Origin of the sequence: Vibrio sp. DW001 (assembly GCF_029016285.1) — a bacterium.
Classification (GTDB): Bacteria; Pseudomonadota; Gammaproteobacteria; order Enterobacterales; family Vibrionaceae; genus Vibrio.
Genome location: NZ_CP091975.1, coordinates 1,960,832 through 2,018,502 on the forward strand (window position 1 = coordinate 1,960,832; position 57,671 = coordinate 2,018,502).

Here is a 57,671-nt window from a genome sequence, read left to right on the forward strand (position 1 = left end):
CCAAGTTTCGTTACATTGTCGGATCCGCTGCTTTGTTCAAAATCCTAGGGTCATCTGGTGATACGGACGGTTCATTCATTAAGCGGTGAACAACGTTTCATACTACTTCAGGTCGCACGGGCACTTTCAAGTTAGTGCGAGCGATTCGAATCTACTCTAAATCAAAGTAAACTTGCGACATTCAGCCTATAGCTTTAAACTACGCATGAAATCCTCGGGTATCTCTGCTTTGTCTTTGAGTTACTATTTACTGTCTAGCCAGAAGTAATGGTATCAATTTGAACTTGGTGTAATTGCAAAGCAGCCCACCGAGGACATACGATAAGTCTAGGTCTTTTCCCTCCCATATTTGGTGATAAAATACCCGTCACTGCACACAAAATATGTTCCCTCTTCAAATTGAATCGCAAACATTCTGTAGCTGTTATACAAAGGCATAGCCTGTGGCTTTGTTGTATCTGATAGTAAGAACAATTGGGCAGTGGAGTTTGTCCAACAGCTTGTTGGACAATTGGTAGACTGCTTGTTTTACGTATGAGTGGTCCTGAATATAGTCAACAACCTGTTGACCAAATTATTCTAATGAAGGTTTACTGCTATCTAAACACGTTTCAGGGCAAAAGCACGTTAGGCCTTCAGCTCTAACCATACAAATTATCATAAGGTAAAGTATTACGATAATTGCCTCTGTATTTTTAAATTTGTTTCAGTAATAGTGGAACAATGCATCGCCATCAATCACTCATCTACCAAAATTATGATTTAAATCAATTAGTAATATCACGTTTCATTTGTGGTACATATTGTTTTGTCAGGCCGGTAGGGGTAGTCTTTAGGTTCAAATCTGCACCGGATACATCCTTGATGCTTCCCTTGTATTTTAGTTTCAACAAAAAAGGAGATTTTATGCAACTCAAATCTGGTTTTGTTAGGCTGCTTGTTTGTGGTCTGTGCTTTATTCCGGCTATCACTCAGGCTTCTGATCTCGACAGGTTCAAAGGACTTTCCGGAACGATTAATATCGCCGGGGGAACAGCGCATATCCCGGTCATGAAACAAGCCGCCAAGGCTGTTATGAAGACCAATGGCGAGATCCGAATCACAATCGCAGGTGGTGGTTCTGGTGTAGGTGCCCAGCAAGTGGCCAAAGGGCTGGTTGAGATTGGAAACACCGGCCGTCCGCTGAAGCCGAGTGAAGCGGAACAAGGGCTGATCTCGTTCCCCTTCGCTATCGACGGCGTAGCGGTCATAATCAATCCAGCGAACCCAATTCAAGCATTAACTCAGCAACAAGTGGCCGATATATATGCGGGCAAAATCACCAACTGGCAGTCTCTTGGCGGAGATGACCGCACTATCAACATATTTACTCGAGACGAGGCTAGTGGCACCCGTGCTGTTTTCGTAAAGAAATTGCTTCACAACTCGCCGATGGTCAATCATGCCAATGTGGTGCCGTCTAATGGCGCAATGAAAACAGCCATCGCACGCGATCCTGGTGCCCTTGGCTACAGTAGCGTCGGCTATATCGACAATACGGTTAAGGCACCGGCTCTGGACAATGTTCAGCCCACCAACGACGCCTGCGCATCCGGCGAATACCCAATTGTGCGCAAGCTTTACATGAATACCAAAGGCGAGCCTCAAGAGTTGGTGAAAGAGTTTATTGATTTTATCTACAGCCCACAGGGTGCTGAATATATCCGCGCATCTGGTTATATTCCAGTCAGCAATCAATAACTCATGACATCCCCTATCACGACAGAGCGGGTACTGCTGGCACTTGTTACCACAGTATTTGCTCTAATGATATTGTTGTTTGGCTTTTTGTTCTGGTTTGCCTTGCCCGTTTTTTTTAACACTGAAACACCTGTTTTATCGCTGATCTGGCAACCAGAACATGGGCAATATGGTATTTTATCTATGATCGCTGGTTCCGGGCTGATCGGTTTGATGGCACTCACACTGGCTTTTCCTGTTGCTGTTGGCATCACTGGTTTTTGCCTATTCAGCCGCTATCAAAACATCGCGTTATGGATCCGGCGAATGATCAGATTGATGGCTGGGATCCCGACAGTAGTTTATGGTCTTGCTGCTGTTTTTTTGCTTGTTCCACTATTACGGGAAACCTTTCGGAGTGGTTCAGGTTTTTGCCTGCTCGCCGCTGCTGTAATGATAGTATTATTGATTTTGCCCGTCATGGTAATGATGTTAGACACCCACTGTCGTCCGCTGGCAAATCAGATCCGTCTGGCTTCTGCGTCCTTGGGTTTTACCGACACGCAGACAGTTTTGTATCTAGTCCTGCCCAACGCCACCAAAGCGATGGCCACTGCAGCGTTATTGGGCTTTAGCCGTGCGATTGGTGATACCCTTCTCCCACTGATGTTGGCCGGAAACGCCCCGCAGCTGACTGACAGCGTATTTGACTCAGTCCGCACCTTAACCGCCCATATTGGCTTGGTTCTCGCTACGGAAAATGGTAGTGCAGCTTATAACTCACTGTTCGCTGCGGGCCTGTTGTTACTTGCAATGAGTGTCACGGTTACGCTGCTGATCAGAAAAATGGAACACACACAGCTTAATGCGCGCAGAGGGGACGCGGAGTGAAGGCACGATTATTTCACCTCTGGTGCCTGAGTTGCACGACCGGGCTGTTGGTATGCCTGACCTTTTTCATTGGTTTCATTATAAGCCGCGGCGCACCCGCTCTCAGTCTTTCGCTATTTTTCGGCGATACCGACCCCATCAAAGGGCTGCTTGGGCTCGAACCTATATGGGACGGGATCTGGCCTGCCTGCGTCGGCACAATGACGGTTGTTGCCTGCGCCTTATCACTGGCCCTTTTACCCGGCTTGGCAACAGGAATTTGGCTGGCAACCAGTGCGGCTTCACGGTTCAAAACCATCCTTGCTCTTGGCATTGATATCCTCGCGGGTGTCCCTTCGATCCTGATGGGGCTCTTCGGTTTTACCTTGATCTTATTTCTGCGCAACTGGTTACTCCCATCAGCCAATACGTGCTTACTGTTATCGGCGTTAAGCCTCGCAATGTTAATTATTCCCTATTTAGCCGTCGCAACCCGAACGGCCCTTCAGGCCTTGCCTTCTTCGCTTGAGATAACGGCCCTCTCACTCGGTATGACACGCTGGCAGACTTTACGTGTTGTACTGTTGCCGCAAGCAGCGAAAGGAATTATCGGAGGCATCATGTTGGCCATGGGCAGAGCAGCAGAAGACACCGCGGTGATTATGCTGACGGGCGCTGTTGCCAACGCGGGATTGCCCGGGGGGGTATTTGATCGTTATGAAGCACTACCATTTACCATTTTCTATTACAGCGCCCAGTACCAAAATGATTCAGAGCTCCAAATGGCCTTTGGTGCTGCGCTCACCCTTTTGTGCCTCACTGCCGCAATTTTTTCTGTGGCAGGCCTTTTGCAACGAACACCGTCATGGAGAAGCTAGTATGACGTTAAAACCGCCACCAAAATTGGTTGGTAAGGTTTCCAGCCTCACAATTACTTTTGGCTCCCAACCGGTTATCTCAGACGTGAGTGTGGACTTATATAAAAATCAAATCCATGTACTTACCGGTCCATCGGGCTCAGGTAAGACAACGTTTCTGCGGGCACTCAATCGCCTCAATGACTGTTTAGAAGACTGCCGAACACAAGGAAAAATAGAACTGTCACTTGACGAAACAATGCAGTCTATTCATACCCTTAAGCACCAACGGCTACCAGAGTTGCGCCGGAAAGTAGGCATGGTCTTTCAACACCCACAATTGTTGCCCGGCACGATTAAAGAGAACTTGCTATTACCACTTAAAGTCGTCTGTGGCTTGAAGGGAGAAGCTGCACAACAAAAACTCTTTTCCGCGTTCAACCAAGCCGCACTCTGGGATGAAGTCAAAGACCGCCTCGAAACGCCGGCTCATTCTCTTTCCGGCGGCCAACAACAGCGCCTTTGTTTGGCCCGTACACTTGCGCTTGAGCCCGAAATTTTGCTGCTCGATGAACCTACAGCTTCACTAGATAACGAAACGGCCGCTCAAATCGAGGCTCTCATTATTCAATTGGCTACGCGGTATACCATAGTAATGGTTTCCCACTCAGCACAGCAAACAAAAAAGCTGGCTGATCACATTATCCGTTTTGAACATGGAAGAATTGTATGATCAATATAAACATTCCCGGCAAAGGTGATTGTCAGGTCAAATCTCTAGTACTGGATTTCAATGGCACTCTGGCACGCGATGGAGAACTGCTGGCCGGCATCGAATCACGCCTAACCGTGCTTTCAGCCTTACTTGATGTCTATGTTGTCACTGCGGACACTTTTGGCTCTGTCAGAGAGATGGTAAACCACCTAGATGTGACCGTACATATCCTTGAAAAAGGCGATGAAACACAAGGTAAGTTGGATTTTATCAACCACTTACAGCCAGAAAATGTCTGTGCTATCGGTAATGGCCAGAACGATGCGGCAATGTTAAAAGCGGCCAATATATCCATAGCGGTGATTGGCAGTGAAGGCGTTTCGACTCAGGCGTTGCTGTCGGCAAACGTTATTACGCACTCGATTGATGAAGCACTTGACTTGTTGATCAAACCGTTGCGGCTTAAGGCCACGTTGAGGTGTTAGTCATACTTGTATCCTCTATCTTTTCACAGTGAATCGTCCCACTAAATAAACATTCAACGTGGATAGGTATATGAGACCGACCATTCTGGATTCTTAATATCAAGTGTGTAGTTCGATACTACCCTATAGACCCCATCATTACATTATTATAGGAGTGGTAAATCGATACAAGCAGCGCTTAAATGAACAATTTCACGAAGAGAGTTTGGGGCATTTCCGAGTTGCACCGACAGCCAATTTAGTTGTACACGCGCTTTGAGTAGATCCCCTTTGTTAAAGGAATGACGCAATTATTGGCTTTGGCGTAACGCTACACTTAATACATTTCGAAGAGAAAACCTCTCCTCCTCCACACACTTCATATTTCCAAAAAGAAAAGAGGTTTCGTTTCTGAAATATAAAGTTTGTATCCTCGTTGATTCTTTCGTTAACTACCAATAACTCTTAGAGCAGAATTATCGAGATTTAGTACAAAAAATATACCCTTATAGCTACAGTGAATTGTTCAGTATTTTACTATCAGATTAATTCTGAAAATCAACAAACTGCTCACTTAGCCAATCTATAAAGACTCTCACTCTAGCTGAAACTTGTCGGTTTTGTGGATAAAGCACCGAGACAGGCATATTAGGTGGTGGAAATTCGGTAAGCACTTGTTGCAATCGGCCTTCTTCAAGAGCTTTTTGAATACGGTAGCGCGGCACTTGAATCAATCCCAGACCTGATAATGCCGCATCTGTGTAAAGCTCCGATCCAGTAACCGACACAGCAGAAGACATGACAACTTCTTTCACTTCCCCTTCAACAACAAAGTCCAAACTGGTATCTAGGCCAATCGCGGTGGATAAATAAGCCACGGCCATGTGGTCTTTTAGAGATCCCAGTGATTTTGGCACACCATATTTTTTAAAGTATGCAGGGGCAGCAACAGTGATCTGTTCCATATTGGCAAGCGGTTTAGCGATCAAGGAGGAATCTTGTAAATTGCCCGCTCTTAATACGCAATCAACGCCCTCTCTAACCAAATCAACCAAGCGGTCATCTTCTCCAATATGCAAGGAGATATCAGGGTAACGAGTGACAAAACTTTGGATATTTGGCATAACAAAATACTTCGCCAAAGTCCCTTGAAGATTAACCCTAAGCTGACCTTTAGGAGGTTTGTTCTGAAATTCACTGTCGGCTTCTTCAAGGTCTGCAAGAATGCGCAAACATCGACGATAATAACTTTCCCCTTCTTGCGTCATTCTGACCTGACGAGTAGTACGCTCCAATAAACGAGTACCTAGCCGCTTTTCAAGTCGTTTCACTAAATTAGAAACTGTGGCTCTGGGGATTTGTAAATCTTCAGCCGCCTGAGAAAAACTTCCACACTGAGCGATACGCACAAACACCTGCATTTCTTGAAAGCGATCCATCCGCCCTCCATTGTTAACGTAAATGAAATTATGTTGTTAAATATACGGAGATTATTTTTGTATTTAAACAGTCTACTCTGTCTCTCGTGAGTTTATTTAAATATAAGGAAAACATTATGTCGATACAAAATCAAAAAATCGCACTCATCACTGGAGCTTCTCGTGGCATTGGCGCCAGCATCGCTCGTCACCTTGCTGAAGATGGCTTCACTGTGGTCATCAATTATGCAGCCAGTTCCGCTGCCGCTAAAGACTTGGTAAAAGAACTCGTTGAAAAAGGAAAAGTCGCTATAGCTATACAAGCGGACGTGTCCCAATCGAACGACGTAAAGGCTATGTTTGATGAAGTAGAGAGCAAACTTGGACGCATTGATGTCTTGGTCAACAATGCAGGAATCTTGAAGACACGGCTTCTAACTGAAACATCAGACGAATTGTTTCAAAAGAACTTTGCCATCAATACACAAGGCGTATTCAACACGTTACGTGAAGCAGGATCTCGTCTAAATGACGGCGGGCGCATTGTCAATCTATCCAGTACAACACTCGCACTCAACTTACCGGGATACGCTGTTTATAACGGGACAAAAGCGGCAGTAGAAGCCTTCACAAAGGTCTTTTCGAAAGAACTTAGAGGTCGCAGAATTACAGTAAATACCGTCGCGCCTGGTCCAGTAGCAACCGACTTGTTCCTTAATGATAAAAGTGAAGAGATGATTGAAAGCTTTGCAAAAATGTCTCCTCTAGAACGCTTAGCTCAACCAGAAGACATTGCTCAAGTCGTGTCTTTTCTCGTTAGTTCACAAAGCGGATGGGTGAATGGGCAAACTTTACGAGCAAACGGTGGCTTGGCTTAACCGTGATAAGCATCCGCTTACTGCTGAAAAAGCTTTCTCTTTTAGGGCTTGGGCTTGGGCTTAACGCATGTTCCATGCAAGTTGTAGCGGATGCAATGGGAAATTTAACCATGACTCCTTCTGTTACCTATTTGCGTCTATTACAACATACACCTTTTTTTACCTCACTCAATACAAAGCAGTTGGGCTGGATGATTGACCATCCTATGGAATGGAAAGTTGTAACGGCGGGCATCATCGCAACCAATGAAAGTGAACCTGATTATTGAATCTTACTAGATGGAGGTTGGCAGCTTAGCTGCGAACAAAAAAACATCCGAGTAAACATGATGAAGCAGGTAAATGGTTTAACCGAGTGTTATGAATAGAAAATGTGAACTCATTGCCACAACAACTAGCTATGTAATGCTAATTATCGGCGTATCATCAGGTTATATAATCAGGCTTTAGGCTTGTTCAGCACCGAGTATAGATGCCGACCACACGACATCTATACTTATTAATTATGATTATTTTGGGAAACCGTCTAACTTCACCGCAGTTAAACCAATTTTATGCCATTCAGCCTGTTCTTCACAGTAGATTTGAGCGTCTAGTGACTTTGTTGGCTCTTCGTTCAAAGAACCCGCGGGAACAATTAGAAACTTGCCACTTTGGGACAGGAATGGCAAACCAGAACCACAGTCTGTACAGAATGATTTAGAAAAGGAACGAGTTGGATGGTCATAGCGTTTTATCTTGTCCTTGCCTAGAGTCCACTCGATGTTAGATATTGAAGTAAATAAATTAGAGGCATGAGCAGAGCCCGTTAACTTTCTACACTGTTCACAGTGACAAAAGAAGAACTTCCCAAAGTCATCTTCTAGCTTGAAAGTTACATTTCCACAACAACAACCACCTGTGATTTCTTTGTTCATTTTAAACCTCCATGTTGACAATTAACTAAGACACACACCTTAAGTGTACATCGACATTTTGTGCTACTAACTTAGATTTGGACATTCCTGTTTTAGCGGTTTTATTAATCGAGTAATCAATGGATTAGATTTAACAACCTTTTAGTTAGTTGACAAAGTTCACTTAAACACCACAATTGACCATAATGTAGCGCGAAGCGAAACCAAGCGAACTATTGTAATTTCGTCTAATTTGATTTGTTAGGTTTCTTCGCTACGACGAATCTGACATTTCCATCTCTTTCATGATTACGAGAACAAAGATTAGATAATAATTCATGACAGAAGTCAGGATACTCCCCCTTAAGAAAATCACTTAACGTATTCATTCGATTGAGCCGTGCTGACCAAACTTCAATAATTTCAGACGTTGCAGATCCAGAAAAATTCAACTCAGGATCAATAACATCATTATCGAAATATACGATGTCAAACCCTGCCTCTTTCAATAAATCTTGCATTTTTGCCCCAAAATTAAAATCATATACACCAGATTTATATGACTCCAACTCAAATTCATTTACTCTATCGAAATACTTACTATCTCTATCAAGGTTACCAGAGATGAAGCAGGAAACATCTACTAATGCTATCCAACCTTCATCCTGTATTACTAAATTTAACAACTTTAAGTAATCTAGTGGATTACTAAGATAGGACAACGAAAAGCTTGCCCAAATACCATTTATGCCACCAAATGACAGATAATCAGCACTCAGAAAATCACTCGAAATAAAGGCCTCATTACTGCGTTTCTTTGAATCACAGAATTCAATGAAATCTTTATTAATATCTATGCCTATAACATTTTTTACTTGTGACGAGAAAGTTCGAGATACTTCACCTACTGAACAACCAAGATCAATTACAGTGTCCTTATCATTTAGCGGTATAAATTTGAGATAGTTCTCCCAACCTCTCCATTTTTGTTGCTTTTTATACTCAGCTAAAATATCCAATTGATACTCCTGATCTTTTTAGAAAAATAACAGCTTATTAGTGCGTCTGCATACTAATTCAATTGTAAGCTAACACCAGTCATAAATGTATTAACTGATATTGATAATAAAAATAAATATTTTCTAGGTTTTGGCCGATGAAACAGGAAGTTACATATGCACAGATAGCGAGTTTCTTATTGTCTTGAATTCTGAAATAACGATCACATTTAATTTATCTGTAATATTTTGGTTTTGACACCATTAAAATCGGGAATGTATTGCCAGCTAAACTAAATTTAATCTGGCAATGCCATTTTGGTTATTAATTCTGATAAGCCAAAGTTTACTCACTGCAAGTAGGCAAATTTGTTCCTGCAACACATAACGGGCATTTGTGTGTCAGTCCCTTTTCTAAACTAGTAATGTAAACGATTTAGGTGTAGTGCACTGAACCGTCTATATCCGACTAATAGAAATATCTTAAAGTCTTATATGTTGCTAACTCGGTTGCTTGGGGAAAACTTTTACATTATCTGGTATTTGATACCAATCTAGCTTTTCACTTACCCAAACATGAGCCTGCGGCTCGAATATATTACTTTGAGACAAATTAACTGGTTTCAGCTTCAACTTTACGGTATGCGGCTCATCAGGATTGAAGTGATAGATTCGGTTTCCACAACTTGGACAGAAAATGGCACAATTACGGTTACCACTATCAGCCAAACGCTCCCAACTTTTTAGCTCGCCAAAAAACTCAATTTTCTCTGAATCTACAATCGCGGTGATACTAAATGGACTTGTTGACAGTTTTTGGCACTCTGTGCAATGGCAAGCAAAGACCATTATGGGCGCGTTATACAAATAGTACGTAACTTGCCCACACTGGCAAGCCCCTTTAAGCGGATATTGCATTGAGCCTTCCTCCTATAAACATCGCTGACAACTCACACTTATTATATGGAAAAGTTCATAATATTGTTCAAGAAAGCTTCCATTTAATATCGACTTAAATAGATTGGTAAAAAATAGCTTTAATATCAATCAGTCTCTTATGTTATTTTGCAAACTTTTTTATACAAGTGCAACATAGCACTAAACAGTTTTGGACAAAAGCTTGTTAGTCGACTGACTTAACTCATATTGACTCATATTGACTCATCATGTTATGACAAAAATTTCGTCAATTTGTGGTGTTCAGTTTCGGTAAATATAACGTAACCTATAGGTACGTTCGTATCCAGTTTTGATATTATAGACTCACTACTTTCTTTACCGAATCCTCTGCACAATTCAATTACTTCTACACCGCGGTTAATCATTTCTTTAGCAGCATTAATAGCATCATCGTCATTACTTACACCGATAATTTCTGTTTTAAACAAGTCTGTATCTAACAACTTCCTGTCTACCTTGTAGTCATAATTTAGAGCTTTGACGATAAATCCATAGTACTTAATCATGAATCAATCCTTATAGAATGGTTAACTAATACATATTGATATCCTGAATATTCATTCTAGCTTGCGCAGTACTACGTTGACACTCCTTTGGACAGAACTTTCTTACAAACTTCAGCCGATTTTTATCCTTCAGATAACTTCTATTATCCCAAAACGCCAAGGATTACCGTAGTCAGCGGTCGCTTCAATTCAATGAACTGGATAATTACGTTCATTGCGTAATACCTTTCACCATGACAAGTAGCGTATAAAAATGCACAGTAAACACATTTTACAATATTGTTCTATTGGGAGGGTTACGATGTACAGCGAGATATAATTAGTTCTCTAAGCCATTTGTGACTCGGATCTTTCTCATGATTACGGCTCCAAAAAAGAGTGTAAGCCATTTTAGGTAGTTCTACAGGAAGTGAAAGCTTTGTAAGTCCAAGCTGTTCAGATACATGCGTTGCAAACTGTTTGGGTGCGGTTAATACTAAATCCGTACAGGTAGCTAGAGACGCAGCATTGTTAAAATCGTCGACTGTTGTTGATATAACCCTAGATAAACCTCTCTCCGCAAGCTTAAAATCAAGAAGCCATCTATTTCTATCATCGACGCCACATCGCACTTGCATATGCTGGGCTTCTAAATAGGCTTCCAAATTCCACTCCTTTCTTAGTGCAGGATGTCCCTTTCTTACCAAGCAGCACTGACTTTCTCTATACAGTTCTATAGCCTCTATGTCTTGAGGAATTCTTAAAGTACGATCTATATCGTCGGCCTCTAGTTCTTTCCCTGCGATTCCAAAGTCAACGTCTCCAGAACTAAGTTTCTCAAAACAGTTGTTGTTCCATGGAAGCGTATCGATTGTTAAATGTGGGCCAAAACTAAAGACCTTACCAAGAAATTTAGGAACTAGTAGCGGGTAAATGCTTTCAATTAAAGCTAACTTGAAGTGCCTTGGGGTCGAATCAGGATCAAAGGTTGTTGGCTTGGATAGCTCAGTGCTCAATTCTAATATCTGACTTACAATCGGGCGCAGTGCCTTTGCCTTTTGAGTAGGGGAAAGGCCTTTTGAAAGCCGAACAAAGAGTGGGTCGTCAAACCACTCCCTTAGTCTAGCTAAGTTTTTGCTAACTGCCGACTGAGTTAGAAGAAGCCTTTGTGCTGTCCTACTGACATTTTTCTCTTCTAATAGCACATACAAACAAATCAATAAGTTTAAATCACATTTCGTTAGTTTCTGTATATTAATCATGATATTCCCATGAGTCCCTATAACGTGGAAAATATATCATTTCAAATCATATCATGAGGCGACTAAAGTGCAGATAAATAATTGATGCAGAATGTGAAGATATGTTTGAGAAAAAGAGTAAGCTTTTGTTCCACCTTTTCCTTTTGGTTATTCTTTGGCCGCTTGCAATTGATGTTTACTTGCCAGCATTTTCTGATATGGGTAAGGAAATGATGGCGACACCTGTAGAACTTAAGAAAACAGTGACATATTTCATGATTGGATTTGGTGTCGGCCAGTTGTTCCTTGGTGTATTGGCCGACAAATGTGGACGAAAAACGATTGTAATTTGGGGAGTAGTTTTCTATTTGACTTGCTCCATACTACAGTCTGTCGTTGAGAGTGTGGATGATTTGATATTGCTTCGCTTGGTACAAGGAGTAGCCTCGGCAGCAACATCCATTGCTGTTATGGCAATGGTTAGAGATAGCTATAAAGGCAAAGATATGCCCAAATTACTTAGTTACCTAAATGGAGCAGTTTGTTGTGTGCCAGCAATAGCCCCCGTGCTAGGCGCGTACTTAACCCAAACATTTGGGTGGCGTTCTAATTTCGGATTTATGGCTTTGTATGCATTTTTAGTATTGCTAATCATATCGATTGGAATGCCTGAAACTCGCAACAAGCGACAATCTAACGCTATTAATACTCCCTATTCAAGCATGCTATTTAATCCGCAATTCATGCTTCATTCGATAATCTGTATGCTAGCAATGTCAGTCATACTGGCGTATGTATCTAATGCTCCTGTTTGGCTTATGGGGCATCTAAATCTAAACATTTCTCAGTTTTCTTTTTGGTTTACTGCTAATGCATTAATTAATGCGCTAGCGAGTTTTATTATCGCGCCCTTATTAATTAACAAGCTGAATGTCCGACGAGCATTAAAAGTAGGGTTATGCGTAGTTGTTTGCGGTGGCATTGTGATGCTAGTCTCAACTGATTCCCCTTTGGGGTTCATGTTACCTATTTTCATCAATTCTATTGGCTTCTCAGTAATTCTTGGCACTGCGTCAAGCAAAGCTTTGAGTAGTTTTGATGCCGATGCAGGTGCTGCTTCTGCGTTGCTTGGCTTCATTCAAATGGGGGGAGCGGGCCTTGTAGTATTAATGGTTCAACAACTTAATATGGAAGTACCAGACCTACTTGCGCTACATATGCTTTTACTCACACCCACGATTATCATCCTAATGGGAAAGTTGGGAAGAAAATTACACCCTCAGGCAAATCTTAGTTAATCTTGCGTTGACTGTTTTAGGCGTCAGAAATCATCAACCTATAATCTTCATCAATATATAAATATGCAGATAACGATAATTGTTAGACTGTTGCGCGGTGATAGGAGTTGGGAGAAAACGTTCACAGCCTTTTCTGGTATCGACCATGAGAAAAAGTACGTCGATTCCAGAAGCACGATCTGCCATTAAGTAGTTGCGTTAAATCGGAAAGGGACATTTGTGTGTCAGTCAACCCACTAATTTAGAAGACTATAGATGAGTGGCAACATGGCAAAGCCACTTAACGTTATGCCTGTCCATTCCTTCATTTAATAATATGTAATGTCGGTTGGTTTTTTGTCGGGACACCAGTATCAAACTGATAGGAATTATTTAAAAACGCGGATACTTTAGCTTCAAGCATATTGGCCTTTACTGATATCTTTAACTCATAGTTGGACAAACAAAAGTCAGCTCACCAACTAAATTAACAAATGATTAATTAATAGGTATCGTAAAACACAGCAAGAACCGTTATCTAACGATGGGTGATCTGCGCAGAATAGACATGTTCTTTCCTCAAACAAGCCATTAGCCTAATTGTCGGTCTGCGTAATTAACCCTATTTATAAAATTGTTATGTTGTCGCCGCGCGTCTTGACACAAACAATAATTACTGTTTTTATATACAGTCTTTGACAGTATTTTGTCATTTTGTCATTTTGTCATTGGATTTATTATGAAGCATTATTATATTGATAGCATTGGGGTTCGTCTTTGTTACCAAGACCTTTCAGGAGAAGATACTCCAATTGTGTTCATTCATGGATTAGGATGTGCTTCTTCATTTGATTATCCCGCAGTTGTGACGATCGGTAAGTTGAACAACCATAGAAGGGTATTGGTTGATCTTTTAGGATCAGGGTTTAGCGATAAACCAAATTCGTTTAGCTACGAAATAAGTGCACATGCAGAATATCTAAAGGAGTTCCTTACTAGCCTCGGGTTTGAAGAGTTTTATCTCTATGCCCATAGCATGGGAGGGGCTATCGCTTTAGAACTTGTAAACCTAATGCAATCAGCTATTAAAGGGATAATCTTATCTGAATCAAACCTCGATAATGGCGGCGGGATGTTTAGTCAAAAAGTTGCTGCTATAACTGAAGCTGATTATGTGCGTTTTGGACATGAGAACCTCGTATCCAAAAACAGCGCAGAAAGTGAAACTTCGGCAATTTGTTGGTCATTGAGTATGAATATTAGTTCTCCTCAAGCCATTTATCGAGAGTCTATTTCTTTGATCAATGGACGTATTCCAAGTTGGCGAGAAATTTTATATTCACTCGATATTCCCAAAACTTACCTTTTTGGTAGTGACTCACTACCGGATAGTGATTTCGAAATACTGCCTTACCATGGAGTTAAAGTCGATGTGGTTCCTGATGCTGGACATTCAATGGCGTGGGAAAACCCTACTGGGTTAGCATCGGCTATAGCTAACGCTTTAGGCGATAACAAATAGTTATACATATAAGCTAAATGTTCAATTGAACCATGAGTGGTCACTTATGGAAGAAATCGAACATACTTAATGTTTCAAAATTTCTGAAGCTGACCTTGAATCAATGGTGTACGAATGGTGGAGTGCGGACGCATCAAACGATATTTGAATACGTAGAAGTTGATTATAACCCCACAAGAAGGCACAGTGTTCTTGCACAGCTAAGTCCAATCAACTACGAGCGCCAGAGTATCATTTAACGCGTGTCCGGTTTTAATTATACCGCCACTTATATCCTTATCATGAAAGTAATAAAGGAAATAGATATTTGAATTTGGATACAAAATGGCTGCAGGATTTTTTAAAACTTGCGGAGCTACAACACTTTACTCGTGCCGCTGAGGCTCGACATATTACCCAGCCCGCATTTGGTCGACATATTCGAGCACTAGAAAAAGCCGTCGGCCAAACATTGATTGATCGTGCCACCACACCCATCAGCCTAACACCCGCTGGGCGTCAGTTTAAAAGTGTTGCTCGTAATATGATTTCGCAAATGGAAGAAGGTTTAAACTTATTAAATAGTATTGAGCAACCATTTATCAATCCAATACGCATCGCGAGCCCTCACTCTTTATCGTCCCCCACCTTATTGGATCTTATCGAACATAACAAAGCGGATAACACTCAGAGCTTCTCTATTGATATCTTGCGCGTGGACTTTGCGATAGAGTCGATAATCGAAGGGAATTGTGATTTTTTCCTTGGGTTTGAAACGTTATCCTTATTGCAACCTCCTTTTCAGAACCTAAAAATTGGTCACGGTAACTTTCTTTTGGCCTCTGCAGTTAATACTAATGGGCAAGCGCTATTTAACCCGCAAATCCACAGCACACCGATTATTGGCTATAGTGCAGAGTCTTACAGTGCGCGCTTAATTGAACAATATCAGCCCGAAACTACTAAACTCAATACTCACCAAGCATTTGAATCATCAATGTGTCATTTGCATAAGGAATTGGTCCTTCGAGGAACAGGTATTGCGTGGCTACCTGACGCACTTATCCAACAAGAACTAAAAGATAGAACCTTGATCGCGATTGAACCGAGTACTTACCGATTGCCCTACCAAATTCGTCTATATCGCAATTCAACACCGCTAAGAAATGAAGCTGAGTCATTTTGGAAAGTTATCAATGAACAAGTCCAATCAGGCTGGCAGATTAACTACCCGTGGGAACCTCAAGATTAGGTAAATTCGGCACTAACTCCCGCCCTCAGTGCCGATTCGGCACTATCATGTCAAAATTTGCATTTAACTTTAGCCAATAACAAGTGGATACTGCTCCTCAGTTAATCGATTGCATATTGGCATCAAATGCAAGGGGAAGCAGTGAATTCAACGTCTATTACACTTCATCAGTTTTATCATCTATTTCCAAAAGCCGACCTCCATTATCATCTTCTTGGTGGTGTAAGGTTAGAAACGATGCTTTTTTTAGCAAATAAGTATGATTTCGAGTTAACTGAGCAAGAAGCTAAATGTTATTACCGAGTTCACCAGAATGACACCGGCATTGTGAAAGGTGGTATTGAGGCGCTTACGCTGTTGTACCACCTTATGCGCGAACCAGAAGATTATTTCCGTGTATTAGTTGAAGTCTCTGAAGATGCTCACGCTTGTGGCGTACGCTATATCGAGACATTCTGGAACCCAAGCGACACCAACATTTCTTATCAATGTGTAACAGAAGCCTTAGCAGCGGCCATTGAACATGTTGAAAGTAAGATGGGGTTAGTCGTCCGGTTAATACCATCGATTAACCGAGAGAAAACAGCTGAAGTCGCCGTTGAAATGGTCCAGGACATGGTCGCCTTTCCACATCCTTACGTTTTGGGTCTTGGAATCGACTATAAAGAACATAATGCCCCAGTAGAACACTTCTGGAAGGCCTACTTTCTTGCAAAAAAACATGGTTATAAACTTACCGCCCATTGTTCAGAGTTTGGTCTGCATTGGCGAAATGTTGAAACTGGCATTGAACTGCTTAATATTGATCGTATCGATCATGGTTATACGATTATAGATAATCCGGAACTAACCGCCAAATATGCAGATCAAGGTATCCCTTTTACCGTCGTCCCATCAAATACCTATTACCTTAAAAAATGGCCTGAACATAATAAATGGGCACAAAACCATCCAATAAGAACAATGGCGAAAGCCGGTCTCAACATTATTCCATGTACTGACGATTGGCATATTCACAATACAACCAGTGCCAACTGCTACCGCGTGATGGTTGAAGAATTCGGTTTCGATTTAACAAGCTTGAGACAAATGATGATTAATAGCATTCAAGCAAGTTGGGCTCCAGAAGATATTAAACAACAATGGAAACACGAGTGGAGCTTAGAATTTGATCACCTTAGAGCGGGTTTAATTGAACAGCCAAAAATTTCAGTGGAACAATTAATTAAGTACCGCCGCTAAATCAAACCAAATTGGCTAAGAATTTGATTCCGGTCAAGTGATAAAAGTGGGTGCTGATATCGAGTTGCGATTATTTCCATAGGAAAAAGGAAACAAAACAACTCGAATCACGTACATAAGTATGTCATTAAAATAGGCAGAGAGGGAATTCCATGGAAGATATTAAAAAAGAACCGGGCGTTAATATCGCAAGACGATTTGACTTTAAAGGAAATAAAACAGATTTAAAAACTGAAATAATTGCAGGTGTGACAACATTTGCGACAATGGCTTATATGGTAGCCGTTGTACCCGGAATGTTAAGTAAGGCCGGCTTATCATTTGACAGTGCATTTACCGTCACTGTATTAATGACAATTCTCGCCACAGTAGCGATGGCATTATATACCAATCGACCATTTGCATTAGGTCCTGGTTTAGGGAGTGTTGCGATATTTTCGTTTACATTATTGGGCAATGGCATACCGCTTAGTATCGCCTCAGGGATAATTTTTATCAGCGGTCTGTTGTTTATGCTGGTGTCCTTTCTCGGTGTACGTGATTTCGTTGTTCGAATCATTCCACAGAGTGTCAAAGTGTCTGTAGGCGTAGGTATTGGATTATTTATAGCGCTTCTTGGTTTTAAGCAAGCAGGAATTATTGTCGCTAATGCACGTAAAAATGTATTAATTTTTGGAGACTTAGCCTCGGCGGAAGTCCTGGTCGCGGTTGTCGGTTTCTTTATGGTGCTATTTTTCACATCGCGTAACATCAAAGGGGGGATTATTATATCTATTTTGCTAACCACTTTAATAAGTATCCCACTAGGCATCACGTCAGTACCTGAACACTTCTTCAGCATGCCGAGTAGTATGGATGGAATGGCATTCGAACTCGACGTAGTAGGAGCGCTTAGCCCTATATACCTACCCTTTTTGCTCGCTTTCTTTATACCCGACTTTTTCTCTACCTTAGGTGCGTTGCTCGGCATCGGTGCCCAAGCTGGTTATCTTGATAAAGATGGAAACTTACCGGGTATCGAGAAGAACTTTCATGTTGACTCAACAGCAACAACCATCGGTGCTCTATTTTCGTGTCCAGTATTAACAACATACCTAGAGAGTGCTGCTGGTGTAGAGGCTGGTGGCCGAACCGGGTTTACAGCCCTTGTTACCGCCGCTTGTTTTTGTCTTACACTATTCTTAGCACCACTTGTAGGGATGATCCCGACGGTCGCAACCGCCCCTGTGCTAATGTACATCGGTATTACGATGATGAGTTCGATGAAAAAGGTGAACTACGATGATATCACTGAATACTTACCTGCCTTCGTCTGTGTTGTTGTGAGTATATTCAGTTTTAACGCAGGTAATGGTATTGCGGCGGCGATGCTAGTGTATGCATTCTTGAAGTTATCGACAGGCCGATATAAAGAAGATCATTGGTCAGTTTATCTTATAGCGGCCTCTATGATTTACTATTTTTACATCATTTCAGCGCACTAATTTTAGATTATATTATTTTGACTCAGGGACATATTTTTATAGTTAAGCACTTTAAAATATGTCCTTTCCTATAAGAAACCTAAAGAAAAGATTCCCTTAAGCGTCGACGGATCATAAACGAACTACAACTCGTCCATCATGTGATTGACCTTGTTTACTTCCGCTATTTTCTCACCGTCCCATATCATTTCGAGTAAATGAGATTGGACGACATCGCATACCAGTTTAGGAGTGAACAACGCCCAACAAATACCATGATCTGAACGTACCGACGGGTATTCAACAGCGAGGTAACCATCTTTCTTTAGATTGCGAGCGAGTTGCTGCGAATCCGAGTAGCTGTCGGGGTTTAAAATTGAAGCGTCAGTTGAATCGACAACATACACTGGTGACGATTTGTGAGTAATCAATAGCCCTCGGAACAAGAAACGGTCATAAGCTAATCCTTCAATGTTCTGCCAATATTTCTGTTGATGGTGTTTTACTTCTAGTGCGGCAGTTTTCTCAGTAGAAGCTAAATACAACGCACCAAATAATCCGTCATTGAATCGGCCTCCATTTGGATTGATGTGAGTGAATGGCGCAACCGCATAGCTTCTCCCTCGCTCACAGGCAAAGGGAATTTCAGAACGTTCGAGCAAGGAGATATCACCTACTTCATCAAGCAATCTCGGGTTAGTCATAGATTGAATGGCGTAAAGAATTTCAAACTCTTCTGGACTGGCCACGTCATCGAACAAGGCAATTGACGGGTATTTGGTGCTCATGAGGCGATGACCTACCAAGACTTTCAGTTTATCACTTACCCCCACAAACCACCTCTTAACGCATCAATACGTTTCGCTACCTCATACAAATCACCAAATTTACCTGAGTTAATAATTTCAAGCGGTGCGCGCCCTGCAAAGTAGTCGTTATTGTTTTGCATGGACATAAAGCCACATACATTGTCATTGTTGCTAAAAACAATACGTAGTGCTTGATGCATGTTCAGTAGGTAACTAACACGTTCTAACTGGTCATCACTCAAATTCGTTTTTTCCGGGCTAGTCTTAAACTTATGGTAAGACGTAGAAGAAACCTTAAGGATGTTCTGGCTTTGTTGAACGGTACATCCCCAAGAAGAAAGAATGCTGTCAGCGGCTTTAAACCCTGCCATTGATAACGCTTTTTGATCGTATCCAGTATTTTTAGCTAGGCTCATTTCGATTCGACCTGAATGGGATTTAATTTAAAATATAGTACCATACGGGACTTTTGTAAATGTTTATTTGAAAGATGGCAATACAGGAGCCGTTTGAGATTAATTTACGGTTTTTTAGCTAAAAAGCATTTGAGAACTTTATTATGACAAATATATTGAGCATCTTACTTATAGATAATCTCAATGCACGTGAGCATTATTGGAATATTAGCGTCATCTTTTTCCGTATCTTATTATGACTACTCACTAAAACGATACCAAATATGACGAACAACGAGCCAACGACAAAACCCATTTCTAAAGGCTCATTTAATATCAGTACACCAAGAACTATACCAAAAATAGGTGTCCTAAAGGTGAAACCCCCTAGTTCAGATGTCGAGTATTGCCGCAGCAGCCAAAACCACAATAAGAGGCTGCCAAGAGAAACGATTGTTCCCTGAAAAACCAAGTTGCAAATTACTGCTGTGGTCACCGTAAATGAAGTCTGCTCCGTTGCACTTGCCGCCACCAAGATAACAATGAATCCAATAATAAGCTGATACAATAAGGTTTGTGTAGCGGGAGCTTTCGCCAAAGCGCTACTACGGACTACTACCGTTGTCAGCGCCCAAGTAAATGCCGCCATAATGGCCAAACCGTCGCCCATGATCATGTTTCTCGCGGTAACTGTTTCAGACCCTCTCCACATAAAAGAGAGTGTAATGCCTAAAAACGCGACAATAATTCCACACCATTGCATGGTTCTCAAACGCTCTGAAGCCAGTCTAAATGAAGGATTAGAGCGGCAAAAAGGACACCTGCAATCAATCCAGATTTCCAAGTATGATGACTGAACAACCTTTCCTTTCTCCAGAGCATTAATACCATTAGTAATACGGCCGCAATACCAAATCTATATGCCATCTGTAAAACAGCAGGCATATCCGTTGATACCGCTTTGATGAATACTTGTTATAACGCCTAAATAAAGCAGACAAGAGTGATGGGTACCATCGCTGTCCGGTCTATATTTTTATGTGAACTCATTGTGAATACTACCAGTTATGTTTAGCAAGTATTATATCGACAGATAATAGTCCTTTCTTTGCTGGGTAGACACTATGTTTGTTTAGAAAGCTTAAACTACCATCTGAACTTGTTGTCGTGACTTCCTTGGGGAGTGTCCAAAGTAAGCAGAAAAACGATGACTGAATGCCGCAGTATCCTGATAGCCTACCATATTTGCGATTATGCTTACGGGGTAGTCTGTATGAGTTAATAGTGCACGAGCTTTATCCATACGAAGAGCCAGAAGATACTGAGTTATATTTTCCCCCACTTCTTTTTTAAAGAGGTTTTTCAATTGACTGATACTAAGACAAGCGATTTCTGCTAATTCAAAAAAGTGATGGCGTGTGAACGATATTACTTTCTAGAAAATCTAGAACACGCATTGTTGGCAATAGAGCCGAATAAGTTTTGTGAAAAGCTTATTGATTATGCATTAATGCAATAGTAGACGAACGAGGCAACGTAGTATCCTAGAGACAGACTCCACAATGAGTGGACTTTGTCCGCTTAGTTGAGCCTAAACCTAAGCGAACAAAGCCCCAATTAGTCCCATTACTCGTCATTTAGACACAGGAAAGACTTCAGCAATACTATGATCCAATAGAGTTAACGCTTCTTTTTTGCCCAGAATAGAAACCCAATTCAGCTTAAAGTACCGATTTAACTCAATCTGCATCTTTAATGCCACCACGTAGTCGACGGTTCAACATGGCGTACTGTCCAAAACTAATACCTGATGACTACGCATTAAATGAATATAGATATTGCAGTCAAGACAGTCAGTAGATCCAATAACTAGAATTTTTATATACTATTCACTCTAGATTTGAACACATTGATTCATTTAACTATCAAGTAAGCGCCAACAAACAATAGTACGAGACCTGCAATTCTGTTTAATTCTAACCCTCTCGGAACTGAACCAAAAGCCCCCAGATAGTCAATGATAACTCCGGCAAGAAGCTGACCCACAATGATTAATGTGATCGCTGATACTGCTCCTAATTTAGGGATTGTATAGCTAACAGAAAGGAACAAAATCAATCCAAATGCCCCACTGCAGAGCATGTACCACGGGAGTTCTCGCCATTGGTCGATATTTTCACCACGTCTAGACAGTAATAAACCCAATGACGCAATCAATCCTCCGAAATGCACAATTGCGCTACTGGCTGCACCTCCTATCCGCTGCGACATTGCTCCAGCTATTGGGCTTTGTGTGCCAACGGCGACCCCGCCGAAGATACCAAAAGCTATAGTAACGAGCAGCTCAACCATCATCATTCTCCAACTAAAACATGAATCTATCTGTTAAGTAGAAGATTAAGTTAATCGACTCATGAATAAAAATGGTTTAAATTCATTGCAACTATTCCTATACAGAATATATGATTGGAATTCACGATGCCTTTTGAAAAATTATCAAAACTCGATTTAAACCTGCTGGTTTGTTTACATGTGTTATTGAAACATAACAGTGTCACCAAAACAGCGGTACAACTGAATTTGAGTCAATCAGCAATAAGTAAAAGTCTAACTAGATTAAGAGATCTTTTCGATGATCCGCTACTCGAACGCTCTGGTTATGGTATGGAACCAACACCAAGAGCAAAACAGATTAAACCAGCGCTCAATGTCTTGTTACTAGACATTGAAAAACTCACAGCACCACATAAATTCGAACCACTTAATAGCTCGAGAACATTTCGAATTGCGGCAGTAGAGAGTACATATCCACTCTTATATCCTAGTTTTATTGGTGAAGCTCTTTCTCAAGCTCCGAAAATAACTATTGATAGCTGTAACTGGGGTTCTGATACATTCGAACAACTTCATAGAGGTGAACTAGATTTCGCAATCACAGGGAAAGATATTCATCCAGACGATGCCAAACGAACATTACGACCACCAAAAGGTGTTGTTTCTCACGAACTTTTTCAGGATAAGCTTTGCTGCATTGTAAAAGAGACACACCCTGCTCTAATGCGGAAATGGGATTTAGATAATTACTTATCACACAGACACGTAGTGACCAAGTTTTACAAAAATGAGCGCTGGCTTTTAGACGTCAAGTTAGCCGAAAAAGGAGTAAATCGAGACGTTGCCTTGTACGTACCTGATTTTAACAGCGCAGCGGAGCTGTGCTGTGCTACCATGCTGGAGTAATATTGACGGTTCCTAGTCTTTTTGCCAACTATATTGCGCCTAAATTCAATTTAAAAATCATACCACTGCCCTTTAGACTCCCACCTCTGTCATACACTTTGTTTTGGCATGAAAATAGAGAGAATGATATAGCCCATGTATGGTTAAAAAATCTGATCATGTCTCGCTGCGAGAGTTTATCAAAACTCACTAAATAGCCGTAGTGTATTACACTCTACGTATCATACGTAACGTATATCTATGGTTATTTATTGTTATAAAATGTAAAACCATACATTGAAGCTATTAAACTAACTATTGACGTCATAGTGCCTTGTTAGGTGCATATTTATTGGAATACATAGCGTTTACAACTATTTTATGCCTGCTTCGCAATCATTTTTTTACACCTAATAACGATACTTATTTTTTCATCTTCAGATTTGTTTACCCAATCAGTAATTTCTGATGATGACCTGTAGCAACCTTTGCAAATAGCATTATCATCCAGTTCGCATTTGCCTGTACAAGGGGTAATTATAATTGTACTGTTTCCTATGAACATATCGGTTTAATCATACTCTATGGTTATTTAATTTAAATTTTATAAAGCCAGTTCCTTTTACCACTACACACTCAAATATCAGTACTGCAATATCCATATTTCTGTTCCTTTTGCTAAGGCTGATTTGACGATTTCCTGTCGTCTCCTATTCGATATATCATGCTTGACCTATATGAACTATGCAAACAAATCGTTAGGTGTTTTTTACACGTATCGATTCGAGCAATTACAGAATTAAAACGTTGAACAATTGGTTATCTCTGGCTACTTTTTTACTATAAAAATAATTGAGAATATTTACGCTAAGAGTTTCAGGAAAATTCGTTACAGTGAAAAATAACGACTGACTCTTTGATATTCTGACAAAGCGAGCTTGTCTGCTTCAATACCAACGGGTGCTAATGACAACTCATACCAGTTAACTTCATCCGCTTCTTGTGGGAAAATGTCACCCTCCCAACGACTCACTACATAATAATGAATCAACTGTAATTCACTTGTTGGATGGTAAAGCGAACACAGATACTTGTAACAAGTTGGTACTACTTTTAACTCTTCAATTACTTCACGAATTAACGCTTCGGATTGACTCTCATCTTGTTCAATATGACCACCAGGAATATTAATTAACCCAGCGTCTGTTTCTCTGTATTCACTACGTTTTTCAAGTAATACTTTATTTCCATTAATCAACAAGAAGGATACGCATTCATGCACTTTCATCGAGTTTCCTTACGAATAACATTATTTTTATAGTACACATACGCACCATAAGTTTACGATATAAACTGTTTTATTTTGCATATCATGCATTAGTTTTACTTTGTAGGAAACGAGTATTCTTTATCTCGAATTCGTGTCTGGGCATTTCAGTGTTAGCGATTATGCAGTTGGTGCTATAGTCATTTGTTAAATAATAATTTATTATCGATTTTCTCCGCTAATTCAGTGAAATTCTCTAAATTAAAAGGCACGTAAACTTTTTTTTGTACCGTTAGTCTGAATTACCATGCATTCGATTATCAGTAACTCCCCCATACTTATACCTATTATTTCCGAGTATTGGATGGTTTTTTTTGGAAAAGTCGGTTTCTACCTGCTATTGCACTATCCTGCAATACTACTGAAAACAGTCTAGATATCTGTGCCAATACGAACAACAGGAAGAACACTGAAAAAAGTATTTTTAAATATTGTTTAAAGTACCAAGCGCTCAATTCCACAGTTATCGAATTATGGTATACATACAAAGCAACAAAGCAACAAAGCCAACGAGTGTTCCTGTAATAATATAAAAAAAGAGTTTGTTCATTAAAAAACCAAGAGCGTTGCCAGTTTAGTGGATATTTCATTGAATCTTCCATGTCCTGTTGATGCTTAAGCATCTATCCATTCGTTGTTTTCCATAACATCATTAGCTAAAGCCTGAATTCAGAACTTTTATTCCAGATTGAAAAGACGTAAAGCCTCACTATTTCTCGGTTTTAATTCACATTTGGATAAAAACTGTTTCTCAAATTGGGCTATTGATATTGCTGGAGACCAGTAATAACCTTGTCCTACACGACCACCTAAGTTTTTGATCATATCGAGTTCATTTGATGTTTCAATACCTTCAATCACAGCTTGAGCACCAAGCGCATCCGCCATGTTTAATAACGTTTTAACGATCGTTTGGTTAGTCATATTGTTTTGAATGTCCTTAACGAACATCATATCTATCTTCACTTCATCAATGTTTAACTGACTTAGGTAAGCCATTGACGAGTAACCCGTACCAAAATCATCGATTGAAATTGCAAAACCTAGATTTTTTATGGCACTAATTTTCTGAACCAACTCATGGGAGTTATCCAGTTCCTGAGACTCTGTTATTTCGAGAGTAATTTGACTGGTGTCTACAAAATATTTCTCGCTTGTAGATTGCAAAAACTCAATGAAATCCTTTTGCTGTAAATCGAGTACTGAAATATTTATAGACAAATTAATTACTGCCTGCTGTTTTGCTACCCAAGCAAACATTTTTTCAAACGCAATACGTGTCAAACTATGAATCAAACCACTTTGTTCAGCAATAGGGATAAATACACTCGGAGCCACCATACCGAGAGTGGGATGATACCAGCGCATCAATGCTTCGCCACCAACCACTTTATTCGTGACAAAGTTGATTTGTGGCTGGATATAAATATCAAATTGTCGATGCGAAATCGCTAATTTTAATTCCTGTAACGTCTTGACGTAAGCTTCAACTTTCTCAGTCATCTGAGCGTCAAACGGTAACCATTTCAGACCACACTTATGCGCTTCTAGCAATGCCATGTACGCGTTTTGGTGAAGATCTGAAATATCATCCCCTTCATGGCCCACACTTGCGCTTGCCGCTCTGAGGTTCAAATCTGACAAATATAAACTATCTGCTAACTGATTTTTCCAAATGTTAAGCAAGGTTTCTACCTGCTTTTCCGTTGTTTCGTCGTCAGTCACAAACACTAAAGTTTGTTGTGGAGGTATGCATATACCAAAATGTTTTTTGTCTAAAACCAGATCGATCTGCCAAGGCAAATCAGACACCTGACTACCTATTTTTGTCAATAATCCTTTCGTTTCAGAAGCCACTCTTTCTGTACCTAAAGTACTAATCAGGCGATCGACCCCTTCCAAATGAATTAGAACCAATCTGATACGTTTTATATCGAGTCCACGTTCAATGAATTGACCTTTAAGGGCGTATTGATAAAAATTTTGATTTGGCATATTCAAGGTTTGATCTATCAAACGATGTTGCCTCTCGCGTTGTTCCTGATATTGCAAGCGCTTCGCAAGACTCACTGATAACAGATAAAGTTCCGCTAGCGCACCAATCATAAAGCTGTGCATGGTGACGATATTTTGGGGTAGAATATTAATGTAAGTAAGATAACCACTAAACGCGCCTATAAAAGTACATAGCCACGATAGTAGATAATATGATGCTGGATAATATTTTTTTCTTAGGGCAACAATTGCTGTACCAATGCAAATGTAGGCCACGATAACAATTAGCGGCAGGTTGAAATACATACGTTGCAGCTCAGTCATTTGATAACCAACTAGCAGCATTACAGGAAACACCCAAATACTCTTTTCGATTAGCCAACCAGTTTTTGGGCGGAATTTTTTGATATCAAGAAAGTGGTGACCAAACATCAAAGCACACCAAAGTATCATTAGGTGCAATATACCCATATGGTTGCCTAACCAGCGACAAAAAAAGTCAGGGAAGATTAGGTAACCAAACCCGTGTAACGGTGCAAATTGAAGAAACATACACAGCTGGAAAAGCATATACCAACCATATTGTGAGCTGTTTCTATTCAGAGAAAAAATAAATCCATTATATAAGGCCAAGGCGAGAAACACGCCAATAGCGCCCCCCCAAAGAAAAAGGGTCTCAAACTCGTAGTGATTAAATGCCTGCCCGTCCATTAAGCTGAGTGGCATAATGGCTGGACCATCACTCTGTTTTCGAATTAACAACGTTAGGTTGTCATTTGTTGCAATGGAAAACTCAAAAACAACTCCCTTATAGAACGCTTGTGATTCGGGACGATCATTGATACCTAGTTGCTCAGTTTGTAACAGCACGTCCTTTCTAAATAGGTAAACATCTAGGTGCTGCAATAAGTGACTTTGAGATACAAGCGCGAGTTTTTTTGGCTGGATAAGATCAGTGGCGGACAGCTCAATTTTATACCAGTAGCTCTCCGTATTTGGTGACATAGATTGCTGATATAACTCAGCGTTAAACGTGGCAGATTCAAGCATATGCTCAGCACTACTAACATTGGTATCAATGGCGGTAGCAAGCGGAACCTTCAAATTAAGATCTTTAAAGTGGTCATCAATACTAAGATTTGCTGCTAACAAAGAATGACTCAAAAATAGCAAACAAATCCAAAGCGATTTAATCATATGTTGACCATAACCTTCTTGATCTTCATTACTCAGCAAATCTGCTGCAAACATCGTACTTGTGAAATATTCGTCACTTAATGGGCCAACAACATAAACACATTTAGTGCGTGTTTGTTAGGTATTTTACCCCCTTGCCTATATAAAAGCTTATGTCACTACACGCATATTTCAAGCAAAAATAGCACCTATAACCAATTGCCTTAAAGATAAGGCCTGATCAGAAAAAAATGCCGTTCGTTCTGGGCGCAAGTTCGACGGTACTCTCGGTCCTTTAAGGTTCGCGTATAAATGTGTCGTTATGACGAATTACTAAACAAAAATACTAACATTATCAATGATATCACTCATCAATCCAATGGTTCTACTCAAAAGTACGTAACTGAGTAACATTGTATACTGAACGGATGAGGTCTAGCGTCTCGTCGTCTTAGGGATTAAACTCGGCTGTAGACGTATACAATGTTCATTGTCATTACAATCTATCTTTCTAATGGAATCAAATAATGCTCACACCCATCGCGATTAGACTCATTAAAGGCGCTGACTTAAAAAAATCCATTGCTCAGATTGTCACTCAACATAAAATTAAAGCGGGTAGCATCGCTTCGTGTGTTGGTTGTTTATCTTCCGTTAGTCTTCGTCTCGCGGGTGCGCAAAAAACGTTACAACTCAATGGACCGTTAGAGATTGTATCGGTAATGGGAACCTTAACGCCGCTGCATCAACATATTCACCTTTCAGTTTCAGATAACACTGGCCGCGTCATTGGTGGTCATCTATTAGACGGAAGCATTATCGACACCACAGCAGAGCTTATTGTTCATCACTATCCTACCCTTACCTTCTCTCGTGAGTTTGATAATTCGACCGGGTTTACGGAATTAGTTGTCAGCGATAAAGAACCTCATTGTTAACATCTCTCCTGAATTTCAGGGTAATAAGTAGTCGAAGACTGGAAGCATGAGTTATCATGCCTTACACCTTGCTACTATTCTTAACTCATGCAACTAATCAAAATAGATAAATCGACTTATAAAAAGCATCTTAACGTCATTTCAGTGGCTCTAGTTGGTGCACTGGCGTTTCTTTCCGTTGGTTTTGGGAGCTTGTTGATTGCCATTTTCGACACCCAACAAGTGGCCTCTGAGTCAACTGGAAACTTTCATTTAAACGTTATTGGCGTGATAGGTGCCGCTATCGTATGCAGCACGGCACTTTTTTATTTGAAAACGACGCCATACTTTATAGAGGTGTATTACGTGTGGCGCTTGAAAGCGTTGCATAATCGTATATATCGAAAGCTAAAAGAGATCAAGCAACGTGTTCGTGTAAACGACCGCGATGCTATCATTGTTCTTTATTTTTACTATCACAGTTTAAAACAGGTTTATTTTCTAGATAACAACACGCTTACCCTTCCTGAATTGGACGTGAATATCCGTAATCTACAACAACAGATTGACTCGTTAGGCATGCATGTTGACGTAGACGACTTTGATTCCAGTTTCATAAAGTAACGACATGATTATGGTCCACACTCCCACTCACCTTTGAACAGAGAGGACCTGACCGTTTTGGGTTTACCCTAATAGCAAATATCGTTATTGTAATTTATCGCCACATCATCACTACAAGGACTGTCTGAGACTTATGAACAGCACGATTGAAACCATATTGGGCCACCGCTCTATTCGCAAATACACGGAACAACCAATTGATCAACGCCATTTGGACACGATTATTCAAGCTGGACTTGCCGCGTCATCGTCGAGCCTGCTGCAGGTTGTCTCTATCGTAAAGATAACTGACAAAGGCAAGCGTAAACTCTTGGCTCAATATGCTGGTAATCAAGCTTATGTCGAAAATGCTGCAGAATTCTTAGTGTTTTGCATCGACTATCAGCGCCATGCGCTAATTAACCCTGAGGTTCAAGCCGACTTTACTGAACTGACTCTCATTGGCGCCGTGGACTCAGGTATCATGGCACAAAACTGCTTGTTGGCTGCCGAATCATTAGGTTTAGGAGGCGTGTATATCGGCGGCTTACGTAACAACGCTCAACAGGTCGACGAGCTTCTCGGGTTACCCAAGAATACCGCAATTCTATTTGGATTGTGTTTAGGGCATCCAGACCAAGAACCGGAAGTGAAGCCTCGCCTACCTGCGCATGTAATTATGCACGAAAACCAATATCAACCACTGAATTTAGATGATATTAAAAACTACGACCATTCTATGCAAAGCTATTATGCCAATCGTTCGAGTAATCAAAAACAAAGCAGTTGGTCACAAGAAATAACAAGAAAATTATCCGGCGAATCACGACCTCATATTCTTGCTTATTTAAATAGCAAAGGGCTAACCAAACGATAGTAGGGAAACATTGGTTCCTTATTTACGAAGTTTACGAGAGGTCTAATTAATAATGGATAGCGCTGAGTTACAGCGTCACTCCATTTGATGATTTTCTGATTGCAAGCATCGATACGATTTGTGTTCTAGCTCCGTTTCAGTTAACCCAAACGTACTCGCTAAACCAATAAGTTCTGTCCTATAACTCTCTAATAAGCCTGCGTCATCTGTCATGATTGCGAACTCTGCAAAATCACCTAAACCCTCTAAATGGTCGACGGTTATATGGAATTTATCGACAAAGTAAATGCTGCGTGTCTTACTCAATTTGAGCACCACACCATACCCCAACGTGTTAAGCATCGCCCTAGCATTGTTAGCATCAGTAATATTCGTTGCCTGACAACAGTCTTCTTCTGGCCCTTTTACTATCCATAACTTAATGCCTGAGGGTTCCATCTCTCGAATACATAGACTTTTGCTTTGAGATCTAAGGTCATACTCGCTCGTGTCAAAATACCAATCTGACTCAACATTATCTAAGAGCATAACGTCATGCTCCATAGAATCGAGTACTTTTAAAAACTCAGATTTCGATACTATACGATACTTTAATTCGACTTCAAACTTACCTTTAAAGTGTTCGTGATTCATAGTTCATTATCCTCAATTATATGATTATCCGGGCGAATCAGTTTTTTGCCATTTATCTAAAGAAACACACTATGTCATTAGATCTTACTATTCAATAAGATACCGCACACTTTTATTTATTGAATGAGTCACGTGCATAACCCTTCACAATATCTGCACTCATTTAAATTAATGCGAGTGATGGCGCCGCCCTACGTTCTCTTTGCCATAAACATATTTAACGTACGTATGCTGAGATATCCAATAAACAAATTCGCACCGATAAACACGGGTATTGCAATGATCTCTGCGGCATGCACGCCGGCTAACGCTAGTTTTAAACCACTCACCGTCGCTGCTGCGATGCCAAATGTGTAAGCCCAATACGAAGGAGCGAAAGGTTGTGCACCAAGCCATTTCCCTAGCCGGATACCAAGCATCAATTGATAGAGACCATATCCCCACAACATCAGAACCCAGTGGTCATTGCTACCGGGATTGATAGCAAGCCAAGCCATAGCACATACGACGGGTGGAGCGAATTGGATACCAAGCAACGGACGTTGTTGTGAAGGTAGCTCTTGAGCTTGCCAAAGACGTTGGATAATTAACGACTCCAGTGCTAGCCATGAAAACATACCCGCCCCCAAAAACAACCAACCCCAATCGGGATATCCCAGAGCACCGAGTGCGGCAGCACTGGTAAAGTTTCCTGCAACGGTCGGCAGATACAATGTGGGTACAGAGTCTACTTTGTTGCGACCGCCTTTCCAGAGAGAACCGTTATGCCAGAGCGAAAAAAACAGATGTCAAATGATGCCTGCAATACTCAAACCCAAAGCTAAAAGACGTGAATAAGGTAGAACAGCAAGTACGATAAGCAACGTAGAGACACCTACCAAAGCCGGTGTACCGCCTTGTACAGGATGCCGAAACTCTTGACTGATCAACGCGGGGCTACGTATCGCTTGCGCTATATAGACGATTAACAAAATCAGCCAAACCAATGTGGCAACGGCCAGTATGCTTTCGCCAATAATAAAGGGAAATCCCCAAAGAGGATGTGCAATGCGCCAAGCTTGTCCTAAACCGGCAAGCCCAAGCACGATGCCGAAGTAAGAGGCGGGAAGTGTTGTGTTAGACATGATTTTTCTTTTGGATTCGAAAAAAGGAATTACAGCATAAATAGAATTTGAGAGCAAAAGGATTAACTAAAGTACTAGTCATCGTAAAGGGGATTTATTAAGAATATGGAACCTTCAAATGTCTTTTCTCGACCAAGCTAGATTCATCAAGGGCATTTTCTATTATTGGGTAACCGACTCACGCTTCTTTACAGTGTTTATTGATGATATCACCTCATTTTTGAGGTTTCTTATGCTCTGGGTGAAATCTTCCCTTCGCGCCCATATCTACAATGGTATATTCACTCGTATTAATTGTTGTCGAATCTCTGCTTTGGCTAAACTTTAAAACCTCTTGCATGAGATCTTCTAGTCTCAGATTATATTGAACAAACTCATCTTCAGTAAGCCGAAACTTAGCGGTAATGAAGTAAGCTTCATTTTTATCTGCATCAATCCACTGAATTTTTTGTTTTAGACCATCGATTATTTGGTTTTTAAAAAACATCGGAAATCGAGCAGATTCGTCAAAGGAAATATGTTTCGGAACCAAGAGTCTGAACTGTAATCCTGACGTAATTTCGATTAAATCAATGTCTTCTAGTCGACGTAAATATAGGTATAGAGACGGTTCGTCTAATCCAAATTTTTCTATTAGTTCATGTGACGATGCGCTTTCATACACTATTTCCACAAATATGGTGTACAACTCCGGTCGTTCACAAAATACTTTGTCTTGCTGTGAATTGAAACTTGGAACACTCGCTATGGCCTTTTCAGCTTCTGAGATAATGGATGACAGTGGCTCTTGAACAAGCAATGACATCTCAGAAATTCGGCCAATAGACATTGGTTGCTGTTGATTGAGTAACCTTTTAACACTCACTTCTGATATACCCATATGTTCTGCAACATCTCGATATGATAACCCTACCTTTTTTAGACGCTTTTTGAGCAGCGAACAAATGGTTTCATTTAGATTATTCATAACACTCCAAGTACCTTTAGATGGTCACCAAAGTATCATATTTTGATCTATTAATCATACAACTTGTATGGTTATGGTCTTTATAAGACTCTTATAAAAAATATGGCGGAAGATTTTATGAATAATTATCACGACTACATTCCTGTGCTTCACAGGAGAACATATCAGGAACAAAACAGATTAGAGATAAACAGAAGTTTGCAAAGTAATAGAATTATAATACCCAAAAAAGTTATTTATTGGCTCTTAATTTATGCCTTATTTCTCGGCGTTACACTGCTATAGGTATAATAAATATACTCATAGAGTACGTTAATTTTTGTATAATGCCTTAAGCATGGTGTTCCAGAGCATTCAAATTAGCAACCTGAAATAAAGGAAATACCGGCATCGGCAAGTCATGTAGCGTCTGACTAAAGCCGACCAGTGTAATGCTCCATCTTTATAGGTCATAGAATTGATATGTTTACATTGCTTCCTTTTCTTTTGTACCAACCAAGCAATGTATTCCTTGTTGAATAAAATACTCGGCAATATTATCCACTCGATGTTGAAACTCGACCCTGTCAAAATTGAGGTCTCTCATTTTGTAGGGTAGCCCTAACGATTCATATTTCTCTTCACCGAGGCGCATAAAACTCAGAAGCTGCAACGTTTTAACCTTTCCAAGCATCTCATCTACAATAAAGTTCGCCGTCGCATTTATGTTATCAACGTCATCATTAACCGTCGGGATGACTGGAATTCTCAATATAACTTCTTTATCAGTTTTAGACAGCTGTTTCAGGTTGTTTAATATCTTTTGGTTATCAACGCCGGTGTGTTTTTTATGTCGGTTTCTATCCATAAGTTTTATGTCTGAAATAAAGAGGTCGGTATAGGGAAGTAGTTTTTCAATTTGATTCCAGTTGGAATAGAGGCTTGACTCTATACAGGTGTGGATACCCTCTTGTTTACATGCCTTAAATAGCGCTAAAACAAAATCACTTTGGAGCAAAGGTTCACCACCGGAAACAGTTACGCCTCCTCCTGAACGCTCATAAAATCCTTTGTCTTTTAAGATGACTTTCATGCACTCATCGACCGACATGGATTTACCCCACTGCTTGATTGCTTCAGACGGACACTCATCAGAACAACCAAGACAGCTAGTGCATTTATTGCGGTCTATTACTTCAAGCTTCGAGCCCGAAAAAATCAACATCTTAGGGTCGTGACAAACCTCTTTACATGAACCACATTTTTGACTGGAGATACATTTATTCTGATAAACGCCAACCTCAATATGCCGATTAAAACTTTCCGGGTTACCACACCAATCACATCTTAGTGGACACCCTTTTAAAAAAAACTCAGTACGAATGCCTGGACCATCATGTAAAGTAAAACGCTGCACGTTAAGTACAGTTCCTAGGTTTGACACTTTCAACCTCAATATATTATTTAAAAGTGGACGAATTCTCGTCCACTTTATTGATCAAAACCTAAGCTCAGTTCGATGAATTAGGTCATCTTGCAATGGTTTGCCAAGCTCAACAAAATAGGCACTGTATCCTGCTACACGCACAAGCATGTCCGCATACATTTCAGGATTTTTTTGTGCCGCTCTCATTTTTTCTGAGCTCATAATGTTGAATTGAACATGCATACCTTGTTTGGCGATATATTCATCAATAAAACTGACCAAGATATCTCGACCTTCCACACCAGAAACTGCATCTTCAGGGAATCGAAGATTTAACAGAGTACCGTTGGTCGCGAGGCTATGGTCAACTTTTGTCACAGAGTTAACAATGGCTGTTGGCCCATAAATATCGTGAGAACCACCCGCAGTATGAACCGGCCCCATGTTGTCAGAAATAGGTTCTTCATTTTTACGTCCATCTAACGTGGCGTTGGTATACAACCCCATGCCAACGTTTGCATTCACTGTATAGACGCCCGGACTAAACTGACCACCACGCGGATTTTTACGGCCTTTAATATGACGGCAATAGCATTCAAACATAAATGAAAATAGGTCATCGGCCTCGTCTATATCGTTGCCGTAATGAGGAATCTTAGAACTATTAACGAGTGCATAAAGCTTTTCATATCCCTGCCAATTGTTCTTTATGGCCTCTAGTAATTCCTGACCGGTATACTTCTTATCGTCGAAGACCAACTTTTTAATAGTAGAAAGTGAATCGGCACAGGTTGCAATGCCCGCGGCTTGTGGCGCTGTTCCATTGTATTTTGCGCCCCCGTAAGTCATGTCTTTACCCGATTCAATACAGCCTTCAAAAAAAGCTGAAATATAAGGTGTAGGCTTGACCATTCGATGGATCTTATCGGTCACGTTTAAACAACTACATAATTGGTCACACCAATAAGCAAATTGCTTATCAACGCTTTCCAATACCTCTTCAAACGAGTTATACGTTTCTAGACTACCTGTATCGGGACCGAGTTGTTTTCCCGCGTCAGGTCCAGATAAGATGCGACCACCATTGATCACCATCTCCATCATTTTGGCTGTGTTCACATAACCTGCATCAAGCCAACCATGCTCTTTGCCAGGGATCGCTGGTTCTACACAACCTACAACTGCGTAATCCCTCGCTTCTGTTAATGTGACACCTTTCGCTAGCATAGCTTTCGTTGCAGGGCCGTCATTAAATAGTTTCGGGTGCCCGTAACCTGCTCTAATACACTCAATCGTTTTTATCTTTAACTCATAGGGTGTATTTTCATGTAAACGCAAACAGACCCAAGGATTCATCATTCGAGTATGTACAGAAGCTTCTAATATAAGCATTGTTAGGTCATTGGTAGCGTCATGACCATTTGTGTCAACCCCACCAATAGTTAAACTTTCCCCACCAAAACCACGGCCATTTCGTACTTTTACGGTACCTTTGTCTTTCAGTTTGGTTGGATTATTTATTTTTACATAAAGCACTTCAATCAACTCTAGAATAAACGTTTTCGAGACTGGACGTTCTTTTATGTCATTCTCATAGAATGGATATAACCACTGATCCATACGCCCATATGAAATTGAATGGCCGTTACCTTCGATCTGAGTCAACGTGACTGCAAAATTGAATAACTGAACAGCTTGCCAGAAGCTCTGAGGTACACCGCCTGCAATTTGATAACAGTTTGCCGACATATCTTTCAGTTCTTGCTTTCTATTTATATCGACCTCATCGGTAGCCAATTCGTCGGCGAGTTTGGCATAACGTGTGATATATGTTATGGCTGCTTGCAAGGTGATGATAGTGGCCTTGTAATAGTCTCTTTTGTCACTGAAATCTGGGTCTTGCTTAGATAGCTTGGCAAACGACGTTTTTGCTTGTTCTAAAACACCATCGTAACCAAGTGTCATTAGTTTATTAAAATCCATGGCGAAATGGCCAATTCCAGCAAAATGATAGTTGTTTGTCTGGAATACCTTTTCACCCATATGAGACCCTTTCTTTTGGTCGTCATCAAGATGGGCTGTAATTATCTCATTCGCACTTTTTCCTTTCCAATATTCGCAAAGCGCTAGAATTTCTGCCCTGTCTTCATCATCACGGATATAAAACTGGTCGTTTGTCCGTTCTTCAAATGGAGAGTTCAATATTTCATCAATAATCCAATCGACAGAAAACTCAGGATAAATGGGGGAAGCTTTGGCTGGAGCAGCAATTTCACCTACGATTAGTTCGTCATCGTATACATGTATTGTTGTGTTAAGAAGAATATTTTCAAAGGCGTATGCACATTGAAGAATACGCGGTACCGCTTCATGAGTTTTATACGCTTGCGTGACGAGGCGCAATCGTTCTACATCAATCTCATAAGGCCTATCAAGGAAAGTCTGTCGTAATTTATTTACCCTTGGGTACGGTGACCAATCTTCATGACCAACCTCATAGCCCAACCCATAAACCTTATCAAAGTCTTCTGTTCCTCGCGCCAAAGTATGAGCAATTGCATTCATTTTATGCAAACTCTCCTTATCCACCTGGAAGTTGTCCATTGTTTACCTCTTAAATGTATAAAACTGAATTAATTGTCAAATCGATGGAGTTCTCTCGTAATGAACTGGACATTACTTCCCCAGAATGAATAGGTTCATTATACGACACGCTTCATCTCCATCCGAGAGAAATGTCACAAATCGAAACTAAATAGACAAAAAACGACATTATGTGACAGAGGTAATGGTTATTATATTTGTTCAGTCTATAGTGTCCGTGCATTTCCTGTCGGTTCGTTTGACACGGAAGAGCGTTTGCAGAGAAAACCATTCATCGTATTTCAGTGATATCACATTCACTAGATTCAACCATAAGGCGAACTATCGCTTTTTTTTAGGAAGGAACATGGACACCACCATCATATTAGTTTCGATGATCATTGCATTGGCCGGATTTACCCAAGGATTGACCGGGTTTGGCTCTGCATTAGTATCGGTACCGCTACTTTCACTTATCGTAGGTGCCCAAACCGCCGTACCCATTGCTGGCATATTTGGTTGGCTAGTGACATTTCCTATCGTGTGGAAAATGCGTCACTCGATCCAGCACAAGACAGGGTTGATCCTTTTCGTTGGCTCGATTCCAGCCTCATTCGTAGGTGCTAAACTACTGGCTAGTTTGCCGTCGCAATACATTCTACTCACCATGGGTGCAGTGTTGATCGCTTCAAGCTTGCATTCAATGCGCTCAACTAAACCCCTATTCAAGAAAACCTCAATACCCATTACTCTCGGAGCAGGTTTTACCTCAGGAATGCTGGGTGCAAGTGTCGGTGAATCGGGGCCACCGGTGATTGCCTACACCTCAATGCAGCCTTGGAGCGCTGATCAGATAAAATCCACTTTGGCCTTCTTTTTCATGCTACAAATGATTGGTGCCAACATCAGTTTTTGGAATGAAGGACTTATTACGGATGAAGTGTTGTCGCATGTGATGTCTGCGATGCCAGCCTTTGCGATTGGTTTGACAGGAGGCATGATTGGGTATCATTTCTTGCAAAAATACAAAATAAACTACCACCATATAGTGCACTGCTTTTTGTTGTTCATGGGTTGTGCTTTAGTGTTTAAAAATGTCCATTTTTGATCAATTTTGTCACAAATGATAACTAGCGAAAAGAAGCTTGAGATGTTTACTGTTGTTTAATGTTCTGGTTTAGGCGAGTCGATGTTGACTCGCCAGTAGAGGCTTAGCTTTTTAAAATTACAGCAAGGCAAGTAACACCAAAACCATTACCACCCTATTGATGAATGACAACTCACGCTTAGTAAAGCGATAAGCCAGTTTTCTTAATGGTGGCAAGAGTAACACCGCTATAGCTGAACATATCAGAGCCATTTTAGGTTCACCTGATGATACCGCGCCAAAGACAGCAATAAAAAAAAGCACACCAAACATCCAGCTAAATACAACGTAAACACGACTTATCCAACGGCGATAATGACTGATGTGTTTCGTATCACTTAACAATGCATCATCAAAATCAAATTGGTCCCATGTTACAGCTCTCCCCTCTGATTTGTTTTTCTCAATTAGGTCAACGATTTCTAACGCCTTTTTGTTTAGGGATAGTGCCTCTTCTTCACGATCGACCTGCATATATAGATTGGCGAGCGCATCTAAACAGTAAGCGAATTCCTCACCCCAACGCCCCGGTTCTTTCTCACTTGCCACGCGTCTTATCCATAAGGCTTTTCGCTCGGTGATTATTGCCTCTTCTAGCCGATCGCCTTTTTTATAGCAGGTTGCTAGGTTGCTAAGGCTGGTTGCGTAGCTCCGCTCCCATACATTCTGTGATATATCGCGTTCAATCTCTGTAACTTTTAGTGCTTTTTCCGCGCAAGACATTGCCTTCTCAACTTGGTCAATGGCGAGGTAGCACATAGAAAGGCTATCTAGGCTATTAACGTAACTATAGGCCCATAAGCTCGGTGCCTTTTCATATTCAATACTAGTAAGCTTAACGGCTTCACATGATAGAAAGATCGCTTCAGCTACGTTTTCTGATTCGCTATAGGAATAAGCCAGATTCGCTAGAACTTCAGCGTGATACTTTGCCCACTCTTTGGGCGATTGTTGGCATTCAGCTCTGGTTATTTCTAATGCTCTCTCCTCTAGGGCAATCGCATCGTTAAGGTGACCTTGCTTTTTGTAAGACGAGGCCAGATTTGACAGGCTGATTACATAATCTACGGCCCAAACTTTCGAGTCATGGTTATATTGTTCTTCGATCTGACGCAGTAGGTCTTCTTCTATTGCAATGGCTTCTTCACAGCGGCCAACTTTCCCATAAGAGACCGCTAGGTTTCTATTGATACTAACCTTTTTTTCAAGCCACGCCGCTGGCTGAGTAACAGCTTCTTGGAGGACGATGCGCAGTGCCTCTTGCTCCAACTCGATGGCCAATTCATATTGGGTGTTTTTTTTGTAAGCGCTCGCCAGACCAGAAAGCGCAGTAACATGCTCTTCTACCCAAAGTTTGGGGGCCTTATCATATTCTTTACTGCTTATTGAATGAGCCGTTTCTTGTAATACGATAGCTTGTTCTATCTGGCTTACAGAGATATAGGATACGGCGAGGTTATTCAAGATATTAACGTAACTTTTTGACCACACTTTCGGTGAGTCTGTCGCCTCCACCTTTAGAATCGCTAATACCTCTTTGTTCAGAGCAATCGCTTCATCTGCTCGGCCAGTTTGATTATAGGAGCTGGCAAGATTGGTCATTATCTGAGTATGATATTCAATCCACACCATTGGCGTCTTATCATATTCGACTTCACTGATCACATAAGCTTGTTGTTCCATACTGATAGCGTCATCGACACGATCTGTTTTTTTTAGCGTTGCCGCCAAATTAACAAGGCGGGTAAGGTAATCCTTTTTCCATAATCTTGGAGCACGGTGATAGCAAGCTTCCGTCACTTTTAACGCTTGTTGCTCTATTTTGATTGCCTCGTCAATGCGTCCCAAGGTGACATATGAACTGCCCAAATTACCCATACAGGTAATGTAATATCGTTCCCACTCTGATTCTGCGATTTCATACTCTCGCTTACAGATAGATAGAGCGATCTCCTCTAAGGCAATCGCATCATTAAAACGGTTTAGCTTTTTGAATGAGTAGGCCTGACTGAGTAGGTTGCTAACATACAGCTGACCCCATGTGCCCAAAAGGCTTTCATAGTTACGTTTTAATAAAGGTATAAGCGACGCTACAATCCTTAGCGACTCCTCAATACGGCCCGCACTAATGTAGCAAGTAGCAAGATTAGATTGAACCACTGCATCTAACTCACTCACACTGTCTATAGTTTTTTCAGTGAGGGACAACGCCTTCTTATGTAACGAGATGGCCTTAGAAAAATTGCCCACATCTTCATAAGAAGAGGCCAATAACGTTAGCGTTTCTCTGTACTCATTTACCCATGCATCTTTATCGTGTTGATACCCTTCTTCGCATACTGCAAGTAACTCTTCTTCTAATACTATCGCCTCTTCTATACGATTAACGGCGCTTAATGAGATAGCTAGTGCCATTGATTTTTTGTAGGAGATTCTTACCCAGCCTGATTTAGCACTTTGCTTTGCTCTTTTCGCAATAGACGACTCGACCGTCTGATAAAACAAGCGCTCCGAGGTATCTGCACTGTCCAAACTGTCTATCGCTTTATTGTAGAATGGCTGAGCTTTATGCTGCACCTCTACCACGTCCAGAATGATTCTATACATGGTGTCTGTCGCCGCTTCGATTTCGTCGGCGAATCTATCCTGCACCAAATAGTCGAATTGCATCGTTAGGAATGTATGTAATAGAGCATGGCGGTACTGATACTTGCCTTGTTCTCCCATATAGCGCTTTAGAATTTCGTACACTTCTTCAATAATAACGTAGTGCTCTTCGTTCAAGCTCGAATCGCTACCGCCTTCAAGTAGGTGCGTTTTCAACGGGGCTAATTCTGGAGCATTGGAAGCGGCAAGGGCCGCTAAAGAGTTTTTTACTAATGCTGAAGAAAACGGCGTACCCATCACTGACGAGAATAGCAGCGTACTCACCGCTGTCGTGCCAAATTCAGAGAAGTATTGCCTTAATAGATGAAGCCTTTCCTCAAGCACTGCGTAAGCCATTAGGTTAAACGAATGGAAATCTTTGGCATTTGTATAGTGTGAAAGTGAGGCTTTATGTTTCTGTTCAAGTGCAATAAAAGTCTTTTTTATTACTGCATCGAGCTCGCCAACCTGTGGGTTAATTCGCAGCGGTTTGTTTATTATCAACCTAGTCAGTTGCGATCCTTCATGAAACTTGTCATCACATAGAATATTAATCGTTTCTACGGCAAACAATGTATTCACCGTTTTAGACTCGGAATCCGTTAGCTTTGTTACCACCTGTTCAGACAAGGTCTCTATTTGCGTTTTCTCGCCTTGTATCACTTTAGCCATCAGTTCAGCTAGCGATGCTCGATTAAGGCCAGTTAAATGAATATTGGTACAGGCGTGAGAGGCAAGATTACTGACAAGTTTAACCTTCTCACTTCCCGCGACAGCTGCCTTTTTAAATAGTGACTGGGTAAATGGCTTTTCATAGCCCGCGGCGCTTTGTCTTTGCAATACTGTCGCGGCATCGCTGGGCCGTATTGTGGCGATAAGATAAACATCGGCCATACTTAGAAGTCGAGTAGATAAATATTCAGCCGAGATTTCATCTATCCATTGCAGATCATCAACAAAAATAACCAAAGGAAGAGCATGGCTGTTTATCTGCTGTAGCTTAAGTATTGCGGCATCCAGCACCGAAAATTTCTTTTCCTTGCTCTGTTGATGAACGTTATCTATCGAACCAAAGTCATTGCCAAGTACCTTATCTATTCGGTCATCAACCAATAGCCGTTCTCTCGCAGCCTGACCAACATGAACCACTTCCTCTGCGCCGTTAAGAATAGCGCCAATAACCTTGAGCGCACCTTCAGGGCTAGCTGCTTTTTTAATTAACCCTATTCCCTTATCTTTCCAGTCCCGCATAAGTTCAAGCCTAGGGGCTTCGCTAAGGATACTTTTTTCCAATGAACTCAGGCCAGTGTTCATAGATTGATGTCCTACTTCATTCACTAGCCTTAGCGAAATAATCTCTCCTTGCTTTTGAATTTCTTTGATATGTTGATTGACTAGGGCCGTCTTGCCAATACCGGGGTCGCCTGCAATTATCGCGATTCTATTAGTCACGACTGCTTGTTGCTTAGTACCCAGTAATTGCTTGTCACTGTTTTTTGAACGAAAGCGTTGATTGAGAGTAATTAGCTCGTCTTGTCGACCAATAAACAGAGAAGATTTCACCGCAATCGTTGGGATATCACTACTCGGACGCTCCAAAATCGCATAACGTTGAGCAAATCGCCGTTGATCGTCTAGCAGCTCTTTCTTGGATTGAAGCGATTGTTCCACCTTTTGGTAAGGCTGAAAATTTTCGTCACTATATTGATATACTATGGAAAGACCCAAGCTTTTATCTTTTTCATTTAGGTACTTAGCATAGGAAACAACCAAAGATAACAGAGCCAGTGAGTTATCATCTAGCTTGTGTGGGTTGTTGATATAAATGAGTTTGGACTCACCAACAGAGACGGCCAAAAGTAATTTAAACGCCAACGGAAATATGTTGTGTTCTTCGCTTTGCGAAAATGTTTTAAACAGCTTATGCAGTTCTCGCTTCGCTTCAGTGGACAAGAACAGCTCATGGTTCTCTAGGTGATGAGCCATTATTCCACCGAGCCCTGCACTGGACGTGTCTTGAAGCACCGATTCCACTCTATCCAGCAAAAAACCACTCAGATCAAGATGCTCCTGAGCCGAATCGATAATAGAAGAACTAAAAGCATCGCCGATTTCGTTAAATATGAAATCCACACCTTTGTCTAAAAAGCCCCCGGCAAAATCGTTCAGTAATCCACTGGTTCCAAGTGTAACGCCGGCCTTTATCGTCTGTTTGATCACCTGTACATTAGCAATATTTTTCAGGTCATTGCGGAGCAACTGCATCAGGGCTTCAAGAATGACAAATTCAGATGGGTCATCGCCGTTTGCACTGATAACGATAACGTTGGTTTTATCACTATTACTTAGTTTGTGGTTAAACACACTCTGAGCAGAAAACAGAGCGACACCACTCGTGTCGGCAGTGGTTTGCTCATTATCAATGAAACTGTTCAGGTCTGTGCTAGAAAGTTCTATCAGTAACGGAGTAGAGACCGCTCTTTCCAGATCGCTAACATAATTACTATATAACTTTGTTTTTCTCATTAAATGACCAACCCTAAAACTGCCTATTCAAGGGCTAACTTACTCAAATATGTGAAGAATTACTATGTGGAATTGAAGATAAGTCTTTAGAAACGGTGAAAAGTTAGGATAACACTCTTTGGTATTGATTCGCATCTTCCATATGGCCATTTAATTCAGTGTAGTTGCACTGTCTTTGAACAAGATGAAAACCATTCTTAGTTAAAATTTTATTTGACCCAACGTTACTCACAAGTGCAATCGCGTTTACGTATTTAAGCCCTGATGTTTTTGTTAGCAGAGTTAGCAGTTTTCTGACCGCACTAGAGGCCACACCCTGAGATGTATAAGATCTTCCAATCCTATACCCCATTTCTCCGTGTTCGCGTTTATCATCTATACGATGTAAATTTATACGTCCACAGATAGTGCCAATATCATTTTTTATCAACATTGGATACATCAGACCATTATCATACTCTATCAAGAAATCCGAGATCTGCTGTTTAACGCCTGAAAGGGAATAGAAACGGTCTTCACGGGAAGGGACATGTTCTTCAAACCAACGTTTATTATCGACTTCAAATTTCAAAAGTGCTTCGGCGTCTTTCTGGCGAACTAAGTGCAGTGATATTTCCATTATCGCTATCCTAACGCTTAATAGTCGACTTTATACCGAGACATTATATCAACGGTATTTATCGTAGATTCCGTCGATGACGCCTTCTTTTTTAAGTTTAACAATCGCCTTGTTGAACCGAATAACCGCTGCTTTCTTTGTTGGATGAAAACGGATCATCATATCCAATGAATGGTAAGGTTTACTTAGAACAGCTTTGTCTTCTAAATGCTGACTCGTGACCTGATATTGAGCAAAATCTTTGTTCATAAGTACTTGAGAAAGACGACCTGCCACCAACAGTTGGATTAACTTATTTTCATTTTTGACAGGATAAGAACCGATACGTCCGTCTTCAAAGTAAGGAGTATACTTGGGATAATAGTAACCCTTCACGACGCCTATAGTTTCACCTAATAAATCTTCCTGAGAATCTACCTGTACATAACTCTCTTTATTAAACAAAATAATTTCATCCGCCACTGCAAATGGGATGCTGTAAATACCTGGAACACTAGAGTCGCTTCTATAGGCGGGGTTTGTCATCGGTTCAATATGTAATTCGCCAGTCTCGAACAGGTGAAGTGCGCGATTAAAAGGAACCCTTACATACTCAATAGTATCGCCTGTTTCTTGAGACAGGGCTTTGAATATATCTTTGATTGTTCCTGTTCGAGCGTCGTCTTCATTAAAAAAGTACGGAGGAAAAGAACCAGTGTGTAACATTACGCGTAACGTGTCTGCGACGCTGGCATAGGAGAAAGTAGAAGCCAATATGACAATGGCCAATTTTAAATTATTTAGCAGGAGCTTCATTACAATCCCTTTAGTAAGAATTAAGTGAATGCGGATTACCACCTTATTCACCAACTGCATTGATAAGATTGTAGTTTATACAATACGCACAACAGATCAAATGATCTTCTGTGATTTGTAACCGTTTTATGACATAGATTGTCAAGGTCATCATTGTAAAAAACTAAGTTGTATTGGAGTAAGACCTTCTTAGCTGCTGCAAATTATCTTATTCGACACAATGAATAAAAATCGGCTATTGATAGATTAATGATATAAACGCAACTATCGTCTAACGGACTTGCTAGGTTTTATTAAACTCGATCACTTATTTCGTATCCACTTCCATAAGGCAATGACTCCCTCAATCAATACGTAAGATAAACTCATCTTGACTTGTTCTTGGCTAATTCGGGAAAAATCACGGTTGTATTTCTTAATAGCATCAACGGACGTTGCGGCTGTAATTGGACCCCCATCGAGTTCAAAATTCTGATCGATCAAAGCGAGTTTGTCCGCTTGGTAATACTCTGAAATGGTTTCCAAATAGGTAAAATCCGTAATTTGATTATTTGGAAACGTGAAAAATTGATATCTTGGCATTTCTTTTTCCGTCATTTAAACATCACAATTATAAGTAATTAACTTAATAGTCAATTACTTATAATTAATACGTCGCGATTCTACCTTGTAAATTATCAAAATCTTATATTGCCGTCACAAATATGGAAAAAATGCCTATTTGTCGAATGACATTGAGTTTCGGACACATACGATGTTGTTTAAAAAAGGGTTGGTTATGTATAAAGCTCAACGTTAGTAAATAACCATATCAATAACATATAATTATTATCTTAATAAGTTATGATAATTTTTATTAATAGCAATTCTTCCATATACTCTTCTCATCGAAACACGAAACGAAACGAATAATTGGATTACTGGAGAAATTTATGAAAATGAATCACGTTGGTATCATGGTCGGCAATATGGATAAAGCGGTTGAGTTTTACACAAGGGCGTTAGGTTTAGAAATCGTGATGAACAATACGAAAGTAACGGAAGAGCGCGAAACCGCAATTGGCCGCATGTGTATTGCCGTTTTCGGGGAAGGCTTTAAAGGTTTTAACATCGCTCATTTACTGACCAATGACGGTATTGGGTTCGAGTTGTTTGAAATGAAGGAACGTCAAGAGCGCCACGACGTCGATTTCTCTCGTATTGGTATTTTTCACTTCTGTCTTCAAACCGATGATTTCCACGGTGTGATTAAGCGTACTGAAGAATTTGGCGGAAAAGTACGCATGGACATTATGCGATACCACCCTGAAGACGATAACAATAAAGCGCAGATGGTTTACCTAGAAGACCCGTTTGGTAATCTATTCGAACTGTACTCGCACACTTATGAAGAAACTTACGCTGCAGATTACGAGTAATCTAACGTCGTAAATTAAACTAAGAAAAGGATTGGCTTTTTGACAATCCTTTCTACACCAAATCAACGGGTTCCCTATCCAATCAAAAGACGTCGTTCTTAATCCTATTTTTACTGGGTCTGGCTTAGTCGTTTGATGATCTACTCTTTTGCCGCAATCCTTACGCCCAACCAACCTAAAAACAACATAAGGAAAGGAACGGAGGCTAGCGTTATTTCTGTCATAGGCGCATTAACGAATATCTTGGCACCCAATAGGTGCGCTCCAACGTTTAAAACGATGACAGCACCGGCAATGGCAAATAGACGCATTTCTTTCTTAACACTATTCATTCTTATACTCTCCAATTAAAATATTGAGATCGATGACTTCCAACTAATAGATAATCAGTAAGTTAATATTGGTGCTCTGGTAGGTTTTTACTTTGATAACAATCCGCAAATTCATGATTTCTATCTCGGTGTTTTGCTTCGTCTTCACGGATTTTTAAAATAACATCTCTCAACTTCGCATCTGAGGGTAACTGGTAGTAATCAATTGCCATTTGAGGCGCAGATATGTTTTCTACCTTTCCTTCATCAATTCGTGCTAAGTATTCTGTATAGCTTTTACATGCCTCTTCTTCAAAATACCCGACTATTCTATGAGCGATTTTTGACGATAAAATATAGATTGTACTGTACAAAACAATGAAAACAGCCTGCCCTATTAAAACCAATAATCTTTCTATCCAGCTTGGTTTCGCAATATTCAAGAAAATCATTAAATGCATCCTCTCATTTTCTGCTTCATCTAATAGCTCTTTAATCCATCCTTGGTCATCTTTCATTCTTCGTAGCGCTTTAAGATGGTTGAACATACCCGCAACCATTCCCGGTACCGCTGCAATGGTTTCTAAAATCACCGCACGTTTAGCATATTTGTCCCCATAGAATAAATTAAGTAAAAACTTAAGGTATTGAGTTATTCGATAAGCGACATGCTCTGAAATTTTTGTCGCATCTCTGTGCGTAAGTTGAAAATCTTGCATTACAGTATTAACCAAGTATGGGCTCAAGTCGGTACCTTTCGATCATAAAATAAGTACAACCAGAGCCTCTTTTAACGTTGCTCGATTATATCAATGGTTCGTCGTTCTATAATAGATACAGAAACTAGACTATTATGTATAACAGACAATATAAGTACCACTACCTAAGTGAAGTCCATTGGCTAAATATATAGAGCTTGCAGAACAGATTAAAAGTCAAATTCAGAGCAACGTCTGGGAAATAGGCGGTAAACTCCCATCATTGCGAAAACAAACTGAGTTATCAGGACTTAGTTTAATGACGGTAATGAATGCCTACCAATTGTTAGCGAATCAGGGTTGGGTGGTGTCTCATTCTCGTTCAGGTTACATTGTTGCGCCTCAGGTCGAAGATTTTCCGATCCTATCTCACCAAAAAGACCCGCAGATAACTGAATCTGTCGATATCAATGATTTTGTATTTGATATCTTGCAAGCCAGTCGAAAAAAAACAATGACCAATTTTGGATTTGCGTATCCAGATCCAAACCTTTACCCTCAAAATCAAGTCAACAAGTCTTTGATTCAAGCCGCACGAAAGATGCCCGCGTCACATGCCCTAGATAATCTTCCGCCAGGCAATGAAACCTTGCGCAAAATAATCGCGAAACGATATGCCGCTCAAGGTATGAATATCAACCCTGAGGAAATAGTGATCACAGCTGGGGCGCTGGAAGCACTAAACTTAAGTTTACAAGCAGTAACACAAGCCGGTGACTGGGTTGTCGTTGAGTCTCCGACATTCTATAGCGCTCTTCAGTCACTAGAAAGATTGAACCTACGCGCGCTTTCTATCAATACACACCCTAAAGAAGGGATCGATCTTGATTCCCTCGAAAAAACACTTGAAACGCACAAGGTTAAAGCATGTTGGTTAATGACTAACTGCCAAAACCCATTAGGTTTTACGCTATCCGATGAAAAGAAAATTCGTCTCGTTGAATTACTTACAAAGCACAATGTCCATCTGATAGAAGACGATGTTTACAGCGAGCTCTACTATGGTGGCACTAAACCACGACCTGCAAAAGCTTATGACAACAAGGGTATGGTTCTACATTGTTCTTCTTTTTCTAAATCGCTCGTCGCAGGATTTCGTATCGGATGGGTAGCCGCAGGAACTCGTGCATTACAGATTCAGAAGATTCAGTTAATGAGTACATTATCCACAAGTGCACCCGTTCAATTAACACTCGCTAATTACTTATCTACTCGACATTATGAAACTCACTTGCGTCAGTTGAGGAGAACGTTAGAGCAGAGAAAATTTCAAACTTGGCAGTTATTACGAGACCACTTCCCAAAAGAAGCCAATGCATATTACTCAACGGGTGGCTATTTTATATGGGTTGTGCTTCCCGAGCATGTTAATGCTACCGAGCTTTATAGACTCGCTCTGCAAGAAAATATTAGCATTGCTCCAGGAGAAATGTTTGCAACAAATCAGCAGTTCATCCATTGCTTTAGATTGAATGCTTCACTAGAGATATCTGACAGCGTTATATTGGCAATCAAACGATTAGGGTCGCTTTTAGAGACATTAATTTAAATTCTGGCGTCGTCATAGTGCGCTAAGTACAACAACTACGGTTCACCTCATCGTCCCTGACTTTTATCGGCTTCAATATCATGGTTTGTTGTTTGGAATTAGGTTGTCTAAGGCGAGATTTAACTCACTGAGCAAATCGGATAACTGAGCCATCGATTCCAAACCGATTTCATCAGCAAGTCGTAAAGCAAACGTCCCATGATGTGGGCTTATTTTTGCAATAGACTCTAAACCTTTCTCGGTGGGCTTAAGTAACATGGCTTTTCGATGAGACGGATTCGATATCGATTCAAGATACCCGTCATCTATCAACTTGGTACTTGTTCGTTGCACACTCTGCCTTGTAATTCCCATTTTACGAGCGATATCAGCCTGAGTCCGTGGCCCATCAAGCACGGCTCCTAGCACTTGCCAGCGTGTAGCAGTTATGCCTGCAGGCGCGGCTAATTGCTCCGCAACTGTGAGGAATTTTCCATTCAATGCAAATATAGTTAACGCGAGCGAACTCAGTTCTTTTTTCGGGTCGGTCATTTAGAATGCTCCTCCATTAGATTATAAAAACCCATGGGATCTTGATGCTGAAAAAGCATGAGCCATGAATCGAGAGTGGTTTCCGAGTACAAATCTAGTTTACGAAAGATCTCAACGGCAAACTCTACAGGGGCAAGGCCACTCGCTGTAATTAAATTGCCATCTGTTATAGCCGGTACTTCCGAATAGTTTTCACTACCACTATAGTGCTCACCGTCTAAAAACGCTTTTGCGTTGCTTGTATGGCGTAACTCATTTAATAAGCCTGCACCTGCTAGTGCTGCCGTTGCCCCACAGATAGCGGCAACAGGCGTTGCGTGTTTTAAGAAACTATCTGCACAGGTTACAAAGTCGTCTATCCCTCCAGTTACAGCGTTGTCAGAACCGGCGAGAATCAAAAGTTGGCTATCTTCCGGGGATAGTTGATCCAAAGACATATCAGGAAGAATCTGAACCCCACCTTTTGTTCTAATTGGTTCTAACGTCATTCCGACCGTTTTAACTTCGTATGCATTAGGATTCTTTTGGAAGTCAGGACTGTTGATATGAGCAATAACATATCCAAACTCCCAATCCGCCATTGTGTCATACACACATAAATGTACCGTTTTCATTTTTGATCTCCTTACATAAGGAAAGCATGCTGTCATTATGTAAGCATGCTGTCAATATACTTTCATAATTAGTTGGACAAAATATGAAGCGAATAATGCTACAGTCAATTTGTATCAAGTACTATCGAGCTTAAGCGCTCTTTTTTAACTTCTGATGATAGAAATAATGATATGACGAATACTTTGTATAAGGACATTTGTAATAGAAAGGTGGCCTAGTCTTAATTGTCGTGATTAATCTTTTCGATCTCACCACTATTCTTCATTTGCTGTAAAACATAAGTAATCTTAGAAACTAGATGAGCGTGTCGCTTGTGAAGGTAGTGGTATAACTCTAATGTGTGAAAGGGTGGATCCAACCTGACTATATCTTTCAACTGTAAACGTTCAATCAAACGCTCTCCTTTTATACCCATGATGATCACACTATTTCTATTAGCGTCGAGTTGCCTGATAAGGTTTTCATAGCTTGAGGACGGTTGAATTTTGATACGATAAATAGATACTGCATTCTCTATAAAATAAGTCCCTCTAATATAGCCGAGTGTATGATTCTCAGGAAAATCTTCCCAATTTTTAACCGAAAACTCATTCCCTTTTTTTACGAACAAGTACATTTTTTCAGTTCGTATCGGTACATCAATACGAATAAGGTTAGGGTATTTTGATTCTATACCTTCAACTCTATAAACTTCACCATCAGTTTCCCCAGAATTTGCATAAAACAGACTTCTTTTTCCAGGAATCTCTTTGATTTCTATGTCAATTTTGACTTGCCGATAAGCCTGATGTAAAACTAGTGATACAGGAACAACCGCGCCTATATTAGTCATTGCAGAAAAAATCAGTTTTTCTTGGGCACATACAGGTGTACCAAAAAAAAAGACAAAACATAGAAAATAAAGTCTTGTATGTTTATACATACCATATTACTAATTTTTATAGGCCAGTTATTAAAGTCTAGCATATAAATCTACGCTACATGTTGCCCAATAATTGGTAGGTATTTACTACTATCAGTAGATAATACCATCTATATTAGTATTATTTCGTTGCGTAATAATTCTGAGGGGTACAGTTAAACATCACGCCTATCAAGTTCTTCGAGAAAATGCTCGGATTCGTTTGACAGAGTTTCACTTTGACAATTTAACGTCTCCATTGAGTCATTAATCCCCGACATCGATCGACTAATGTTCTCTACATTTGAATTTATCTCTTCGGTAACAAGGCTTTGCTCTTCTGCAGCAGTTGCAATTTGAGTAACCATATCATTGGCTTGATGAATATCATCTGATATATGCCCCATCGCAAGCATTTGTGCATTAATTGCTGCAACAGCATTATCTACGTTTTGACCTACGACTTGCATCGCATCCTGAGAGCTTTTTGCATTGTAATTCAGCGTTTTGATTGTTGTTTGTATACGTTTAGTCGCATCTTGAGTGCGGCCCGCCAAATTTCTTACTTCGTCTGCTACAACTGAAAAACCTCTACCCTGTTCTCCGGCGCGAGCGGCTTCAATTGCTGCATTTAGTGCTAAAAGATTAGTTTGTTCAGAAATACTATCGATTATATTTGTCATCTCATTTATCTGTAATACACCATTATGAAGTTGTTCAATAAAGTGATTTGATGATTGAATATGTTCTGCATCACTTCTGGTGCCCGCCTCCATTTTCTTCATAGTAACACTGGTTACATTGGCTTTATGACTCACCTCTTGAGTATGGTTAGCGGCAAAACCTGCGTTTGATGCAATCTCCGTAACCGTTGCGGACATTTGAGTCATTGCGGAGACCAATTGTTCTAACTGCTGCTGCTGTGACTGAAATTCGTTAGTACAACGTACGCTAAGATCTCGTAGTTGTTTGATCGTAATATTGTAGGACTGAATAATAGATCGACTTTTTGAAAGAACTGATCGGTACTCGATACCAACTAAATCAATTTTGTCTGACATCTCACCCAGTTCTTTGCTAAGTTCAATGTCACTACGATCTACAGGGGTACCTATCCAGATAGTGCTCAATTGTTTTTGAACGTATTCAATTGAACTGTATATATTTCGATAGCTTTTATAACAGTAAAACAAAACAGAACCTGAAAGCAGGATGAAAATAGCGGCTCGGTAATAACGAATAAATTCTGTGCTGATACGGTTTTCTATCCAGTCTGTATACAACAGATTCGAGATTATTAGTGAACACAAAGGTATTAAAGTTAATATTAAGATTTGATTTTTAATCGACAAACTTCTTTTATTCATTGGGTTACTGACCATTGTCCTATATATAACCATACTCCCATTAAATGGATTATTTTGCCAAAGCATACATAAGAACCGTTATTTCATGAATGAGACATCCGCGTGATAAGAATCACTATGCGTTTTGGTTTTAACTTAGGTCAGGGTTACAGGTAACAGCATTGGGTAATGAATCGACAATAATTGGAATACAAAAGAGAAGATTAGCGAGATGTAAAGGCGGAGGGTTTGGATCTTCTTTATTACTTTGACCACAAGCGAATGGTCGTTTTTGTCGCTCCTTCGTGAACTGGCACGACAAGAGCGACAAAAGTATAACTGACGGTATTTAGGCTAACCATTCGATTAAAAACTGGTTATACGTTATTACTTGTTATCGTTACCGATAAACGCTTGTTCAATTCTTTCTAATTCCTGTTGTTCTTTAAGTTCTATTTCTTCCTGACGAACTCTCTTTCTCTCTTTTAGATCATTTTTTTCTGATTTGGTCAGAAACTTCACTGCTTTTTTGTTGGTAAGAGCATACAAGACAACATCTTCACCTTTATCCCTGCGTTCACTCACTCGTTGTGAAAAACGTTCGTTGTCTCGTGCTTTCCGCTGTTCAGCGTTTAACTTGCTCATTTCTGATATTCTCATTAGTTGTGTTTATTACGTTCAGCCAAAAAATGAGAGGTCATACACGCTCAAATCGCTGATAGGGAATCTTAGCACAATAACGTTAACTGGCGCATTGGATCTCATGCAACTCTTTAGTTCCATACTTTAAAGAATGTCGTGATTACCTTGTCGAAACGCCTTCAGAATAAACAAACTTGGCTGGATATTGTTTAATGCGTTTCAATATTGAGCTGTTTTTACTGTCGCATTGTGGTGCCAGAATATGGGTTTTAGTCAGGATACAAAAGTAGCTCGACATTTGACCAATTAAGTCTGTATAATCCGCGCCTGTTTTACCTACGCAACACTTAGCCTATACCGTGGTAACAATTTTTCGCTTAGGTTTTGATACATAACATATCCAGGATATTCCATTGATTTCTACCGCAAATATCACCATGCAATTTGGCCCTGCGCCATTGTTTGAAAACATCTCTGCTAAATTTGGCAACGGCAACCGTTACGGGTTAATCGGAGCAAACGGATGTGGTAAGTCAACCTTTATGAAGATCCTGAGTGGGGAACTAGCACCAACATCTGGCAATGTGTCCATTACCCCTGGTCAAAAAGTCGGAACCCTGAGTCAGGACCAATACGCTTTTGAAAAATACAGCGTTGTCGACGCCGTAATTCAAGGTGATGCAAAGCTATGGAAAATCAAACAAGAACGTGAACGTATCTATTCTCTGCCTGAAATGAGCGAAGAAGACGGAATGAAGGTTGCCGATCTTGAAAGCGAATTTGCAGAGATGGATGGCTACAGTGCGGAAAGTCGCGCTGGTGAAATATTGCTTGAAGCTGGAATAGAAGAAGAATATCACTTTGGATTAATGAGCCAACTTGCGCCAGGTTGGAAGCTCCGCGTTTTACTCGCACAATCTCTTTTTTCTAATCCAGACATATTATTGCTTGATGAGCCTACCAACAACTTGGATATCCATACCATTAATTGGTTAGCTGGTGAGCTAAACAAACGTAAGTGCACCATGATCATCATCTCCCATGACAGACACTTCTTGAACACTGTCTGTACTCATATGGCGGATATTGATTATGGCGAACTCAGAATATACCCAGGTAATTACGAGTATTTCCTTGATGCATCTGGTCTAATTCAAGAGCAATTGCTCGCGGGCAACGCAAAGAAAACGGCTGAAATAGCTGAACTCCAAGACTTTGTTAACCGATTTGGAGCCAACGCGTCTAAAGCTAAACAAGCGAGTTCACGCGCCAAAAAACTCGATAAAATTTCTTTAGATGAAGTGAAATCATCAAGTCGAATGACGCCTTCATTACGCTTTGACGAAAGCAAAAAAATGCACCGCCAAGCATTAATACTTGAAGACCTTAGCCATGGTTTTGACGATGAAATACTCTTTCATGGTGGCAATTTGATCCTTGAAGCAGGCGCAAAACTTGCTGTTATCGGTGAAAATGGTGTAGGTAAAACGACCCTACTTCGTTGCTTAGTCAACGAGTTATCGCATAATGAAGGCGTAGTTAAGTGGTCCGAAAATGCAGCGATCGGCTATTGCCCGCAAGACAGCACCAATGAATTTGACAATGGGTTTACGTTATTTGAATGGATGTCTCAATGGAGAACATCAAAACACAACGACTTGATGATTCGAGGCATGTTAGGACGCCTTTTATTTACTGAAGATGATATCAACAAGAAAGCGTGTAATTGCTCCGGTGGTGAAAAAAACCGCTTATTGTTTGGTAAATTAATGATGATGGACATCAACGTTCTTATTATGGACGAACCAACCAACCACATGGATATGGAAGCGATTGAAGCCCTTAACAATGCCCTTAAGCTGTTTGAAGGTACATTGATATTTGTTAGCCATGATAGAGAATTTGTCTCGTCACTTGCGACACACATCGTTGATATTAAAGACAAGCAACTCATAAACTTCCACGGAACGTTTAATGAATATATGTCAAACTAATTAACAACAATACCTAGTAGCGTAAACTACGAGATCCTGTTGTTGTTTATTCCGTGACAATCAATATTGAGAGCAGCCGATTTGGCTGCTCTTTTGCTTCATTTTCTACACGAACATTACCATGTTTTATGGTGCAACATGTTTACCCATGACGACATGTTCATCGTCCGTCCCTTGAGCAACCATTTCCCATCCGAGTTGAAAGTACAATTTAGGGACATTTGTGTAAACGTATAGCGTGGATTGTTCAAACTCAAACAGCACTTCCGTCGCACGATTAATCAGCCTCGATGCGAAACCACAACCTCTAAACTCAGGCTTTATCAACACAGCATTGATCCATATAACCTGCGACGTTCCATTTGGTTCCAAAAAACGTGTGAAAGCCAACCCGCCGACTAAAACCTCTTCTTCAATAGCCAAAATGGGTAACGGCAAAGGAAGACCATCTTGTTCAGAGGCAATTGGTTCTACATCATTCCATTCCAACTGATAGAAAGTAGTTAATTCTTTCAAAAAGCGTGAATGTACGATTAAGTCACTTTTTACAAGCATATTTCTTCTTCTTTCTTTTCATTACGGTTAATACCAATCTGGAAGATCAACTTAGCCGCAATATGGTCGTCATGGAGCCGACATCAATGGGTAAGAACGTCATTGCTAAGCTTGCAAGGATGAACTTTCATTCTTATTTAATCACTCTCATTGACATAATACTAGCGCCGCGCTTAAGGTTGTTAACCATACAGAGATACACTGTTAGTAAGAGGTAAGAACCTCATCTACCTGTTTGCATAAAACACAAGAGGCATTTGCTCTGCTCAACTAATCACTGAAATACATCTTGAGCCAAGTTTCATCGTGTCCTGTTATGCAACAACACATTACTTATTTTAAATGGGCATTATGAAAAAACTTACCATACTCGATGGTGGCATGGGTCGCGAACTTCAAGATATTGGCGCCCCTTTTTCGCAACCACTTTGGAGTGCTCAAGCGCTGATAGAGTCACCTGAATATGTAACAAAGGCCCATCAGAATTTTATTGATTCAGGTGCTGAGATAATCATCGCTAATAGCTATGCGTGTGTGCCATTTCATCTTGGTGAAGAACGTTTTCAAACCGACGGAGCAAGACTTGCTCGCCAAGCCGCTATGATCGCCGAAACCGTTGCTCTGAATAATAGCTCAGTATATGTAGCAGGGGCTATTCCTCCGCCACTCGGCAGCTATAGGCCTGACTTATTCCATGCCAGAGACGCGGAGATAATCATCACAACCCTTATAGAGGCTCAGGAACCCCATGTTGACCTATGGATAGCAGAAACCATCTCTAGTTTAGAGGAATTTGGAGTAATTAATTCTGCACTGAGAAACTCGACCAAAGAGTGCTACTACGCTTTTAGTTTAAGCGATAACCAATTAAATGAATCCAGATTACGATCAGGGCAGTCGGTAAAAATGGCCACGAAACTGGTCTGCCTTTCTGGCGCTAAAGGGATATTTTTCAATTGCTCAGTTCCAGAAGTGATGGAACAAGCAATAAAAGATGCAAAAGAAGTCATTGAACAGCTCCGAACGGATATTGAAATTGGTGTTTATGCCAATAACTTCCTGCCAATCAATTCCGATCACGAGGCCAATGATACGCTACATTCGATACGTAACCTTTCACCCGACGATTATTTGGTATACGCAAAGCGCTGGCATGCCCTTGGAGCGACTATCATTGGTGGTTGTTGTGGCATTGGTCCGTCTCATATTCGAACGTTGGCAGAATGGAAGAAAACCTTAAAATAGTTAGAAATAAGCAGCTTAATTTAAAATTAACGACATGAAATACGATTTATTTTTAAAAAATGCTTGACAATAATTCCAGATACTATAATATCCGCCGCAGCAAGAAAGAAAGCCTAGTTGTTTACATTCTCCATTTCGTTGTTAGATCCATAATACCTCGCTCTGTAGTTTTTAAGTTTTTAGTTTATTTCACGCTATTCACGCCCAATAGGGCAATATTAAATTTGAGATTACAGGATATTATTATGTCTAAAGTTAAAGGTACAGTTAAGTGGTTCAACGAAGCTAAAGGTTTCGGTTTCATCGAGCAAGAGTCTGGCCCAGATGTATTCGCTCACTTCAGCGCTATCGCTAGTGACGGCTTCAAAACTCTAGCTGAAGGCCAAAAAGTAGAATTTACTATCAGCCAAGGTCAAAAAGGCCCGAACGCTGAAAATATCACAGCTATCTAATAGCGATGATGTTTTAGTTCTATACGAGCTTGAATAAAATTTTAAAAAAGGCATATCTTCGGATATGCCCTTTTTTTGTCTTAATGAACAGTTCCAATATTCCCATACCTTCGAAAATCGAAAGAATCCAGACAAATTGACTATAAACTAATGTCTCTCGTCCCCACCATTAATCAGTTTCCTCGCGAACTCAACAATCAACATGTTAATTCCTCCTTTAATGCGCTTTCTGGTGTTATGAGTTGTCGGTATAAAGCATATGTGGCACAAAGAATTGCACTTTGGCTTAAAGTCATACATGGTCGTAGTAACCATTACGTCGATTTACCCAATCGTTAACTCAGCACGAAGGATACTATGACTATTTTTGTAAGCGAAATAGACAAAAAACTAATACGAATTGCAAAAGAAATGTTGACTGTATATTCACGACAACTCGTCGTTATCCATGGTGGTATTCTTGGCCTAGCGTTAGTGGCTGGTGCCGTCTATATAGGAGCGCTCTTCTCGTTTGAAAGTTATGGTATAGCCTTCTTTCTGAAAGGATTACTCACTATTGCATTGTTTTGTGTTGCCATAGGAGTCGCATCAAATTGGTTGGCACTACTTAACAAACCTAATCAACAGAAAAAAACATCCTTTTTAATTACTGGGTTTGACGTATTTAAATCACTTCCAAAAAAAATCATCGCCGTTTTGATTGCGGTGATTATAGTGATAGCATTTGCATTAGATACATTTTACGTTGTGCAACTACAAACATTAACGACCACAATGCCCACCAATCCAGCAATGCATATCATTGTTAGCTTTGCGGTTATATTAGGCATAACGATTTGTGCCAGCCTAACAGAACCGAAACTCGCGACGAAAGTGCGCTCATTACATAACAATAAATATTATCTAATATTTATTGCCAAAGCTTCAATCGTCACTACGGCCTTTTATTATTTAAGTTGTCTCGTTCTGGATTTTGGCTCTCTCAATATTGCTATCGCGTTCGGTAGTTTTTGGAGTGCTCTACTTCTCGCTCATATCGATGGTTACTCACCGACATCAGAAGATAAAGTTTCTCATTCTGTTGGTTAATATTTGAGAAGAGCAATGACGGGTTCACATTTTAGATCACAGATAAAAGTTGATCGTTGATTAGAACCCATACATTTCAAATAGAATTAGGCAAATTCTTTTTCTAGATAAGCAACGATATCAGATGACTCATACATCCACGTGATTTCCCCAACGTTGTCGATACGTAAACATGGCACTTTAAGTGCACCACCATTAGTTAATAGCGCCTCTCTGTGAGTTGGATTGTTTTTGGCATCTAAAAGATCAATGTTAACCGATTGACG

At 40.5% G+C, this 57,671-nt stretch carries 53 protein-coding genes and 3 pseudogenes (1 of these 56 cut by a window edge); 24 read left to right on the plus strand and 32 right to left on the minus strand.

From position 1 onward, the window contains the following. Positions 1–906: 906 nt before the first annotated feature. The 5 genes from L3V77_RS09005 (at position 907) to L3V77_RS09025 (ending at position 4,646) form a co-directional block, all read left to right on the plus strand. Positions 907–1,740, plus strand: coding sequence for a phosphate ABC transporter substrate-binding protein (locus tag L3V77_RS09005; protein WP_275133835.1), 834 nt, complete (start codon positions 907–909; stop codon positions 1,738–1,740). A 3-nt stretch (positions 1,741–1,743) separates the two neighbouring features. Continuing rightward, positions 1,744–2,610 carry an ABC transporter permease subunit gene (locus tag L3V77_RS09010; protein ID WP_275133836.1) on the plus strand — a complete coding sequence of 289 codons (867 nt, stop codon included), beginning with the start codon at positions 1,744–1,746 and terminating at the stop codon, positions 2,608–2,610. A 200-nt stretch (positions 2,611–2,810) separates the two neighbouring features. After that, entirely contained in the window at positions 2,811–3,467 is a 657-nt protein-coding gene (locus tag L3V77_RS09015) for an ABC transporter permease subunit (protein WP_275136735.1), read from the plus strand. Between the two features lies 1 nt (position 3,468). Next, positions 3,469–4,179: an ATP-binding cassette domain-containing protein gene (locus L3V77_RS09020; RefSeq protein WP_275133837.1), complete on the plus strand. Its 711-nt coding sequence runs from the start codon at positions 3,469–3,471 to the stop codon at positions 4,177–4,179. Continuing rightward, positions 4,176–4,646 carry an HAD hydrolase family protein gene (locus tag L3V77_RS09025; RefSeq protein ID WP_275133838.1) on the plus strand — a complete coding sequence of 157 codons (471 nt, stop codon included), beginning with the start codon at positions 4,176–4,178 and terminating at the stop codon, positions 4,644–4,646. Before L3V77_RS09020 ends, L3V77_RS09025 begins: the two co-directional genes overlap by 4 nt. A 524-nt stretch (positions 4,647–5,170) precedes the next feature. Here the strand turns inward: L3V77_RS09025 and L3V77_RS09030 are convergent. Beyond that, on the minus strand, positions 5,171–6,064 hold the full coding sequence (locus L3V77_RS09030) for a LysR family transcriptional regulator (RefSeq protein WP_275133839.1): 894 nt from the start codon (positions 6,062–6,064) through the stop codon (positions 5,171–5,173). Between the two features lie 116 nt (positions 6,065–6,180). Here L3V77_RS09030 and L3V77_RS09035 point away from each other — a divergent pair, with 116 nt between their 5' ends. Together L3V77_RS09035 and L3V77_RS09040 are read left to right on the plus strand one after the other, a co-directional pair. Beyond that, positions 6,181–6,921 carry an SDR family oxidoreductase gene (locus tag L3V77_RS09035; protein WP_275133840.1) on the plus strand — a complete coding sequence of 247 codons (741 nt, stop codon included), beginning with the start codon at positions 6,181–6,183 and terminating at the stop codon, positions 6,919–6,921. A gap of 2 nt (positions 6,922–6,923) precedes the next feature. Beyond that, positions 6,924–7,190 carry a hypothetical protein gene (locus tag L3V77_RS09040; protein WP_275133841.1) on the plus strand — a complete coding sequence of 89 codons (267 nt, stop codon included), beginning with the start codon at positions 6,924–6,926 and terminating at the stop codon, positions 7,188–7,190. A gap of 240 nt (positions 7,191–7,430) precedes the next feature. On the opposite strand, the gene L3V77_RS09045 is transcribed toward L3V77_RS09040, so the two are convergent. From L3V77_RS09045 to L3V77_RS09065, 5 genes are all read right to left on the minus strand, one after another. After that, positions 7,431–7,838 (minus strand): GFA family protein, encoded by a 408-nt coding sequence (locus tag L3V77_RS09045; protein WP_275133842.1) that lies wholly within the window; start codon positions 7,836–7,838, stop codon positions 7,431–7,433. A 227-nt stretch (positions 7,839–8,065) separates the two neighbouring features. Beyond that, positions 8,066–8,836: a class I SAM-dependent methyltransferase gene (locus L3V77_RS09050; RefSeq protein WP_275133843.1), complete on the minus strand. Its 771-nt coding sequence runs from the start codon at positions 8,834–8,836 to the stop codon at positions 8,066–8,068. 480 nt (positions 8,837–9,316) lie between these two features. Beyond that, positions 9,317–9,733, minus strand: coding sequence for a GFA family protein (locus L3V77_RS09055; RefSeq protein WP_275133844.1), 417 nt, complete (start codon positions 9,731–9,733; stop codon positions 9,317–9,319). A gap of 251 nt (positions 9,734–9,984) precedes the next feature. Continuing rightward, positions 9,985–10,281, minus strand: a complete 297-nt coding sequence (locus L3V77_RS09060) for a DUF6506 family protein (RefSeq protein WP_275133845.1) — start codon at positions 10,279–10,281, stop codon at positions 9,985–9,987. 296 nt (positions 10,282–10,577) lie between these two features. Next, the gene (locus L3V77_RS09065) at positions 10,578–11,519 is read right to left on the minus strand and encodes a LysR family transcriptional regulator (protein ID WP_275136736.1); all 942 of its coding nucleotides are present in this window, start codon (positions 11,517–11,519) and stop codon (positions 10,578–10,580) included. A 104-nt stretch (positions 11,520–11,623) separates the two neighbouring features. Here L3V77_RS09065 and L3V77_RS09070 point away from each other — a divergent pair, with 104 nt between their 5' ends. The 6 genes and pseudogenes from L3V77_RS09070 to L3V77_RS09095 all read left to right on the plus strand — a co-directional run bounded on the left by L3V77_RS09070 (position 11,624) and on the right by L3V77_RS09095 (position 18,257). After that, positions 11,624–12,799: a multidrug effflux MFS transporter gene (locus L3V77_RS09070; protein ID WP_275133846.1), complete on the plus strand. Its 1,176-nt coding sequence runs from the start codon at positions 11,624–11,626 to the stop codon at positions 12,797–12,799. Positions 12,800–13,517: 718 nt separating this feature from the next. After that, positions 13,518–14,300 carry an alpha/beta hydrolase gene (locus L3V77_RS09075; RefSeq protein ID WP_275133847.1) on the plus strand — a complete coding sequence of 261 codons (783 nt, stop codon included), beginning with the start codon at positions 13,518–13,520 and terminating at the stop codon, positions 14,298–14,300. A gap of 125 nt (positions 14,301–14,425) precedes the next feature. Further along, positions 14,426–14,539, plus strand: a pseudogene (locus tag L3V77_RS09080) (IS3 family transposase); the annotation flags it as partial. A 68-nt stretch (positions 14,540–14,607) separates the two neighbouring features. After that, positions 14,608–15,531 carry a LysR family transcriptional regulator gene (locus L3V77_RS09085; protein WP_275133848.1) on the plus strand — a complete coding sequence of 308 codons (924 nt, stop codon included), beginning with the start codon at positions 14,608–14,610 and terminating at the stop codon, positions 15,529–15,531. Positions 15,532–15,672: 141 nt separating this feature from the next. Next, positions 15,673–16,773, plus strand: coding sequence for an adenosine deaminase (locus L3V77_RS09090; protein ID WP_275133849.1), 1,101 nt, complete (start codon positions 15,673–15,675; stop codon positions 16,771–16,773). 152 nt (positions 16,774–16,925) lie between these two features. Beyond that, positions 16,926–18,257 (plus strand): NCS2 family permease, encoded by a 1,332-nt coding sequence (locus L3V77_RS09095; RefSeq protein ID WP_275133850.1) that lies wholly within the window; start codon positions 16,926–16,928, stop codon positions 18,255–18,257. Positions 18,258–18,379: 122 nt separating this feature from the next. Here the strand turns inward: L3V77_RS09095 and L3V77_RS09100 are convergent, their stop codons facing one another. The 6 genes from L3V77_RS09100 to L3V77_RS09125 all read right to left on the minus strand — a co-directional run bounded on the left by L3V77_RS09100 (position 18,380) and on the right by L3V77_RS09125 (position 21,798). Continuing rightward, positions 18,380–19,024 carry an RES family NAD+ phosphorylase gene (locus tag L3V77_RS09100; protein ID WP_275133851.1) on the minus strand — a complete coding sequence of 215 codons (645 nt, stop codon included), beginning with the start codon at positions 19,022–19,024 and terminating at the stop codon, positions 18,380–18,382. A gap of 35 nt (positions 19,025–19,059) precedes the next feature. Further along, positions 19,060–19,461 (minus strand): MbcA/ParS/Xre antitoxin family protein, encoded by a 402-nt coding sequence (locus L3V77_RS09105; protein ID WP_275133852.1) that lies wholly within the window; start codon positions 19,459–19,461, stop codon positions 19,060–19,062. 196 nt (positions 19,462–19,657) lie between these two features. After that, a complete protein-coding gene (locus L3V77_RS09110; protein WP_275133853.1) occupies positions 19,658–20,203 on the minus strand; it encodes a DMT family transporter in 546 nt (181 codons plus the stop codon). A gap of 5 nt (positions 20,204–20,208) precedes the next feature. Then, the gene (locus L3V77_RS09115) at positions 20,209–20,385 is read right to left on the minus strand and encodes a hypothetical protein (protein ID WP_275133854.1); all 177 of its coding nucleotides are present in this window, start codon (positions 20,383–20,385) and stop codon (positions 20,209–20,211) included. Positions 20,386–20,581: 196 nt separating this feature from the next. Further along, positions 20,582–20,782, minus strand: coding sequence for a helix-turn-helix transcriptional regulator (locus tag L3V77_RS09120; protein WP_275136737.1), 201 nt, complete (start codon positions 20,780–20,782; stop codon positions 20,582–20,584). Between the two features lie 572 nt (positions 20,783–21,354). Then, positions 21,355–21,798, minus strand: coding sequence for a DMT family transporter (locus L3V77_RS09125; protein WP_275133855.1), 444 nt, complete (start codon positions 21,796–21,798; stop codon positions 21,355–21,357). 120 nt (positions 21,799–21,918) lie between these two features. Here L3V77_RS09125 and L3V77_RS09130 point away from each other — a divergent pair. Next, a pseudogene (locus L3V77_RS09130) lies at positions 21,919–22,877 on the plus strand (LysR family transcriptional regulator). 671 nt (positions 22,878–23,548) lie between these two features. Here the strand turns inward: L3V77_RS09130 and L3V77_RS09135 are convergent. Both L3V77_RS09135 and L3V77_RS09140 read right to left on the minus strand, forming a co-directional pair. Further along, on the minus strand, positions 23,549–23,947 hold the full coding sequence (locus L3V77_RS09135; protein WP_275133857.1) for an NUDIX domain-containing protein: 399 nt from the start codon (positions 23,945–23,947) through the stop codon (positions 23,549–23,551). 717 nt (positions 23,948–24,664) lie between these two features. Next, the gene (locus tag L3V77_RS09140) at positions 24,665–27,232 is read right to left on the minus strand and encodes an EAL domain-containing protein (RefSeq protein WP_275133858.1); all 2,568 of its coding nucleotides are present in this window, start codon (positions 27,230–27,232) and stop codon (positions 24,665–24,667) included. A 452-nt stretch (positions 27,233–27,684) separates the two neighbouring features. Between L3V77_RS09140 and L3V77_RS09145 the strand changes: the two genes are divergently transcribed. The 3 genes from L3V77_RS09145 to nfsA all read left to right on the plus strand — a co-directional run bounded on the left by L3V77_RS09145 (position 27,685) and on the right by nfsA (position 29,554). Then, on the plus strand, positions 27,685–28,095 hold the full coding sequence (locus L3V77_RS09145; RefSeq protein WP_275133859.1) for a PPC domain-containing DNA-binding protein: 411 nt from the start codon (positions 27,685–27,687) through the stop codon (positions 28,093–28,095). 87 nt (positions 28,096–28,182) lie between these two features. Then, positions 28,183–28,698, plus strand: coding sequence for a DUF3087 domain-containing protein (locus L3V77_RS09150; protein ID WP_275133860.1), 516 nt, complete (start codon positions 28,183–28,185; stop codon positions 28,696–28,698). Between the two features lie 133 nt (positions 28,699–28,831). Beyond that, positions 28,832–29,554 (plus strand): oxygen-insensitive NADPH nitroreductase, encoded by a 723-nt coding sequence (gene nfsA, locus L3V77_RS09155; protein WP_275133861.1) that lies wholly within the window; start codon positions 28,832–28,834, stop codon positions 29,552–29,554. Positions 29,555–29,629: 75 nt separating this feature from the next. Here nfsA and cyaB read toward each other — a convergent pair whose 3' ends face one another. The 5 genes and pseudogenes from cyaB to L3V77_RS09180 all read right to left on the minus strand — a co-directional run bounded on the left by cyaB (position 29,630) and on the right by L3V77_RS09180 (position 36,287). Beyond that, positions 29,630–30,187, minus strand: a complete 558-nt coding sequence (gene cyaB / locus L3V77_RS09160; RefSeq protein ID WP_275133862.1) for a class IV adenylate cyclase — start codon at positions 30,185–30,187, stop codon at positions 29,630–29,632. 191 nt (positions 30,188–30,378) lie between these two features. Then, positions 30,379–31,311: pseudogene (tehA, locus tag L3V77_RS09165) on the minus strand (dicarboxylate transporter/tellurite-resistance protein TehA). 214 nt (positions 31,312–31,525) lie between these two features. Further along, the gene (locus L3V77_RS09170) at positions 31,526–32,278 is read right to left on the minus strand and encodes a helix-turn-helix transcriptional regulator (protein ID WP_275133863.1); all 753 of its coding nucleotides are present in this window, start codon (positions 32,276–32,278) and stop codon (positions 31,526–31,528) included. Between the two features lie 466 nt (positions 32,279–32,744). Then, positions 32,745–33,701 carry a glycyl-radical enzyme activating protein gene (locus L3V77_RS09175; RefSeq protein WP_275133864.1) on the minus strand — a complete coding sequence of 319 codons (957 nt, stop codon included), beginning with the start codon at positions 33,699–33,701 and terminating at the stop codon, positions 32,745–32,747. 54 nt (positions 33,702–33,755) lie between these two features. After that, complete coding sequence (locus L3V77_RS09180; protein ID WP_275133865.1) at positions 33,756–36,287, minus strand: formate C-acetyltransferase/glycerol dehydratase family glycyl radical enzyme; 2,532 nt, start codon at positions 36,285–36,287, stop codon at positions 33,756–33,758. A 346-nt stretch (positions 36,288–36,633) separates the two neighbouring features. On the opposite strand from L3V77_RS09180, the gene L3V77_RS09185 reads away from it, so the two are divergent. Beyond that, positions 36,634–37,374 (plus strand): sulfite exporter TauE/SafE family protein, encoded by a 741-nt coding sequence (locus L3V77_RS09185; RefSeq protein WP_195703351.1) that lies wholly within the window; start codon positions 36,634–36,636, stop codon positions 37,372–37,374. A gap of 117 nt (positions 37,375–37,491) precedes the next feature. Here L3V77_RS09185 and L3V77_RS09190 read toward each other — a convergent pair whose 3' ends face one another. From L3V77_RS09190 to L3V77_RS09205, 4 genes are all read right to left on the minus strand, one after another. After that, the gene (locus tag L3V77_RS09190; RefSeq protein ID WP_275133866.1) at positions 37,492–42,585 is read right to left on the minus strand and encodes a tetratricopeptide repeat protein; all 5,094 of its coding nucleotides are present in this window, start codon (positions 42,583–42,585) and stop codon (positions 37,492–37,494) included. 103 nt (positions 42,586–42,688) lie between these two features. Continuing rightward, the gene (locus tag L3V77_RS09195) at positions 42,689–43,204 is read right to left on the minus strand and encodes a GNAT family N-acetyltransferase (protein WP_275133867.1); all 516 of its coding nucleotides are present in this window, start codon (positions 43,202–43,204) and stop codon (positions 42,689–42,691) included. A gap of 48 nt (positions 43,205–43,252) precedes the next feature. Beyond that, positions 43,253–43,999 (minus strand): transporter substrate-binding domain-containing protein, encoded by a 747-nt coding sequence (locus L3V77_RS09200; RefSeq protein WP_275133868.1) that lies wholly within the window; start codon positions 43,997–43,999, stop codon positions 43,253–43,255. 303 nt (positions 44,000–44,302) lie between these two features. Further along, positions 44,303–44,581 (minus strand): hypothetical protein, encoded by a 279-nt coding sequence (locus tag L3V77_RS09205; protein WP_275133869.1) that lies wholly within the window; start codon positions 44,579–44,581, stop codon positions 44,303–44,305. Between the two features lie 350 nt (positions 44,582–44,931). Between L3V77_RS09205 and L3V77_RS09210 the strand changes: the two genes are divergently transcribed. Further along, positions 44,932–45,417, plus strand: a complete 486-nt coding sequence (locus L3V77_RS09210; protein ID WP_275133870.1) for a VOC family protein — start codon at positions 44,932–44,934, stop codon at positions 45,415–45,417. Positions 45,418–45,557: 140 nt separating this feature from the next. Here the strand turns inward: L3V77_RS09210 and L3V77_RS09215 are convergent, their stop codons facing one another. Beyond that, positions 45,558–45,749, minus strand: a complete 192-nt coding sequence (locus L3V77_RS09215) for a hypothetical protein (RefSeq protein ID WP_275133871.1) — start codon at positions 45,747–45,749, stop codon at positions 45,558–45,560. A 62-nt stretch (positions 45,750–45,811) separates the two neighbouring features. Continuing rightward, positions 45,812–46,447, minus strand: coding sequence for an alternative oxidase (locus tag L3V77_RS09220; RefSeq protein WP_275133872.1), 636 nt, complete (start codon positions 46,445–46,447; stop codon positions 45,812–45,814). A gap of 178 nt (positions 46,448–46,625) precedes the next feature. On the opposite strand from L3V77_RS09220, the gene L3V77_RS09225 reads away from it, so the two are divergent. After that, entirely contained in the window at positions 46,626–48,035 is a 1,410-nt protein-coding gene (locus L3V77_RS09225) for a PLP-dependent aminotransferase family protein (RefSeq protein ID WP_275133873.1), read from the plus strand. A 78-nt stretch (positions 48,036–48,113) separates the two neighbouring features. On the opposite strand, the gene L3V77_RS09230 is transcribed toward L3V77_RS09225, so the two are convergent. The 5 genes from L3V77_RS09230 to L3V77_RS09250 all read right to left on the minus strand — a co-directional run bounded on the left by L3V77_RS09230 (position 48,114) and on the right by L3V77_RS09250 (position 52,073). After that, the gene (locus L3V77_RS09230) at positions 48,114–48,566 is read right to left on the minus strand and encodes a MarR family transcriptional regulator (RefSeq protein WP_275133874.1); all 453 of its coding nucleotides are present in this window, start codon (positions 48,564–48,566) and stop codon (positions 48,114–48,116) included. Further along, positions 48,563–49,180, minus strand: a complete 618-nt coding sequence (locus tag L3V77_RS09235) for a DJ-1/PfpI family protein (RefSeq protein ID WP_275133875.1) — start codon at positions 49,178–49,180, stop codon at positions 48,563–48,565. Before L3V77_RS09235 ends, L3V77_RS09230 begins: the two co-directional genes overlap by 4 nt. 221 nt (positions 49,181–49,401) lie before the next feature. Continuing rightward, complete coding sequence (locus tag L3V77_RS09240) at positions 49,402–50,103, minus strand: transporter substrate-binding domain-containing protein (RefSeq protein WP_275133876.1); 702 nt, start codon at positions 50,101–50,103, stop codon at positions 49,402–49,404. A gap of 155 nt (positions 50,104–50,258) precedes the next feature. Next, on the minus strand, positions 50,259–51,449 hold the full coding sequence (locus tag L3V77_RS09245) for a methyl-accepting chemotaxis protein (RefSeq protein ID WP_275133877.1): 1,191 nt from the start codon (positions 51,447–51,449) through the stop codon (positions 50,259–50,261). A 366-nt stretch (positions 51,450–51,815) separates the two neighbouring features. Next, on the minus strand, positions 51,816–52,073 hold the full coding sequence (locus L3V77_RS09250) for a DNA polymerase III subunit epsilon (RefSeq protein ID WP_275133878.1): 258 nt from the start codon (positions 52,071–52,073) through the stop codon (positions 51,816–51,818). A 434-nt stretch (positions 52,074–52,507) separates the two neighbouring features. Here L3V77_RS09250 and L3V77_RS09255 point away from each other — a divergent pair, with 434 nt between their 5' ends. Further along, complete coding sequence (locus tag L3V77_RS09255; protein ID WP_275136738.1) at positions 52,508–54,064, plus strand: ABC-F family ATPase; 1,557 nt, start codon at positions 52,508–52,510, stop codon at positions 54,062–54,064. A gap of 126 nt (positions 54,065–54,190) precedes the next feature. Here L3V77_RS09255 and L3V77_RS09260 read toward each other — a convergent pair whose 3' ends face one another. Continuing rightward, positions 54,191–54,619 (minus strand): GNAT family N-acetyltransferase, encoded by a 429-nt coding sequence (locus L3V77_RS09260; RefSeq protein WP_275133879.1) that lies wholly within the window; start codon positions 54,617–54,619, stop codon positions 54,191–54,193. Positions 54,620–54,970: 351 nt separating this feature from the next. Here L3V77_RS09260 and L3V77_RS09265 point away from each other — a divergent pair, with 351 nt between their 5' ends. The 3 genes from L3V77_RS09265 (at position 54,971) to L3V77_RS09275 (ending at position 57,405) form a co-directional block, all read left to right on the plus strand. Further along, complete coding sequence (locus L3V77_RS09265; protein ID WP_275133880.1) at positions 54,971–55,864, plus strand: homocysteine S-methyltransferase family protein; 894 nt, start codon at positions 54,971–54,973, stop codon at positions 55,862–55,864. Positions 55,865–56,106: 242 nt separating this feature from the next. Beyond that, on the plus strand, positions 56,107–56,316 hold the full coding sequence (locus L3V77_RS09270; RefSeq protein ID WP_269213777.1) for a cold-shock protein: 210 nt from the start codon (positions 56,107–56,109) through the stop codon (positions 56,314–56,316). Between the two features lie 357 nt (positions 56,317–56,673). After that, a complete protein-coding gene (locus tag L3V77_RS09275; RefSeq protein WP_275133881.1) occupies positions 56,674–57,405 on the plus strand; it encodes a hypothetical protein in 732 nt (243 codons plus the stop codon). Positions 57,406–57,491: 86 nt separating this feature from the next. Here the strand turns inward: L3V77_RS09275 and L3V77_RS09280 are convergent, their stop codons facing one another. Further along, positions 57,492–57,671, minus strand: partial view of a glutaredoxin domain-containing protein gene (locus tag L3V77_RS09280; protein WP_275133882.1) — the 3' portion only. The gene runs 180 nt beyond the window's last position; only the last 180 of its 360 coding nucleotides appear in the window; its start codon lies off the right edge, out of view; the stop codon is at positions 57,492–57,494.

Bases quoted from the DNA above. Each gene is read 5' to 3' on its own strand.
- L3V77_RS09005 (WP_275133835.1), top strand. From the start codon at position 907: ATGCAACTCAAATCTGGTTTTGTTAGGCTGCTTGTTTGTGGTCTGTGC.
- L3V77_RS09010 (WP_275133836.1), top strand. From the start codon at position 1,744: ATGACATCCCCTATCACGACAGAGCGGGTACTGCTGGCACTTGTTACC.
- L3V77_RS09015 (WP_275136735.1), top strand. From the start codon at position 2,811: ATGACGGTTGTTGCCTGCGCCTTATCACTGGCCCTTTTACCCGGCTTG.
- L3V77_RS09020 (WP_275133837.1), top strand. From the start codon at position 3,469: ATGACGTTAAAACCGCCACCAAAATTGGTTGGTAAGGTTTCCAGCCTC.
- L3V77_RS09025 (WP_275133838.1), top strand. From the start codon at position 4,176: ATGATCAATATAAACATTCCCGGCAAAGGTGATTGTCAGGTCAAATCT.
- L3V77_RS09030 (WP_275133839.1), bottom strand. From the start codon at position 6,064: ATGGATCGCTTTCAAGAAATGCAGGTGTTTGTGCGTATCGCTCAGTGT.
- L3V77_RS09035 (WP_275133840.1), top strand. From the start codon at position 6,181: ATGTCGATACAAAATCAAAAAATCGCACTCATCACTGGAGCTTCTCGT.
- L3V77_RS09045 (WP_275133842.1), bottom strand. From the start codon at position 7,838: ATGAACAAAGAAATCACAGGTGGTTGTTGTTGTGGAAATGTAACTTTC.
- L3V77_RS09055 (WP_275133844.1), bottom strand. From the start codon at position 9,733: ATGCAATATCCGCTTAAAGGGGCTTGCCAGTGTGGGCAAGTTACGTAC.
- L3V77_RS09060 (WP_275133845.1), bottom strand. From the start codon at position 10,281: ATGATTAAGTACTATGGATTTATCGTCAAAGCTCTAAATTATGACTAC.
- L3V77_RS09070 (WP_275133846.1), top strand. From the start codon at position 11,624: ATGTTTGAGAAAAAGAGTAAGCTTTTGTTCCACCTTTTCCTTTTGGTT.
- L3V77_RS09075 (WP_275133847.1), top strand. From the start codon at position 13,518: ATGAAGCATTATTATATTGATAGCATTGGGGTTCGTCTTTGTTACCAA.
- L3V77_RS09095 (WP_275133850.1), top strand. From the start codon at position 16,926: ATGGAAGATATTAAAAAAGAACCGGGCGTTAATATCGCAAGACGATTT.
- L3V77_RS09100 (WP_275133851.1), bottom strand. From the start codon at position 19,024: ATGAGCACCAAATACCCGTCAATTGCCTTGTTCGATGACGTGGCCAGT.
- L3V77_RS09105 (WP_275133852.1), bottom strand. From the start codon at position 19,461: ATGAGCCTAGCTAAAAATACTGGATACGATCAAAAAGCGTTATCAATG.
- L3V77_RS09110 (WP_275133853.1), bottom strand. From the start codon at position 20,203: ATGCAATGGTGTGGAATTATTGTCGCGTTTTTAGGCATTACACTCTCT.
- L3V77_RS09115 (WP_275133854.1), bottom strand. From the start codon at position 20,385: ATGCCTGCTGTTTTACAGATGGCATATAGATTTGGTATTGCGGCCGTA.
- L3V77_RS09125 (WP_275133855.1), bottom strand. From the start codon at position 21,798: ATGATGATGGTTGAGCTGCTCGTTACTATAGCTTTTGGTATCTTCGGC.
- L3V77_RS09135 (WP_275133857.1), bottom strand. From the start codon at position 23,947: ATGAAAGTGCATGAATGCGTATCCTTCTTGTTGATTAATGGAAATAAA.
- L3V77_RS09140 (WP_275133858.1), bottom strand. From the start codon at position 27,232: ATGTTTGCAGCAGATTTGCTGAGTAATGAAGATCAAGAAGGTTATGGT.
- L3V77_RS09145 (WP_275133859.1), top strand. From the start codon at position 27,685: ATGCTCACACCCATCGCGATTAGACTCATTAAAGGCGCTGACTTAAAA.
- L3V77_RS09150 (WP_275133860.1), top strand. From the start codon at position 28,183: ATGCAACTAATCAAAATAGATAAATCGACTTATAAAAAGCATCTTAAC.
- nfsA (WP_275133861.1), top strand. From the start codon at position 28,832: ATGAACAGCACGATTGAAACCATATTGGGCCACCGCTCTATTCGCAAA.
- cyaB (WP_275133862.1), bottom strand. From the start codon at position 30,187: ATGAATCACGAACACTTTAAAGGTAAGTTTGAAGTCGAATTAAAGTAT.
- L3V77_RS09170 (WP_275133863.1), bottom strand. From the start codon at position 32,278: ATGAATAATCTAAATGAAACCATTTGTTCGCTGCTCAAAAAGCGTCTA.
- L3V77_RS09180 (WP_275133865.1), bottom strand. From the start codon at position 36,287: ATGGACAACTTCCAGGTGGATAAGGAGAGTTTGCATAAAATGAATGCA.
- L3V77_RS09185 (WP_195703351.1), top strand. From the start codon at position 36,634: ATGGACACCACCATCATATTAGTTTCGATGATCATTGCATTGGCCGGA.
- L3V77_RS09190 (WP_275133866.1), bottom strand. From the start codon at position 42,585: ATGAGAAAAACAAAGTTATATAGTAATTATGTTAGCGATCTGGAAAGA.
- L3V77_RS09195 (WP_275133867.1), bottom strand. From the start codon at position 43,204: ATGGAAATATCACTGCACTTAGTTCGCCAGAAAGACGCCGAAGCACTT.
- L3V77_RS09200 (WP_275133868.1), bottom strand. From the start codon at position 43,999: ATGAAGCTCCTGCTAAATAATTTAAAATTGGCCATTGTCATATTGGCT.
- L3V77_RS09205 (WP_275133869.1), bottom strand. From the start codon at position 44,581: ATGCCAAGATATCAATTTTTCACGTTTCCAAATAATCAAATTACGGAT.
- L3V77_RS09210 (WP_275133870.1), top strand. From the start codon at position 44,932: ATGAAAATGAATCACGTTGGTATCATGGTCGGCAATATGGATAAAGCG.
- L3V77_RS09215 (WP_275133871.1), bottom strand. From the start codon at position 45,749: ATGAATAGTGTTAAGAAAGAAATGCGTCTATTTGCCATTGCCGGTGCT.
- L3V77_RS09220 (WP_275133872.1), bottom strand. From the start codon at position 46,447: ATGCAAGATTTTCAACTTACGCACAGAGATGCGACAAAAATTTCAGAG.
- L3V77_RS09230 (WP_275133874.1), bottom strand. From the start codon at position 48,566: ATGACCGACCCGAAAAAAGAACTGAGTTCGCTCGCGTTAACTATATTT.
- L3V77_RS09235 (WP_275133875.1), bottom strand. From the start codon at position 49,180: ATGAAAACGGTACATTTATGTGTGTATGACACAATGGCGGATTGGGAG.
- L3V77_RS09240 (WP_275133876.1), bottom strand. From the start codon at position 50,103: ATGTATAAACATACAAGACTTTATTTTCTATGTTTTGTCTTTTTTTTT.
- L3V77_RS09245 (WP_275133877.1), bottom strand. From the start codon at position 51,449: ATGAATAAAAGAAGTTTGTCGATTAAAAATCAAATCTTAATATTAACT.
- L3V77_RS09250 (WP_275133878.1), bottom strand. From the start codon at position 52,073: ATGAGCAAGTTAAACGCTGAACAGCGGAAAGCACGAGACAACGAACGT.
- L3V77_RS09255 (WP_275136738.1), top strand. From the start codon at position 52,508: ATGCAATTTGGCCCTGCGCCATTGTTTGAAAACATCTCTGCTAAATTT.
- L3V77_RS09260 (WP_275133879.1), bottom strand. From the start codon at position 54,619: ATGCTTGTAAAAAGTGACTTAATCGTACATTCACGCTTTTTGAAAGAA.
- L3V77_RS09265 (WP_275133880.1), top strand. From the start codon at position 54,971: ATGAAAAAACTTACCATACTCGATGGTGGCATGGGTCGCGAACTTCAA.
- L3V77_RS09275 (WP_275133881.1), top strand. From the start codon at position 56,674: ATGACTATTTTTGTAAGCGAAATAGACAAAAAACTAATACGAATTGCA.